General features: G+C 54.6%; 44 protein-coding genes, 7 tRNA genes, 1 rRNA gene and 1 other annotated feature (1 of these 53 running past the window's edge). Of the genes, 42 read left to right on the forward strand and 10 right to left on the reverse strand.

Annotated elements, in window-relative coordinates:
- The first annotated feature begins 135 nt into the window (after window positions 1-135).
- The 26 genes from rrf to thrH all read left to right on the forward strand — a co-directional run bounded on the left by rrf (window position 136) and on the right by thrH (window position 33088).
- A 5S ribosomal RNA gene (gene rrf, locus G7Y44_RS00005) occupies window positions 136-251 on the forward strand.
- Window positions 252-528: 277 nt separating this feature from the next.
- On the forward strand, window positions 529-1098 hold the full coding sequence (locus tag G7Y44_RS00010; protein WP_165246562.1) for a hypothetical protein: 570 nt from the start codon (window positions 529-531) through the stop codon (window positions 1096-1098).
- A 99-nt stretch (window positions 1099-1197) separates the two neighbouring features.
- Window positions 1198-2295: an isocitrate/isopropylmalate dehydrogenase family protein gene (locus G7Y44_RS00015; protein ID WP_165246564.1), complete on the forward strand. Its 1098-nt coding sequence runs from the start codon at window positions 1198-1200 to the stop codon at window positions 2293-2295.
- A 93-nt stretch (window positions 2296-2388) separates the two neighbouring features.
- On the forward strand, window positions 2389-5073 hold the full coding sequence (gene acnA / locus G7Y44_RS00020; RefSeq protein WP_165246566.1) for an aconitate hydratase AcnA: 2685 nt from the start codon (window positions 2389-2391) through the stop codon (window positions 5071-5073).
- 240 nt (window positions 5074-5313) lie between these two features.
- Window positions 5314-7368, forward strand: coding sequence for a Tat pathway signal sequence (locus G7Y44_RS00025; protein WP_241159105.1), 2055 nt, complete (start codon window positions 5314-5316; stop codon window positions 7366-7368).
- A 230-nt stretch (window positions 7369-7598) separates the two neighbouring features.
- Window positions 7599-7738 (forward strand) — a sequence feature (ribosomal protein L10 leader region).
- Between the two features lie 57 nt (window positions 7739-7795).
- Window positions 7796-8317, forward strand: coding sequence for a 50S ribosomal protein L10 (gene rplJ / locus G7Y44_RS00030; protein WP_165045113.1), 522 nt, complete (start codon window positions 7796-7798; stop codon window positions 8315-8317).
- 74 nt (window positions 8318-8391) lie between these two features.
- The gene (gene rplL, locus G7Y44_RS00035; RefSeq protein ID WP_165045225.1) at window positions 8392-8769 is read left to right on the forward strand and encodes a 50S ribosomal protein L7/L12; all 378 of its coding nucleotides are present in this window, start codon (window positions 8392-8394) and stop codon (window positions 8767-8769) included.
- 265 nt (window positions 8770-9034) lie between these two features.
- Window positions 9035-9883, forward strand: a complete 849-nt coding sequence (locus G7Y44_RS00040; protein WP_165246568.1) for a DUF4013 domain-containing protein — start codon at window positions 9035-9037, stop codon at window positions 9881-9883.
- A 117-nt stretch (window positions 9884-10000) separates the two neighbouring features.
- A complete protein-coding gene (locus G7Y44_RS00045) occupies window positions 10001-11902 on the forward strand; it encodes a YgiQ family radical SAM protein (protein ID WP_241159106.1) in 1902 nt (633 codons plus the stop codon).
- 29 nt (window positions 11903-11931) lie between these two features.
- Window positions 11932-12876, forward strand: coding sequence for a PhoH family protein (locus G7Y44_RS00050; protein WP_165246570.1), 945 nt, complete (start codon window positions 11932-11934; stop codon window positions 12874-12876).
- A gap of 17 nt (window positions 12877-12893) precedes the next feature.
- Window positions 12894-13349, forward strand: coding sequence for an rRNA maturation RNase YbeY (gene ybeY / locus G7Y44_RS00055; RefSeq protein ID WP_165246572.1), 456 nt, complete (start codon window positions 12894-12896; stop codon window positions 13347-13349).
- A complete protein-coding gene (locus G7Y44_RS00060; RefSeq protein ID WP_241159107.1) occupies window positions 13349-13789 on the forward strand; it encodes a diacylglycerol kinase family protein in 441 nt (146 codons plus the stop codon). Before ybeY ends, G7Y44_RS00060 begins: the two co-directional genes overlap by 1 nt.
- 13 nt (window positions 13790-13802) lie before the next feature.
- Window positions 13803-14825 carry a GTPase Era gene (gene era, locus G7Y44_RS00065; protein WP_165246576.1) on the forward strand — a complete coding sequence of 341 codons (1023 nt, stop codon included), beginning with the start codon at window positions 13803-13805 and terminating at the stop codon, window positions 14823-14825.
- Between the two features lie 156 nt (window positions 14826-14981).
- Window positions 14982-16481 carry a PASTA domain-containing protein gene (locus G7Y44_RS00070; RefSeq protein WP_165246578.1) on the forward strand — a complete coding sequence of 500 codons (1500 nt, stop codon included), beginning with the start codon at window positions 14982-14984 and terminating at the stop codon, window positions 16479-16481.
- An 11-nt stretch (window positions 16482-16492) separates the two neighbouring features.
- Window positions 16493-17263, forward strand: coding sequence for a DNA repair protein RecO (recO, locus tag G7Y44_RS00075; RefSeq protein WP_165045126.1), 771 nt, complete (start codon window positions 16493-16495; stop codon window positions 17261-17263).
- Between the two features lie 48 nt (window positions 17264-17311).
- Window positions 17312-17572, forward strand: a complete 261-nt coding sequence (locus G7Y44_RS00080; RefSeq protein ID WP_165246580.1) for a TIGR03905 family TSCPD domain-containing protein — start codon at window positions 17312-17314, stop codon at window positions 17570-17572.
- A gap of 259 nt (window positions 17573-17831) precedes the next feature.
- Window positions 17832-18119, forward strand: a complete 288-nt coding sequence (rpsO, locus tag G7Y44_RS00085; RefSeq protein WP_165045130.1) for a 30S ribosomal protein S15 — start codon at window positions 17832-17834, stop codon at window positions 18117-18119.
- A gap of 169 nt (window positions 18120-18288) precedes the next feature.
- On the forward strand, window positions 18289-20496 hold the full coding sequence (locus G7Y44_RS00090) for a polyribonucleotide nucleotidyltransferase (RefSeq protein WP_165246582.1): 2208 nt from the start codon (window positions 18289-18291) through the stop codon (window positions 20494-20496).
- A 295-nt stretch (window positions 20497-20791) separates the two neighbouring features.
- On the forward strand, window positions 20792-21562 hold the full coding sequence (dapB, locus tag G7Y44_RS00095) for a 4-hydroxy-tetrahydrodipicolinate reductase (RefSeq protein ID WP_165246584.1): 771 nt from the start codon (window positions 20792-20794) through the stop codon (window positions 21560-21562).
- Window positions 21563-21665: 103 nt separating this feature from the next.
- On the forward strand, window positions 21666-22556 hold the full coding sequence (gene dapA, locus G7Y44_RS00100; RefSeq protein ID WP_165045136.1) for a 4-hydroxy-tetrahydrodipicolinate synthase: 891 nt from the start codon (window positions 21666-21668) through the stop codon (window positions 22554-22556).
- 91 nt (window positions 22557-22647) lie between these two features.
- Window positions 22648-24510, forward strand: coding sequence for a ribonuclease J (locus tag G7Y44_RS00105; protein WP_165246586.1), 1863 nt, complete (start codon window positions 22648-22650; stop codon window positions 24508-24510).
- 147 nt (window positions 24511-24657) lie between these two features.
- Window positions 24658-27249, forward strand: coding sequence for a DNA translocase FtsK (locus tag G7Y44_RS00110; RefSeq protein ID WP_241159108.1), 2592 nt, complete (start codon window positions 24658-24660; stop codon window positions 27247-27249).
- Between the two features lie 4 nt (window positions 27250-27253).
- A complete protein-coding gene (locus tag G7Y44_RS00115) occupies window positions 27254-28513 on the forward strand; it encodes a helix-turn-helix domain-containing protein (protein WP_165246588.1) in 1260 nt (419 codons plus the stop codon).
- Window positions 28514-28640: 127 nt separating this feature from the next.
- A complete protein-coding gene (gene rpoD, locus G7Y44_RS00120; protein WP_371807445.1) occupies window positions 28641-29876 on the forward strand; it encodes an RNA polymerase sigma factor RpoD in 1236 nt (411 codons plus the stop codon).
- A 33-nt stretch (window positions 29877-29909) separates the two neighbouring features.
- Window positions 29910-32279, forward strand: coding sequence for a bifunctional 23S rRNA (guanine(2069)-N(7))-methyltransferase RlmK/23S rRNA (guanine(2445)-N(2))-methyltransferase RlmL (gene rlmKL / locus G7Y44_RS00125; protein WP_165246590.1), 2370 nt, complete (start codon window positions 29910-29912; stop codon window positions 32277-32279).
- 209 nt (window positions 32280-32488) lie between these two features.
- Window positions 32489-33088, forward strand: a complete 600-nt coding sequence (thrH, locus tag G7Y44_RS00130) for a bifunctional phosphoserine phosphatase/homoserine phosphotransferase ThrH (protein ID WP_165246592.1) — start codon at window positions 32489-32491, stop codon at window positions 33086-33088.
- 280 nt (window positions 33089-33368) lie between these two features.
- On the opposite strand, the gene G7Y44_RS00135 is transcribed toward thrH, so the two are convergent.
- Together G7Y44_RS00135 and G7Y44_RS00140 are read right to left on the reverse strand one after the other, a co-directional pair.
- Window positions 33369-34679 (reverse strand): ISL3 family transposase, encoded by a 1311-nt coding sequence (locus tag G7Y44_RS00135; RefSeq protein ID WP_371807446.1) that lies wholly within the window; start codon window positions 34677-34679, stop codon window positions 33369-33371.
- Window positions 34667-35140, reverse strand: a complete 474-nt coding sequence (locus tag G7Y44_RS00140) for a hypothetical protein (RefSeq protein WP_165246596.1) — start codon at window positions 35138-35140, stop codon at window positions 34667-34669. The genes G7Y44_RS00135 and G7Y44_RS00140 overlap by 13 nt, the downstream gene beginning before the upstream one ends.
- 732 nt (window positions 35141-35872) lie before the next feature.
- Between G7Y44_RS00140 and G7Y44_RS00145 the strand changes: the two genes are divergently transcribed.
- The 10 genes from G7Y44_RS00145 (at window position 35873) to G7Y44_RS00190 (ending at window position 47270) form a co-directional block, all read left to right on the forward strand.
- Window positions 35873-35947: transfer RNA gene (locus G7Y44_RS00145), tRNA-Val, on the forward strand.
- Window positions 35948-36116: 169 nt separating this feature from the next.
- On the forward strand, window positions 36117-36665 hold the full coding sequence (locus G7Y44_RS00150) for a shikimate kinase (RefSeq protein WP_165045146.1): 549 nt from the start codon (window positions 36117-36119) through the stop codon (window positions 36663-36665).
- 60 nt (window positions 36666-36725) lie between these two features.
- Window positions 36726-36950, forward strand: coding sequence for a DUF3791 domain-containing protein (locus G7Y44_RS00155; RefSeq protein ID WP_165045148.1), 225 nt, complete (start codon window positions 36726-36728; stop codon window positions 36948-36950).
- A complete protein-coding gene (locus tag G7Y44_RS00160) occupies window positions 36947-37426 on the forward strand; it encodes a DUF3990 domain-containing protein (protein ID WP_165246598.1) in 480 nt (159 codons plus the stop codon). The genes G7Y44_RS00155 and G7Y44_RS00160 overlap by 4 nt, the downstream gene beginning before the upstream one ends.
- Entirely contained in the window at window positions 37423-37662 is a 240-nt protein-coding gene (locus G7Y44_RS00165) for a hypothetical protein (RefSeq protein ID WP_165246600.1), read from the forward strand. Before G7Y44_RS00160 ends, G7Y44_RS00165 begins: the two co-directional genes overlap by 4 nt.
- A 741-nt stretch (window positions 37663-38403) precedes the next feature.
- Window positions 38404-39351 carry a hypothetical protein gene (locus G7Y44_RS00170; protein ID WP_206214366.1) on the forward strand — a complete coding sequence of 316 codons (948 nt, stop codon included), beginning with the start codon at window positions 38404-38406 and terminating at the stop codon, window positions 39349-39351.
- Between the two features lie 13 nt (window positions 39352-39364).
- Window positions 39365-40390: an Eco57I restriction-modification methylase domain-containing protein gene (locus G7Y44_RS00175; protein WP_165246601.1), complete on the forward strand. Its 1026-nt coding sequence runs from the start codon at window positions 39365-39367 to the stop codon at window positions 40388-40390.
- Window positions 40390-41460: a PDDEXK nuclease domain-containing protein gene (locus G7Y44_RS00180; RefSeq protein ID WP_165246603.1), complete on the forward strand. Its 1071-nt coding sequence runs from the start codon at window positions 40390-40392 to the stop codon at window positions 41458-41460. The genes G7Y44_RS00175 and G7Y44_RS00180 overlap by 1 nt, the downstream gene beginning before the upstream one ends.
- A complete protein-coding gene (locus tag G7Y44_RS00185) occupies window positions 41457-45164 on the forward strand; it encodes a DEAD/DEAH box helicase (RefSeq protein ID WP_165246605.1) in 3708 nt (1235 codons plus the stop codon). The genes G7Y44_RS00180 and G7Y44_RS00185 overlap by 4 nt, the downstream gene beginning before the upstream one ends.
- A 24-nt stretch (window positions 45165-45188) precedes the next feature.
- Complete coding sequence (locus G7Y44_RS00190) at window positions 45189-47270, forward strand: DUF262 domain-containing protein (RefSeq protein WP_165246607.1); 2082 nt, start codon at window positions 45189-45191, stop codon at window positions 47268-47270.
- Between the two features lie 273 nt (window positions 47271-47543).
- Here the strand turns inward: G7Y44_RS00190 and G7Y44_RS00195 are convergent, their stop codons facing one another.
- Window positions 47544-48176 carry a GyrI-like domain-containing protein gene (locus tag G7Y44_RS00195; protein WP_165246609.1) on the reverse strand — a complete coding sequence of 211 codons (633 nt, stop codon included), beginning with the start codon at window positions 48174-48176 and terminating at the stop codon, window positions 47544-47546.
- Between the two features lie 100 nt (window positions 48177-48276).
- Window positions 48277-49572 (reverse strand): MFS transporter, encoded by a 1296-nt coding sequence (locus G7Y44_RS00200; RefSeq protein ID WP_165246611.1) that lies wholly within the window; start codon window positions 49570-49572, stop codon window positions 48277-48279.
- Window positions 49573-49823: 251 nt separating this feature from the next.
- On the opposite strand from G7Y44_RS00200, the gene secG reads away from it, so the two are divergent.
- Both secG and G7Y44_RS00210 read left to right on the forward strand, forming a co-directional pair.
- Window positions 49824-50078: a preprotein translocase subunit SecG gene (gene secG / locus G7Y44_RS00205; protein WP_165045158.1), complete on the forward strand. Its 255-nt coding sequence runs from the start codon at window positions 49824-49826 to the stop codon at window positions 50076-50078.
- Window positions 50079-50204: 126 nt separating this feature from the next.
- A tRNA-Val gene (locus G7Y44_RS00210) sits at window positions 50205-50279 on the forward strand.
- 154 nt (window positions 50280-50433) lie between these two features.
- Here G7Y44_RS00210 and G7Y44_RS00215 read toward each other — a convergent pair.
- Together G7Y44_RS00215 and G7Y44_RS00220 are read right to left on the reverse strand one after the other, a co-directional pair.
- Window positions 50434-51333, reverse strand: a complete 900-nt coding sequence (locus G7Y44_RS00215; protein WP_371807447.1) for a cation diffusion facilitator family transporter — start codon at window positions 51331-51333, stop codon at window positions 50434-50436.
- A 111-nt stretch (window positions 51334-51444) separates the two neighbouring features.
- Window positions 51445-51533, reverse strand: a tRNA-Leu gene (locus G7Y44_RS00220).
- Window positions 51534-51662: 129 nt separating this feature from the next.
- Here G7Y44_RS00220 and G7Y44_RS00225 point away from each other — a divergent pair.
- The 3 genes from G7Y44_RS00225 to G7Y44_RS00235 all read left to right on the forward strand — a co-directional run bounded on the left by G7Y44_RS00225 (window position 51663) and on the right by G7Y44_RS00235 (window position 51969).
- Window positions 51663-51738: transfer RNA gene (locus tag G7Y44_RS00225), tRNA-Gly, on the forward strand.
- Window positions 51739-51792: 54 nt separating this feature from the next.
- Window positions 51793-51866 (forward strand) — tRNA-Cys (locus G7Y44_RS00230).
- A 27-nt stretch (window positions 51867-51893) separates the two neighbouring features.
- Window positions 51894-51969, forward strand: a tRNA-Gly gene (locus G7Y44_RS00235).
- A 329-nt stretch (window positions 51970-52298) separates the two neighbouring features.
- On the opposite strand, the gene G7Y44_RS00240 is transcribed toward G7Y44_RS00235, so the two are convergent.
- The 4 genes from G7Y44_RS00240 to G7Y44_RS00255 form a co-directional block, all read right to left on the reverse strand.
- A complete protein-coding gene (locus G7Y44_RS00240) occupies window positions 52299-52448 on the reverse strand; it encodes a zinc ribbon-containing protein (protein WP_165045160.1) in 150 nt (49 codons plus the stop codon).
- Between the two features lie 235 nt (window positions 52449-52683).
- Window positions 52684-53028, reverse strand: a complete 345-nt coding sequence (locus G7Y44_RS00245) for a NifB/NifX family molybdenum-iron cluster-binding protein (protein WP_165045162.1) — start codon at window positions 53026-53028, stop codon at window positions 52684-52686.
- 155 nt (window positions 53029-53183) lie between these two features.
- Complete coding sequence (locus tag G7Y44_RS00250) at window positions 53184-54641, reverse strand: DEAD/DEAH box helicase (protein ID WP_165246615.1); 1458 nt, start codon at window positions 54639-54641, stop codon at window positions 53184-53186.
- Window positions 54642-54779: 138 nt separating this feature from the next.
- Window positions 54780-54854: transfer RNA gene (locus tag G7Y44_RS00255), tRNA-Glu, on the reverse strand.
- Between the two features lie 178 nt (window positions 54855-55032).
- Between G7Y44_RS00255 and G7Y44_RS00260 the strand changes: the two genes are divergently transcribed.
- Window positions 55033-57671, forward strand: the 5' portion of a protein-coding gene (locus G7Y44_RS00260) for a PD-(D/E)XK nuclease family protein (RefSeq protein WP_165246617.1). The gene runs 463 nt beyond the window's last position; the window shows 2639 of its 3102 coding nt (coding positions 1-2639); the start codon lies at window positions 55033-55035; the stop codon falls past the right edge of the window.

The following is a 57671-nucleotide window of genomic DNA, read 5'->3' on the forward strand; positions in this document are numbered from 1 at the left end:
ATTCGTCTTTGTTAGCTATAATCAGTTGATTACTGTGCGCTATGCAACCGCCAGGGTAGCGAAAGATGCGCTACTCACAAGGTGTCGTATAGACGCGACGCGTTGGGGCAAATCACCAAACGGTGTGCCCCCCGCGAGCGTGGCCATGGAGGCGGGGACACACCCGATACCGTTCCGAACTCGGTAGTTAAGCCCGCCATCGCCGAAAGTACTGCGGGGCAAGCCCGTGGGAGGATAGGGTGCCGCGCTCGCGGGGGGCACATGTGTGTTTTAGTGCCACATGTGTGTTTGGCCCCTTTATCCCACAACAACAAACAAGGCCCCGTATCGTGCGGGGCCTTTTGCTTGCTTGGACGTGCGTGGCGGGGCTTGGATGGGGGATTCATCGGTTGGTATCACTATTGAATTATTCCAGGATAGATTTCGCTCTGACGAATGAGTCGGCTTTGTCTTCTTAACTTCGATTTGCTGTGATCGCGCGGTATAATTTCAACCGCAAATGAGGATCTCTGCGTAAGAAGGTTATAAATGACGTCTGATTATACCGAACAAGATCTTGGGGATACGGTCGCGCAGCTTGCGTCTGAATCTCGTCGCGAGCGGCAAAACGCCGCAATTGCCATGAGTGAATATGCCCAAGTTAATCCGCAAGCGCTGACACCGTTTGCTTCATCCCTTGTAGCTGCTCTTGATTGTCGTGAGGCGCGAACGCGCTGGGAATGCTTCAAAGCTTTGTCTGCTCTGGCAGCGTACGACCCCTCAATTGGTGATGACGTGTTTCCTGCTGCTGAAGATGCTCTCTTCGAAGAAGGAAGCGGGTTCGTACGGTTGTCGGCGTTGAGGTTTCTTTGTGCGTACGGTGCGACTGACGTAGAGCGTTCGAAGAGAGCGTGGCCGTTGATTGAAGAGGCGATCCAATGCTATCACGGTGATGCGGAGTTCCATGATATGTTGACTGCTGTAGCTGCGTTCGCGTCGGGTGATCTCGATGATGAGGTAAAAGAGGCACTTGCGGCACGTGTGAGTTTTGACGCGAAGAATGGCAAGGGTTCACTGAAGCGCCGCACGCAGCAGATACTCGACAATTTGCGTGCATAAAACGTCATTTCGTCCTTCGTTTTGCGCAACCCCGTTATTGTATGACATCATTACAACGCTTACGCATTGCTATGATGTTAGCTTGAGAGGAGTGCATCTATGTCTCGTCATGTTGTAACGCTCATTCCTGGTGACGGCATCGGTCTCGAAACGTCGGCTGCCATGCAGCGCGTCGTCGCAGCGAGCGGCGCGGATATTGAATGGGAGCTTGCGAAGGCTGGTGCAGCATGCGCCGAGGAATGCGGGACACCGCTTCCATTCGCTACCATCGAAGCGGTGAAGCGCAACAAGGTTGCTATTAAAGGTCCATGTACGACACCGGTGGGAACGGGCTTTCGCAGCGTAAATGTGGCGTTACGTAAGACGCTTGACTTATACGTGTGCTTACGTCCCGTGTTTTCTATTGAAGGTGCTGGTGGGCGCTATAACGATGTTGATCTGGTGATTGTTCGAGAGAATTCAGAAGATCTGTATGCTGGCGTCGAGTTTGAAGAGGGCTCGCAGGCGGCATCCGATCTGATCGCGTTCTGTAAAGAACAGGATGCGGGGGCCATCCGCTCAGATTCTGGCATTTCCATCAAGCCTATTTCCATCACTGCGACGCGCAACATCGTTCGCTATGCTTTCGACTATGCGGTCAAGCACGGGCGCAAGAAGGTTACTGCCGTACATAAGGCGAACATCATGAAGTACTCCGATGGTCTGTTCTTGCGTGAGGCGCGCGAGGTTGCTAAAGAATACGAAGGAAGGGTTGCCTTCGACGACAAGATCGTCGATGCGTTCTGTATGAACATGGTTATCGATCCGTCACAGTTTGATGTTGTGGTTTTTCCCAACTTGTATGGCGATATTGCAAGCGATTTGGCTGCGGGATTGGTGGGCGGCTTAGGAATTGCCCCAGGTGCGAATATCGGCGAAGAATATGCTGTGTTTGAGGCCGTGCATGGATCAGCTCCCGACATCGCGGGACAGGATAAGGCGAATCCGACTGCTGAAATTCTGTCGGCCGCCATGATGCTCGATCATTTGGGAGAGCTTGAAGCTGCGCGTCGCATTCGAGAGGCGGTTCGTGTCGTTTACGCTGAGGGTCAAAGCTTGACGGCTGATATTCGGTGGGCGACGAAGTCAGACGCGCCAGCAGTTGGTTGCACGGAGTTTACCGATGCCCTCATTGAGGCAATGGGAAAGCTGGCGTAACCGATTCTATGGTACTTGCGGTAGCTCGCGGTTTTCGCGTTCGTATGCTGTTGCGGCGGAAAAGCTGCATTCTTATGAGGAAAGAGGGGTTTGATGGCCGTCGTTGATTCGAGATTCGCTGCGTCGTTGCAGGTTGGCGAAGCGTCGTATACGTATTTTCCGGTGTCAGCCATCCCGGGAAGCGAAAAGTTGCCCTATTCGCTGACAGTTGTGCTTGAAAACGCCTTGCGCACCGCACGCACGTCTGAGGCGGCCGAAGAAAACGCTCGTCGCATTGTGGAAGCGGGCCTTGCTGGTTGTGTAGGCGAAGAAGTTGAGTTCTCTCCGGCTCGTGTGCTATTCCAAGATTTTACGGGTGTGCCAGTGTTTGTTGATTTCGCCGTTATGCGCGAGGCGTGTGCCGAGCTTGGTGGTGATCCAAAGAAGATCAACCCGCAGATTCCTTGCGATTTGGTTATTGATCATTCGGTGATTGCTGACGAGGCGGGATGTGCCGGTTCGCTTGCGGCGAATATGAAGCTTGAGTTTCAGCGGAACAAGGAGCGCTATGACTTCTTGAAATGGTCACAGGAATCTTTCGAGAATGTGCGTATTGTCCCGCCAGGAATGGGTATTTGCCATCAGCTGAACATCGAGCAGTTTGCGCACGTAGTCATGAAGTCGCCGAATGGTTTGGTAGGTGCTGACGAAACGCCGGTTGTCTATTTCGATACGCTGGTGGGAACCGATTCTCATACGCCGACAGCGAACGGTATTGGTGTTCTGGGCTGGGGTGTTGGTGGCATTGAAGCCGAAGCCGCGGCGCTTGGACAGCCGATCACAACGTTGGTACCGCGCGTGGTGGGTGTGCACCTCACCGGCGCATTGCAGCCGGGCGTGACGGCCATGGACGTGGCGCTTACGTTCGCAAGCGAGCTGCGTGCCAAAGGTGTGGTTGGTTGCTTCGTCGAGTGTTATGGCGAAGGTGTGTCGGGCTTGTCTGCCACGCAGCGTGCTTGTATATCGAATATGACGCCCGAGTACGGCAGCACGTGCACGCTGTTCCCCGTGGATGATCGGACGCTTGACTACTTGCGGTTGACCGGTCGCAGTGATGAGCAGGTCGCGCTGGTTGAAGCGTATGCGAAAGCACAGGGTCTGTGGCTTGATGCGGATGTCTCCGCGCGCACGTATTCAGATGTCGTTGAGATCGATCTGTCCGAGGTGACACGTAACGTCGCCGGTCCGTCGCGGCCTCACGACCGCATTGCTTTAGCCGATACGCATGGCCGTTTCGAAGCCGTTTGCGAGCAGCGCGGTCTTGACCGGTCGAAAGCGGTTGACGTGAGTGTTGCAGGTCAGACGCATCGTTTAAGCCATGGGGCTATTGCTATTGCTGCGGTTACCAGCTGCACAACAGCGACCGATCCGGCAATGATGCTGGCATGCGGCCTTATGGCGCGCAACGCCGCCGCTAAGGGCCTTGCCCCGAAGCCGTGGGTGAAGACCATTTTGGCACCAGGTAGCCATGCGACTGAGCTTCTGCTCGAGCGAGCTGGATTGCTGGAAGGCTTGCAACAATTGGGCTTTTACACATGCGGGTTCGGCTGCATGAGTTGTATTGGTAATTCGGGTCCGATTATCGATTCTATGCACGACGTTGCTGACGAGATTGAGCTTGCGAGTGTCTTGTCGGGTAATCGTAACTTCGAAGGTCGCATCTCTCCCGATGTGTCACAGAACTACCTGATGGCTCCGGCGAACGTGATTGCGTATGCGCTGGCAGGCACGATGGACGTCGACTTGAGTTCCGACTCACTTGGGCTTAACGATCAAGGGGAACCAGTCTATTTGGCTGATATCCAGCCCGACGAAGCTGAGTTGGCCGATCTGATGGAGCGTTTTGTCACAGCCGATTTGTATCGCGAAGGTTCGCGGGGCCTGTATGAGGGAGATAAAGCATGGCAGGCTCTTGGTGCCGACCAGAGTGATTTATTTGCGTGGAATGAGAATTCGACATATGTGCGCCGCGCACCGTATTTCGACGGCATGGGGTACAATCCTTCATCGCCAGCAGCTATCGATCATGCGGTTGCTATCGGACGCTTCGGCGATTTTATCACCACCGACCACATTTCCCCGGCGGGTGCCATTGCACCGGACTCTCCGGCGGCGCGCTATTTGCACGAACGTGGCGTGGCGGATGCGGATTTCAACACGTATGGAAGCCGACGCGGTAATCATGAGGTGATGATGCGCGGAACGTTCGCCAACGTGAAGTTGCAAAATCTGCTAGCAGAAGGGCGTCGTGGTGGTTGGACACTCGATGTTTTGAACAACAAGATAGACACTATCTTCGATGCGTCGCAACGCTATGCAAAGCAAGACGTACCACTCGTGGTGTTGGCAGGCAAGATGTACGGCAGTGGATCGTCGCGTGATTGGGCGGCGAAGGGGCCAGCATTGCTCGGCGTACGCGCTGTCATCGCAGAAAGCTTCGAGCGCATTCATCGGTCAAACCTCATTGGTATGGGTATGTTGCCACTACAGTTCAAGGATGGTGAAAACGCGGAGCGTCTTGGTCTTGATGGTACGGAGCGCTACACGATCGGTGCGGTTGACTTCTCGAGTGGCTTACCCGAACCGGCTGAGGTGGAGATTGAAGCTGCGCGTGCGGATGGTTCAAGCACGACGTTTAAGGCTGTGGTGCGCATCGATACACCAACCGAAGGTCGCTATTACGAGCACGGAGGTATCTTGCAGTACGTGCTTCGACAGCTTGTTGAGCAAGACATGTAGCGGTTTATCCTGATAGGGCTGTCTTGTTGGTTTGCGTAGGGCGTACTTTCGCAGTTTGCTTGGGAAGCTGTCCCGTTTGGGTGGAAGGCGTGTAGGCTTGGCATGCCAAAGAGCTTGAGGTAGGTTCACGCACGGTCCATGGTAACGAAAGTGTCACGGGAGCACCCGATCGTCGCATGCGGTCGGGTGTTTTCGTGTATAGTGACACGATAACTGCCAACATTGCTATGAGGTGATCACATGAAGCAACCTTCAGGATTCGACGCGCTGATCGAGGCTCTTAAGATGTCGGGGATGAACGTCGACTTTGGAGCAGACCCCGATGCGGATGGACCACGGCGCGCGCAGACTGCCGATGGATCGGGCGTTGGTGAACAGAGTCGTCCGTTTACAGCGTCTGCTGGCGGCAAGGCCCCGGGCGATTCGGGTCATACTCGCCGTGCGGGAGGTGGTCCGGGGAACCCGTTTGATGGAATGGGTGTTAACATCCCATTCTTCGACAACATGCACACCTGGGGAAAACGTGCGCTTATCGTGTTCGTTATTCTGGCTATCGTTGTGCTTGCGGCGGCATATTGGTGGTTCCATCCGCCCATCAACGTGCATAGCGTGGACACGTGGACATTCGTTGTGGTGTTTATCGTACTGCCTTGCTTTATCTTCCTGCGAATGAAATCGAAAACCTATGAGCGGGGAACCAGCAAGGTTGAGGCGAATCCTGGGAAAGCAAAGGCGTTCCGTGTGGCGTCGTTTTTGCCGGTTGCTGTAGTGGTGGTAGGCGTTGTGGGCTCCCTGATGTCGCTTGCACTGTTTCCTGGTAATGCCTCGAAATACGCGAACATCCTGCAAACCGACACTCTCGACTTTGCGACAGATATACAACAGGTTGATTATTCCGAGATTCCCGTTATCGACCGCGATTCTGCGATACTACTCGGCAATCGTGAAATGGGTTCTATCGCCGAGTACGTGAGCCAGTTCGAGATATCCCCGCTATACAGCCAGATCAACTACCAGAGTTCGCCAGTGCGCGTCAGTCCCTTGGGTTACGCCGACCTGTTTAAATGGTTCACGAATCGTGAACAGGGTATCCCGGCATACTCGCTAGTTGATATGACTACACAGGATGCAGAGATCGTACGGTTGGGTGACAACCCCATCCATTACTCGCAGTCTGAACCATTGGTTCGAAACATCGATCGCCACGTTCAGTTGAAGTATCCCTTCTATATGTTCGATGAGAAGTCCTTTGAGATAGACGAAGACGGGCGTCCGTGGTGGATCTGTCCGGTGCAAACACGAACGATTGGTTTGTTCGGCGGAACGACCGTCAATCGTGTGGTCATGTGTGATGCTACAACAGGAGAGTGTCAGGATCTTGCCATTGATGAGGTTCCGCAGTGGGTTGACCGTGCGTATCCTGCAAACCTGCTCATTCAGCAGTACAACTGGAGCGGACGGTACTCGAATGGCTGGCTGAACTCGTGGCTCGGACAGTCGGGTGTGGTGCAAACAACGCCGGGTGCCGATGGTCAGCTTGGGTACAACTACATCGCCAAGGATGATGACGTGTGGGTGTACACCGGAGTCACCTCCGCTACGGCGGACAATTCGATTGTGGGCTTCGTGTTAGTTAACCAACGTACTGCTGAGTCGCATTTCTACTCCGTATCGGGTGCGACTGAAGAATCGGCGATGCAGTCGGCCGAGGGCCAGGTGCAAAACTTGCGCTATAGTGCCACGTTCCCGTTGCTTATTAACGTATCGAATCAACCCACGTACTTCATGTCGTTGAAGGATGACGCTGGTTTGGTGAAGCAGTTCGCAATGGTCGATATTCAACGCTACCAAAACGTTGCGATCGGCGCGACGGTGGCGGAATGCCAAAAGGCCTACGAGACGCTACTCGCCACGAATGGTGTTGCGGTCGATTCCGAAACACCAATCGAGGGCACTACGGCGACGGGCGTTATCGACCACATCGCACAGGCGGTGGTGGAGGGTAACTCCCACTTCTACGTGACGCTTGTGGGCGACGACAACATCTACGACTTCGCTATTCCGGCGCTGATTGAGGTGGTTGGATTTAAAGAGGGCGATGAAGTTTCGTTTACCTATGTGGAAGGTGGCACGCTGTGTGCAGTGAGCGAGATTATCTCGGTCAAGGGGCGCGCTCTTGCTGATGATACGCAGGCTTCTGCTGACGGCACACCAGCCGACGATGCTTCAGCGGATGAGCAAGCATCGGGTGAAGGTGATGCTTCGAAGGATGATGCGGCTACGGTTGATGTCTGATGCTGTGTCGCTTTCACGGATGTGCAGGCTGCTGGATGAGATAGGGCTGCTAAGGTATAAAGCCAGCCACATCCCGTGAAGCAAGAGACTCGGGCACGCTTTGTTGAGTGAGCCGAGCAGTCGAGCACGCTATTGATCTTTTGTGGGGAAGTCGAGAAACTGTCGGCTTCCCCTTGACAAATTGAATCGTGATGTAAAAATGGACAAGCTGCCTTTTGCGAGGTAGTGAAAGAGAAACCGTTCCGCTGCTGCAGACAGCAGGTGCCGAAAGGCTTAAACGCATGAGTGCGGCCCGCCGAGGTGGTCATTGCAAGCTCACGCTTTCGACGACCCCCGCTGTCTCAAACGGCGGGGGTCGTTCTTTCGAGTGACGATCCCACCCGTAGATGGGCGGAACCCGAGCTTGGAAGAGAAGGAGGTGTATTGCATGCCCAATTTGAAGAACCAGGAAACGCTTGAGAAGATTAAGGGTGATCTGGACGGCGTAAACGCGATGTGGGTTGTGGACTACCGCGGCCTGAGCGTGAAGGAAATCGAAGCGCTTCGCGGTACGATTCGTGAAGCAGATGCTCGCATGAAAGTGTATAAGAACACGCTCATGCACATCGCTCTCGAGGAACTCGAGCTGCCGAATTTGGACGTTGTGCTGGAAGGTCCGTCCGCGTTCGTCTTCTCCGGCAACGACGTTGCCGCTTCGGCTAAGGCGATCAAGGAGTTCGCGAAGACGAACCCGAACTTGGTCATCAAGGGCGGCATGATGGACGGTGCGTTCGTGGATGCCGATCAGGTGGAGGCCATTGCCTCGCTGCCGTCTCGCGAGCAGCTGCTCGCCCAGATCGCTGGTGCCATCAGCGGCGTTGCCCGCGGCCTTGCCGTGTGCGTCAACGGCGTGCCCAGTGGCTTGGCTCGTGCCATCAAGGCGGTGTCCGAGCAAAAGCCCGCAGCGTAAGCGCTGCATGCGCGCGGTGACGCGCGCCTCTATAGTGAGAAAACAAGCTGCATGAGCGCAGCGAAACGAAAGGAATTGAAATGACCAACGAAGAGATCATTGAGGCGCTGAAGGAAATGACCCTTCTGCAGGCCAGCGAGCTTGTTTCCATGATTGAGGAAACCTTTGGTGTTTCCGCCGCCGCCCCGGCTGCCGTTATGGCCGCTGCTCCGGCTGATGGTGCTGCTGCTGCCGAGGAAAAGACCGAGTTCGACGTCGTGCTCGAGGGCTTCGGTGACAACAAGATCGCCGTCATTAAGGTTGTCCGCGAGATCACCAGCCTGGGCCTGAAGGAGGCCAAGGAGGTCGTGGAGAGCGCTCCGAAGGCCATCCAGGAGGGCATCGCCAAGGAGAAGGCTGAAGAGATTAAGGCTAAGCTCGAGGAAGCCGGCGCTGCCGTTACCTTGAAGTAAAGAGCTTCTCCGCTCTATGAGCGAAAACAAAGGCGTTGTCGCGCATACTGCACAATGACGTCACGTACGAAGCGAGGGATTCTTGCATTATCTGCAGGACCCTCGCTTTTCGTTGTGTAGTGGAAAGTGACAACGTGGTAACCGCTTTGCACGCATGGATTGCTACGTCGTATAGTTTCGGGGGAAGCGCTGATTGAAACGAGGTGCGGTGTACTCACACTAGGGCGTTCTTCTCATTATAAGGAAACGCAGGATAGGAGCATTCGTGCAACAAGGCTATTTCGATACAGCTTGGAGTGATGTTAGTGGTTCGCCAGGTTGGGTTGGCAAGCTGCTCCTTTTGACGCTGGTGAGTCTTATCCCTGTATTCGGGTGGATCGTGGTTCTTGGGTACCTGTTTGGTTGGGCGCGTGAGATCGCTTGGGGCGTGCGTGCGCCGCTTCCTGCTCGTATTTTCGGAAACGTCGACGGCTTGCTGTATAGTCGGGGCGCCTCTGTTTTGGTCATACTGTTTCTGTTTAGTCTTGCTCCTTTTCTCCTGTCGTGTTTGTATGAAGGCGTGTCCGACGTTGGCGGCAGCGTAGCTGAACGCTTCCTTAACTTGGTGCCAGTTGCGCATGTTGCCACTCCGATGATCACACTGGCGGCATCGCTCATTGCTGTTATGTTCGCGTTGGTGGGCTCGATGCGTGCAAGCATTTACGGACGGCTTGCTTCGGGTTTGCAGATAAACCGCATTTGGACGATGATCCGCTACGATATGAACGGACTGCTGCGCATCGCCGGTATGGCGGCCTTACTCTCGCTTGCTGCTGTGGGGGTTGTTCTTGTTTTAATGATCGTTATTGAGGGGCTTGGCCTGCTTGTTGCATGGATCGTATCAGGGGGAGGTGCTCATGTCTGGCCGCGGGGCTTCGGCATGGCGCTGTTCGCAGCATTTTGCGTGATTGCTTCGTTGTGTTTGTGCTCGGCGCTCGTCTCGGCGATGATGGTGTTCGCGACGACGATAGTCGTCCGTGCACTTGGGCATTGGACAGCTCAGTTCGACGTTGCTCATTGGCGGGGTCAGGATGATCCCCTGCCGTTCGAGGAAGCGCAAAGCTCCCGTATGTAACTTGAAGGCATGTAGGTGGGATGTCTTGTGCGCACGTGGGTTTGCCGGTGGTGTGGGGTTTCGCTACACTGAATTGCAACAAGTGTTTGAATCAATACGGCTTGGCAGGTGCGTCGCGTGGGCTTTCTTCCGATAAGCAGAGATGAGATGCTTGATCGAGGGTGGGATCAGGTTGACTTCGTCTACGTGTGTGGTGACGCATACGTAGATCACCCCTCGTTCGGTGCTGCCATCATCACGCGGTTGCTTGAGGCGAACGGGTTTAAGGTGGGCGTCATTGCGCAGCCTGATTGGCGTGATCCAGTGAGTATGACTGTGTTTGGCGAGCCGCGCTTGGGCTTTTTTGTGTCGTCGGGGAACATGGATTCCATGGTGAACCACTATACGGTGGCAAAGCGCCGTCGTAAAACCGATGCCTATTCGCCAGGTGGGCGCATGGGATTACGTCCTGATCATGCGACGGTTGTGTACAGCAACCTTATTCGGCGCACGTACAAGCGCGTGCCCATTATCTTAGGCGGTATCGAGGCGAGCTTGCGTAGGATGGCCCATTATGATTACTGGTCCGATCGCTTAAAGAGGTCGATCCTCCTTGACTCCGGCGCTGACCTGGTGTCGTATGGCATGGGAGAGCATTCCGTTATTCAAATTGCTGAAGCACTCGATGCTGGCTTAGATATCCGTGATATCACGTTTATCGACGGCACGGTGTACCGCACAACATCGCTTGAACACGTGTACGATGCTGTTGAACTTCCGTCGTATCAGAGCATGCTTGATGATCGCTTGCAATATGCCCGCAGCTTTCAGGTGCAGTACGCCAACAGCGACCCATTTCAGGGAAAGCGTTTAGTTGAGCCATATTCCGACCACCTGTATGTCGTACAGAATCCGCCAGCGCAGCCGCTCACACAGCAGGAAATGGACGCCGTGTATCGTCTGCCATATATGCGCGCATACCATCCTTCCTACGAAGCTGCTGGTGGTGTGCCTGCAATCCGTGAAGTTAAGTTCAGCCTGACAAGCGCCCGGGGGTGCTTCGGTGAATGTTCGTTTTGTGCGCTTACGTTCCATCAGGGGCGCATCATACAGTCGCGCAGCCATGAATCGCTTATTGATGAGGCACGCTTGATCACACAAGACCCCGACTTCAAGGGTTATCTGCACGACGTGGGAGGCCCGACCGCGAATTTTCGGCAACCAGCATGTGCTGCTCAGCTCAAGCGGGGCGCGTGCGTGGGAAAGCGTTGCCTGGCACCCAAGCCGTGTCGGAAGCTTGAGGCTGATCACTCCGATTACCTGGCACTCCTGCGTAAGCTGCGAATGCTTCCCGGTGTGAAGAAGGTGTTCGTCCGTTCGGGCATCCGCTTCGATTACGTGTTGGCCGATACTACTTGCGGTGATGACTTCCTACGTGAGCTCACCGAATACCACGTGAGCGGTCAGTTGAAGGTCGCCCCCGAGCATGTGTCTGATACGGTACTGCAGGCGATGGGCAAGCCGGAAAACCAGGCATACACGCGTTTCATAAAACGCTATGCTCAGCTCAACGACGAGCTCGGAAAGAAGCAGTATCTCGTGCCGTATCTGATGTCGTCGCATCCGGGTTCGACGCTTGATGCTGCCATTGAACTTGCCGAATATGTACGCGATTTAGGGTACATGCCCGAGCAGGTGCAGGACTTCTACCCGACACCCTCGACGGTGTCAACCTGTATGTATGCGACTGGTGTGGATCCCCGCACGATGGAGCCAATTTTTGTGCCGAAAAGTCCACATGAGAAGGCGCTGCAGCGGGCTCTTATTCAGTATCGAAATCCGAAAAACCGCGATTTGGTGTGCGAGGCGCTGCGAAAAGCAGGTCGTACTGACCTTATCGGCTATGGGAGCGAATGCCTGGTGCGTCCAAAGAAGGGTAGCAGTCCCTCGCGTCCGCGCGGCGGCGGGAACAGTCCCTCGCGTCCGCGCGGCGGCGGGAGCGGCGAGACCAAAGGCAAAGCGCGCAAGAAGCGCCGGTAGAGCATGGTGATCGTGTTACAATGTCGGCCATGACTGAAGCGACTCAAATCTCACTTACTGTTCCCGGAAGCGTCGATATGACGCTTCTTGTTGGGCCTGCCGACGAAGCCCTGCGCGCCATCCAAGCTGCGTTTTCTTCGCGGGTGACCGTGCGTGGTAATGTTATTGCGCTCGAAGGCGATCCATCCGAGGTACAAACGCTAACCGCGTTGTTCTCTGATCTGATTAAGCGGGCTGAAAGGGGCGAAATCGCCACGGCCGACTACGTTACCCACTCTGTTGAGTTGTTGCGTTCGGCGGCATTTTCGCCCGATGCATTGCGCGAGGATATCCTGCTCACGTACCGCGGCCGCGCCATTCGTCCGAAGACGACGGGGCAAAAGCGCTATGTTGACGCCATTCGCTCGCATACTGTCACGTTCGGTATTGGACCAGCTGGCACAGGTAAAACCTACCTGGCTATGGCGCTTGCCGTGGCGGCGCTGAAGCGCAAAGAGGTCGACCGCATCGTGCTCACCCGTCCCATTGTCGAGGCGGGGGAGAACCTGGGGTTTCTTCCAGGAACGCTTACCGAGAAGGTTGATCCGTACATCCGACCGCTCTACGATGCGCTATTCGACATGACTGATATGGAGAAGGCTGGGCAGCTGCTCGAGAATGGCATTATCGAGATCGCGCCGTTGGCATTCATGCGAGGGCGTACGCTCAACAACAGTTTCGTTATCTTGGACGAAGCGCAGAACACGACGCCCGAGCAGATGAAGATGTTTTTAACGCGTTTAGGATTCGGAACAAAGATGGTTGTAACCGGTGACGTCACGCAGCTCGATCTTCCCCGTGGGGTATCGGGTTTGAAAGGAGCCCAGCGTATTCTCGGCGGTATCGACGACATTGCTTTCTGTGAGTTCACGGGAAGTGATGTTGTCAGGCATTCGCTTGTGGCCTCCATCGTAGCGGCATACGAAAAAGCGTAAAGGTGGGAGTGTAACCTATGGAAATACAAATCAATTACGATTACCGTTTTGATGATCTTGAGCGCATGCCACTGCACGAGCTAACGCAGTTCGTTTTAGTGCGTGAACAGCAACCGTCTATGACTGAAGTATCCATCAACTTCGTGAAAGACGGGATCATTGCCGAACTGAACGAGCGTTATCGCGGAAAGATCGGTCCGACCGACGTGCTGTCGTTCGAATGTGATGGCATTGACGATGGAATGCCGGCGGTAGGCGATGGCGAAGTGTACGAGTTGGGCGACATCGTTATCGCACCTGACGTCGCCGCTCGCCAGACGCAGGAGTTCGGTACTACCTTTGAGGAAGAGATCAGTCTGCTGCTCGTGCACGGACTGTTGCATCTGTGTGGTTACGACCATATTGAAGACGACGAGGCCGAGGTTATGGAGACCCGCGAAGCCGAGCTGCTCGCCGAATGGGCAAAGCGCTAATGTCCAATAAAGAGCGCGTATCGCGGTTGGACTGCGGAAACTGCGAACGGTTTTCGCACGATGGTGCGTCGTACGCTGCTGGTCACACGACACTTCCACACTCGTTTCTGTATGCGGCGCGGGGCATTGGATATGCCGTTGTTACGCAGCGCAACATGAAGATACATCTTGCATTTGCTGTGCTCGCCATTGTCTTGGGAGTGTGGCTGCGTATCGATGCTCACTCGTGGGCGGCGGTTGCGATCTGCATTGCTTTAGTGACTGCGACCGAATGCATGAACACCGCAATTGAGCTCATTGTCGATGCGGTGTCGCCCGGCTACTCCGAATTCGCTCGCCATGCGAAGGATTGCGCTGCGGGGTGCGTGTTGCTGTGCGCGTTGGGATCGGTTGCTGTGGCGATTGCTGTTTTTGGCGGGCCCTTGCTCGCGCTGCTTTAGAAAGGCCAAGCTTATGAACGACTTTGAGGTATTCGATCCGACGGATTGGGACGAAGAAGAGGCGCTGGCTGCAGGTGTGGTTGAGTTTCCTGGTGCTCCATCGGGTGACGTATGTCATGAGCAAGACGCGAACGTATCGGACGGCGCGGTGTTCAAATCGGGTTTTGTGACGCTTGTCGGACGCCCGAATGCGGGCAAGTCGACGCTGCTGAACGCCGTTATGGGAAAAAAGATTGCCATCACGTCGAACACGGCCCAGACGACGCGCCATCGATTCCGCGCCGTGCTAACGCGCGAGAGTTCGCAGATTGTCATCGTAGATACGCCGGGTCTGCACAAGCCGCACGATGCGCTGGGTGAAGAGCTGAACGTTAGCGCACTGAAAGCCCTTGAGGACGTTGACGTGGTGGCAATGGTTATCGACTCGTCGCAACCTATCGGCCGTGGAGACGAATGGGTTGCCGCGCAAATCCGCCGAAGCCGAGCTCGCAAAATCTGCGTGCTGTCGAAGACCGATCTGGTGCGTGGTGAAGCGCTGGCAGTGCAGCGCGCATCTACCGAAGCGCTTGCCGACTGGGATGCAATGGTGGGGTTGTCGTCGACGCGCCACCACAACATCGATGCATTCATTGAGGAAGTTGAGTTCCTGCTGCCGCAGGGACCGATGTGGTTTCCCGCCGACATGGATACCGACCAGCCTATCGAGGTAGTCGTTGCGGAGTTCGTGCGTGAGAAGATACTGCGCGGTTTCCGCGATGAGGTGCCGCACGCCATTGGTGTTGCGGTCGATCATATGGACTACGATCGCAAAAAGGACCTTCACCGTATTGCCGCGACCATTTATGTGGAGCGCGAAAGTCAGAAGGGTATCATCGTTGGCAAACGTGGCGCTGCTATCAAGCGTATTGGTACCGAAGCGCGTGCCGATTTAGAGCAACTTTTGGGTACCAGGGTGTATCTTGACCTCGAAGTAAAGGTGAAGAAAAACTGGAGACGCGACGCAAACCAAATCAGGCGGTTTGGCTACGGGGAATAAGAGGGTGCGCTCGCGCTGTGCACACCGATACATGGTAGTGTATCGCGCGGCATGGAATGTTGGTGCATGTTTTGGCTTGGGAGCAGGTAAGACCCAAGAAAAACCACGTGCTTGGGATACAATTCCCTCGGTTGGGTTTTGCGAGAAAGCGTGCGTATGATTTGCTCTCAATGCGGATCGGAAAACAGGGAAGGCGCGAAGTTCTGTGACGAATGTGGCAGGCCGTTGCTTCCTGAAATAGTTCCTGAGTCGGATGCGGCTGATCTTAGTAGCTCTACGGCAGATGTTGATCGGACGCAGGAACTCGAAGCTGTCGATGCAGATGGCGACGCAAAGCCGTCCGACAGCCTCGAATCGTTGGATGCTGCCCCGTTTCATTCGGGGCCGCATGCCGGTGTGCACCGCGATGACGAAAGCGATGATGAAGAGGATCTTCCTCAATCCGAATTTACGCTCGATCTTCGTGGTTTTGACGAATGCCTCGTTGAACCTGGGTATGTGCCGCCGCGCGTGTCATGGAACTCGGGTGACACGATGGAGTTGCCCCGCATCGACGACGCGCCATCTGTTCCGCGCCGTGATTTCCGTGCGCCCGATCAAAACGAAAAGAAGGGCTTGTTCCGCAAAGGGGATGCGGCGAAGAAGCTAAAACAGGCTGAACAGACGCAAGAGCAGGCTCGCAGACAGGCGCAGCAAGAACAAAAGCAAGACCAAAAGCAGAAGACTCCCAAGCGCTCCGGCAAGCTAAAGGCAGGGCTTCTCGTTGCCGTGTGCTTGATTGCAATTGGTGTGGCGGCGTTGGGCTTGACGTATCAATTCGAAATGTGGGGTGGCAAGACTATTCCCAATGTAGTGGGGCTCACGCAGGCTGATGCGACCTTTATGCTCGAGAGCAAAGGCTTTTCCGTGCGTGAAACAAAGGTCAAGTCGGATGAAACTGAAGGGCTCGTGCTCATGGTTGATCCTGGCGTTGACTCCCGCGTGTCGGCTGGCTCGGAGGTTGTCATCCACGTTTCGCAGTCGAGAAGTATCCCCAATGTTGTTGGCATGCAGCGTGATGAAGCGCTCGCTCTGCTCGAACAAGAGGGATTTGAGCAGGTGAAGGTGGAAACTCAGAAATCCGATGAGCAGGAAGGGCTGGTCGTGGGCGTGACGCCTGCAGCTGGTGAGAAGGCGAAAGCGGTCACGAGTATCACCGTTACCGTTACTGCACCGTATTGCGTTCCGGACGTGATGGGTCTTACTTGGGACGAAATGATTGCCGCCATTGAAGGTGAAGGGTACGTTTACGATGTCGCCTACGTGTACGACGACTCTGTCGCCGAGGGTACCGTTTTAGGGACAGAACCCGCAGCGGGCGAGAAGCTGCCGAGTGGGTCTGTTGTGGTTATTCAGCTTGCAAAATCGCGCGGTGCCGAGCTCGAGGCTGCGGCGATGAACTATCTGCAAGGAGCTGGCAGCATCACGCTTGGCGGGGTGAGCTATGCGATCATGTCGGTTGATTCGGTTGCCTACGAAGGTAATGACACTACGTCATTTACGGTCACGTGTGCTGCTGTTACCGTACTCGACGGTGAAACAGTGTACGGATCGAACAAACAGAAGTCGGGCGTTATCGTATGGGACGCCAACAACAACATCGTGAGTGTGTCATAAGGGCGTAGCTTGTGTCAACGGCTACGTATACCGCTCGTGCGATAGTGCTTCGCCGAACCAAACTCGGCGAAAGCGACCTGATTGTTACGTTTTTGGCCGATGATGGCTCTCAGGTGCGCGCGGTTGCCAAAGGGGCACGCAAACCGACGAGCTCGTTCGCTGCGCGTCTTGAACTGTATTCTCACGTTGATATGCTGCTGGCGAAGGGTAGAAACCTCGACATCGTGAAGGAAGTTCGCCTTAATGCCAGCAACGTTGCTCTCAGGAGTTCGCTTGAACTGTCAACCTGTGCTTCTGCAGGGGCTGAGCTTTTGGGGAAGGTGTCGCAGACAGGGCTTTCAAACTGTAAGTTGTTTGCGCTGTCGTCTACGGCATTTTCCGCCATGGCTGCCGCAGATGTCGACCATGCGCTGGCCATGTGCGCCGCGTTGCTATTGAAAACGCTGGCGTTTTCGGGTGTTAAGCCGCAGCTTACGCGTTGCGTTTGCTGTGATGCGACAATCAATCTGCGCACATGTCAGGAGCTCGTGCCCGTTTCGTGCGAAGAGGGTGGCGTGGTGTGCCCCGCCTGTGCGCGACGATGTGAGTCGGTGGCGATGCCTGCTGCTGCACTCGCGTGGTCAGAGACGCTGCTGTACTCGACATTCGAGCAAATATCAGGTATGACGGTTGACCGGAATGGTAGCTTCGGTGCATTGCGGCTTTGCCAACGCTGGACGCAGTATCATGTGGGCGCGAATCTGAAGTCGCTCGATTTTCTGTTCTCCTGCGGATTGTTCTGACGAGGCGATCCGTTTCGAAAGCATGTGAAGAAGGAAAGGAAGCAAAATATGTACACGTATATAACTCGAGGCGTTTGCGCTCAAGCGATATGCATTGATCTTGAGGGTGATACGGTGGGAGATGTGCAGTTCATTGGTGGCTGTAACGGGAACTTGAAGGCCATTTCTAAGCTGGTGCGCGGCATGACCGTCGATCAAGTGGCCGAGCTGCTCGAGGGTAATACCTGCGGTCCTAAGCCAACCTCGTGTGCCGATCAGCTGGTGGCGGGGCTGCGCGAGGCGCAGCGCGCTGCGGGTGCTACTCGGTAGTGCTGGCTTCGCAAATTAACGAGGCACAGGCAGGGCGCACATGATGTGCGGAAGGTGTGGCGAGCGGGCTTTTCGCTTGTTTTCCGCTGTTCGCGCCCTATAATGGATGGGCTGTGTTTTTCAGCATCCCCTTCCGCTTGGTTTTCATGGTTGTCGTATGGGTACTCAGCGGTCGGGCAGTGAATAAGGCGCGCGTCATCTGGCCGATGGCACGCGTGAGTGGTGGGGTAGCAACCCCGCATGACGAAAGGTGGACATCATGGCCGACAAGCTGAGCATTTCCAAAGAGCGCACCGCTGAGCTCATTAAGGAGTTCGGTAAGAACGAGCACGATTCGGGCAGCTCCGAGGTTCAGGTTGCGATCCTTACCGAGCGCATCCGTAACCTCACCGAGCATCTGAAGGTGCACAAGAAGGACAACCATTCTCGCCGTGGTCTGATGATGCTTATTGGCAAGCGTCGCGGCTTGCTGAAGTACATCAAGAACCGCGATATCGATGAATACCGCGCTCTCATCAAGAAACTCGGCATCCGCGACAACATCTAAGAGGACTAAGGCCCGCTTCGGCGGGCCTTCGTTTAGGAGCGAAAGCTCCTGAGACGGCCGGAAGCGTAAGGGCGTTGCTGGTCGTGATGGCGCCGAACCCTAAGTAGCCGCCATCGAAGAAGTCCGCGTGCAATAGGGCATGCGGGACAGAAGAGAAAGACATGAATCTATGAACAAAATCGTCGAGTCCTTCGAGCTGTACGGCAAGAGCTATCGGCTCGAAACGGGGGAGCTTGCAAAGCAGGCGTCGGGAGCGGTATTGGTTACTCAGGGTGACACAACCGTGCTTGTGACAGCGGTCATATCCGACGAAGAACGCGATTACGACTTCTTCCCTCTGACGGTCGACTTTATCGAGAAGATGTATGCGGTTGGTCGCATTCCGGGCGGCTACTTGAAGCGTGAGGCAAAGCCGTCGGACAAGGGCACGCTCACGGCTCGCATGATCGACCGCCCCATCCGTCCGGGTTTCGTTGAGGGCTTTAAGCACGAAGTTCATGTGGTGGCAACTACGTTTGTGTGTGACAGCGTGAATCCGCCCGACGCCATCTGTGTCATGGGTGCCTCCGCTGCGCTCATGTTGGGCGCCGCGCCCTTCGACGGCCCCGCTGCCTGCGTGCGTATCGGTCGCAACGTAGACACGGGTGAGTTTATTGTAAACCCCACGTACGAAGAGCAGGAGGCGTCGGATCTCGAGCTTACTATTGCCGGCACCGCTGACTATATTTCCATGGTTGAAGCGGGTGCGAAGGAAGTCAGCGAAGAGGACATGTTGGCCGCTATGACTTTTGGTCAGGAAGCCATTGCGGCATTTTGCGCTAAGCAGCAGGAGTTCTTGAACAAGTGCGACATCCAGCCTCGCGAATGGACCATTCATGTGGCTGATCCTTCCATCGCCGAGCGCGTTGCGCCCTTTGCAGCCGACATGTCTGCGGCCTTGAAGGATGCCGACAAGCTTGCGCGTATGGGTAAAGTTGACGAGTTGAAGCGTCGCATCACCGATGAGCAGTTCACCGAGGACGAGCGTGTAAACTGGAAGGGCGACATCGCCGCCGAGCTGAAGAAGCTCGAGAAGCATGCCATGCGTGCGATGGTTATCGAAACAGGCGAGCGCGCTGACGGCCGTGCCCCTGAAGAGATTCGCCCGCTACACATCGTGCCGGGTTATCTGCCTCGCGTGCACGGTTCGGGTTTGTTCCAGCGTGGTCAGACCCAGGTGATGAGCGTGTGCACGTTAGGTATGCTCAACGAATGGCAGCGTTTGGACACCATTGACCCCGCTGAAGGCAAGCGGTATATGCATCAGTACAACTTCCCGCCGTACTGCACGGGTGAAACTGGTCGCATGGGTGCGCCCAAGCGCCGCGAGATCGGGCATGGTGCGCTGGCCGAGCGCGCTTTACTGCCGGTGCTGCCCAGTGAGGACGATTTCCCCTACGCCATCCGCGTGGTGTCTGAGGTGCTGGAATCGAACGGATCCTCGTCGATGGCTTCCACGTGCGGCAGCACGCTTGCGCTCATGGATGCGGGTGTTCCTATCTTAGAGCCAGTGTCCGGCATCGCTATGGGTTTGATCAAGGAAGGCGACGACGTAGTGGTGCTCTCGGACATCCAAGGTCTCGAGGACTTCCTGGGTGACATGGACTTTAAGGTGTGCGGAACCCGCAACGGTATCACTGCACTTCAGATGGACAACAAGGCGAAGGGTCTTTCCGTGGACATTCTGTCGCGTGCGCTCAAGCAGGCGCATGAGGGTCGCGCGTACATTTTACAGGCTATGCTCAAGCAAATCGAAGCTCCCCGCACCGAGCTCTCCGAGTTCGCGCCCCGCATCGAAACTATCCACATTCCGGTTGACAAGATTCGAGACGTCATCGGTAGCGGCGGCAAGGTTGTCCGCGGCATTCAGGATGAAACCGGTGCAAACATCGACATCCAGGAAGACGGCACCATTCATATCGCTGCGGTTGACGGCAACGCTGGCGCTGCAGCCAAGGCTATGATCCTCGGCATCGTGAAGGAGCCCGAGGTGGGCGAAATCTACGAAGGCGAGGTCGTGGGTATCAAGGACTTCGGTGCATTCATCAAGCTGACGCCTGGTAAAGACGGTCTGCTGCATATCAGTCGCATGGCGAATGGCCGCGTTGGTAAGGTGGAGGATGTGCTGTCGCTTGGCGATGTGGTGAAGGTGCAGGTGCTCGAAATTGATCCGAAGACAGGCAAGATTTCGTTGGATCGCCTGGAAAAGCCCGATGCGCCCGAAGGTTCCGCTCCCGCGCGTCATGATCGCGATGATCGTCCGCGCGGCGACCGTCGTGGTGAGCGGCCTCGTCCCGGTCAGGGCAGTCGCACACCACGTCGTCGGCATGAGGCGTAATTTGTATTGCAGTTGCTGACGCAACTGCAATAACCTTGATGCTGCGAAGGGCTCTGGCACCCGTCCTTGCTCCGTATGTAAGACTCGGCACGCTTGACATGCGCTTGGTCTTGAGGCGGGGTAATTCCGGGCACCAGAGCCCTTCTTGCTGGCTTTGTCGAGCATGCGCGTTATAACATAACGGGGAAAGGGAAAGCGCTGTTACGTTTGGAACCGCAAGCATGGGTGCATGGCGGGCTCGTAGCGTCGTGGATGTTTCGCTGTTCCTTCGCGGAACAATAGAATGGAGAGAACTATGATTAAGGTAGCTGTTGCTGGTTGCGCGGGACGGATGGGTTCGGCAGCGGTGGATGCCATCACCGCTGCGAGTGACATGGAAGTTGTTTGCGGGGTTGACCCGTTTGCACAGGGCGATGCTGTATTTCCTGTGTACGCTTCTGTTGAAGCGGCGCTTGACGCGCATGAGGTTGACGTGCTTGTTGACTTCACGCGGCCGGACGTAGTGGAAGGAAATCTTGCCGTCGCTTTGCCGCGTGGTGTGAACTGCGTGGTGGGCACTACCGGGCTTTCGAACGATGCGCTCGAAGCGCTTGCCGCCACCGCGCAAGAAGATACCTGTCTCTTCTACGCCCCGAATTTCACCACGGGTGCGGTGCTTATGATGCAGTTCGCGAAGGCAGCGGCACCCTTCTTTCCCGAAGCAGAGGTTATCGAGTTTCATCATGCGCGCAAACTGGATGCTCCTTCGGGTACGGCAATGCGTGCGGCACAGATTATCTCCTGTGCGCGCGGTGGCCACAAAAGTGAAGCCCCGGGCCGTGAAACCGAAATTGCTGGTGCCGAAGGCGCGCGCGGGGCGCTCATTGATGGTGTGCCGGTGCACGCGGTTCGTTCTTCGGGGTTTGTTGCTAGCCAGGAGGTTATCTTCGGCTCCATGGGCCAGACGCTTACGATCCGACATGATTCATGGGATCGCACGTCCTACATGCCTGGCGTGCTGCTGGGTATCCGCAGCGTTGGTGAACGGTGCGGTTTGATTGTCGGTTTGGAGAACTTCATGATGTAGGCTTCATGCTGCGCATAATGGTGTGCCATAATATGCAGTTACTGAAAAAAGGTACCAATGCGGCCGCATCCGATGCGCGCGGCCGCCAAGTGAGGAGCGCGCAATGAGTCAGCTTTTGTTCGGTCGCATGATCCCTGCAATGATCACGCCTTTCGATGAGATGGGCAATGTCGATCTGAAAACGGCTGAAGCGTTGGCAGACCGTCTGATAGCGGGCGGCGCTGATTCGTTGCTCGTATGTGCTACCACCGGCGAGAGTCCCACGGTGTCGCATGCCGAAAAGATGGACCTGTTTCGCACGGTTGCCGAGGTCGCCCGTGGGCGTGTTCCTGTTATCGCTAACGTCGGCGGCAATTGTACGTCCGATTCCATCGCACTTGCGCGCGAAGTGCAAGGCATTGGAGTTGACGGCTTCCTTTGCGTTGTGCCGTACTACAACAAGCCTCCGCAAGAGGGCATGTACCAGCATTTCGGATCAATCGCGCGTAGTGTCGATCTTCCGGTAGTGCTGTATAACATACCTGGTCGCTGCGTGGTGAACATGCAGGCCGACACTACCATCCGCTTGGCGAGGGACTTTGATAACATCGTCGGCGTGAAGGAATGTTCAGGCGACATGGATCAGGTGGGAAGGATCGCACGCGAAACACCGGAGCACTTCAACGTGTATTCCGGTGACGACGCATCGACGTGCGAAATCATGAAGCAAGGCGGCGTGGGGGTCATCTCCACCACAGGAAACGTGGCTCCTGCCCGTATGAAGGAAATCGTCGAGCTGTGTGCTTCGGGCGACTGGGATGCGGCAAAGCGGGCCAATGAGCGCTTGTTGCCACTGATGGAGGGCTTATTTGAAACTTCCAATCCCATTCTTGTGAAGGAGGCATTACGCCTTCTCGGTTTTCCCGTGGGAGGCGTGCGCCTTCCTTTGGTGAGGGCCACGCGCCAGCAGTCCGAGCGGCTTGCCGACGTCATGCGCGAGGTGGGCATTCTCTAGAGAAATACTGGCTGGAACCGACTCGTCAGCGTTGGACTGACGGAATTGATCGGTGTTTCTCTCATCCACTTCGCTCGAACGAAAGGATGTAATGGAATCGAATAATACGCCGAAGAACGGCGAGGATGGCCAGCGGAACAAGCAGGGCGATCGCACTACGCGGTCGTATCGTCATGTCAAGCTCGAGCGCAAACGCCCTCAGCTAACAAAAGGATCGAAGTCCGACATGCCCGCAGGCGATATATCGTTGCCGCAGAGTCAACGCAGGCGCCGTCTGCCGCAGCACAAGACCGGCAAGCGTGGGTCGGTGCTCAAGATCATCCCACTGGGAGGTCTTGACGCCATTGGTAAGAACATGACGGTGTTCGAATGCGAGGGCGACATGATCCTCGATGACGCCGGTCTTATGTTTCCCGATGATAGCCACCCAGGTGTTGACCTCATTTTGCCCGATTACACGTATCTGCTGGAAAACGCGAGCAAGCTTCGAGGCATCGTTATCACCCATGGGCACGAAGACCACACCGGAGCGCTTCCGTACGTGCTGAAGGATTTAGGGCTTGACATTCCCATCTATGCGACGAAGCTCACACTGGGGCTTATCGAGGGCAAATTTGCCGAACATCGCATCAAAAATGCCCGGTTATGCGAGATCAAAGCTGGTCAGACTGTCAAACTCGGCTGCATGGAAGCTGAGTTCTTCGCGGTCAACCACTCGATACCAGGCGCGGTTGGCGTGCGCTTCAAAACGCCCGCTGGTACCGTGGTGCATACAGGCGACTTCAAGCTCGATCAAACGCCAATTGATGGCGTAACCACCGATTTCGGCGCGCTCGCCCGGTTTGGGCGGGAGGGTGTTGACCTCATGATGTCCGATTCGACAAATGCTCAAAACCCCAATTTCACGCCTTCTGAAGCTGAAGTTGGCAAAGAGCTCGACGCGATTATTTCGCGAGCAACGGGCCGCGTGATTATCGCGTCGTTCGCTAGTCATATCCACCGCATGCAGCAGATTTGTGACGCAGCGGTGAAAAACGGGCGCAAGGTGGTGGTGACGGGCCGATCGATGGTGCAAAACACCGACATCGCGCGACGGCTCGGATACCTCAACATTAGCGACAACGACATCATCGACGCGTATGACATAAAGGGCATTCCTCCCGAGCGCGTGGTTATCATGTGCACCGGTAGCCAAGGCGAGCCACTGTCGGCGTTGGCGCGCATTGCCAACGGCGAGCACAAGACAATCTCGCTCGATGCGGGCGACACGGTTATTGTGTCGGCAACGCCTGTTCCTGGCAATGAGAAAGCGGTGACGAAGGTCATCAACGCGCTCGCGAAGCTGGGGCTGGATGTGTACGACAAGTCGCGTGCTCGGGTTCACGTATCGGGGCATGCTGGTGCCGAAGAACTGAAGCTTGTGCTGTCCATTGTGAAACCGCATGCGTTTATGCCCGTGCATGGCGAGGCAACACATCTGCGCGCTCACGCCAAACTGGCTGAAGCGACGGGGGTGGCACCTGAAAACGTGTTCATTTGCGAGAACGGCGAATCACTCGAGCTGTCCGCCGACGGCATCCGTCGGGGTGAAACGGTGCAAAGTGGCATTGTGTTTGTGGACGGATTGTCGGTGGGTGACACGTCGCAGGACGTGCTTGACGAGCGCAGTGCACTATCGGCACAAGGCTTCGCTGCGGTTGCTGCAGCCGTGTCGGGCGCGAAGAATTCGCTGGTTGGGCAGGTGAACGTTGAGCTGCACGGTGTTGCTGGTGGCGATGACGGATATCTTGCCGATGACGCGCAGAACTGCGTCGCCCGCGCCATGAACAAGGCGCTCAGCCGGGGTTTGCGTGGTCGCGACTTAGAGAAGGCGGTGAAAGACGCGTTGCGCAGCCTGCTATGGGATCGCACGAAGACGCGACCCATGGTGGTAGTCAGCTTCATTTACGTGTAGCCTGCAAGATGGGCCGAGTTGCTTTTCCCCGCGCATGATGGTTGATGCGGGTGGGTGACTCGGCTTGCGGATGTGGCCAGCTGCCCTTCGATACCGGTCGATGGGCAGCGAAAAAACGAATCAAAAACGCAGCATGAAGGAGCGATTGTGGCCAATCGATCATCAAGCAAAACGGCATCCCGCGGTAAAGGAAACGGGAACTCTTCAAAACGGTCGTCTCAGCGGTCGTCTCAGCGGGGCCGCCGTCTGGGCGCGCGGCCAGCAGACGGCGAGCGGATGCTCGATGATCGCGCACGTCGTGAGATCGCGGGTGTGGTGTTCGCTATTGTGGCGCTGGTGCTGTTTGTTATTGCTGTCATGCCCACCGATGCGCTGCTTTCGCACCTTCTGTCGGGTGCGTTGCACCTTTCTGTCGGGTTGGGTGCGTATCTGATACCTGTGTTCTTGCTGATCGTGGGCGCGACGTTTGTTGTCAACATCGAACGTCAGCAAATCCCTGCACGGGTGTCGCTGGGGTTGGCACTCATTCTGTTTGCTATTCTCGTACTGCTGTCGCTGTTTACCCCCAATGTTACGCCGGAGGATCCAAGCGCACTGTTTGAGGAAGAAGCGCTGGTGGCGCGTGGCGGATACGTGGGCGCGGGCATCGCTTGGCTGGGAGTGAAGCTGCTTGGGCAGCCGGTGTCGTGTATCATCATGGTTGGCGTAATCGTCATAGGTTTGGTGGTTATCGGGTTCTCGTTATCGAAGCTCATCGATCGTGTTCGTGCAATACGTGAGCAGCGTGAGGCACAGATGGGCGAGCAGCCCCATGGCGCGAAGGTTCCGTTGTTCGCGGCAGGTAAAGCGAACCGCGCGGCATCGGCGCATGATGTTGACGATCAGACGTCGGCCCAGATGGATGAGCGTTTGGCAGCAACCGACACGCGCGTGCTACCTGTGCTTCCCGGGCAGGTGCGCGCTTCTCGTTCGGGCAGACGCACCTCTCGTGCTGCAGTGCCTGCGACGTCTGCGACGCCTGCGACGCCTGCGGCCTCTTCAGTAACCGCATCTCTTGACCCATCTGAATCGACAAGCTTAACGCGTCGCCTTCCTGATATGTCTGGAAAGGCTGGGAAAACGCAGGCTCTCACGCGCAAGTTGGGGCATCGTGCCGATCAAGCTGATCAGACTGATCGCGAGAAGGACTCTGTTGCCGCGACGCGTAAGGCAGCTGGGAAAAAGCCCGCTACACCGATGGCTACCCCGCATCCGTCTGACGGCTTTGAGTTGCCGCCAATGTCGTTGCTGGCGGTGTCGAAGGACTCCAAACGTGACCAGGCGAGCGACGCCGAGCTACAGGAGACAGCCGCGTGCCTGCAAGAAACGCTCGAGGATTTCAACATTATGGCGCAGGTGGTTGGCTGGGTTGCTGGCCCAACCGTCACTTTGTACAAGGTCGATTTGCCTGCTGGCGTGCGCGTGAGCCGCGTCACCGCACTGCAAGACGACATTGCGCTTGCACTCGCCGCTCCAGGTGTGCGTATTTTCGCGCCCATTCCGGGAACGAATTTCGTGGGTATCGAGGTGCCCAACCGCACGCGGCAGATGGTGTTGCTCGGCGATGTGCTGAAGGAAGCGCCGGATGGGCCGTTGCAAATCGCTATCGGCAAGGATGTCGAGGGTCACTGCATCGTGTCGGATTTGGCAAGGATGCCGCACTTGCTCATCGCCGGCACCACGGGTTCGGGCAAATCGGTGTCCATTCACGGCATGATCATGTCGATCCTTATGAGGGCCACACCTTCCGAAGTTCGCTTCATTATGATCGACCCGAAGCGCGTCGAGTTCATTTTGTACAACGGCATACCGCATCTCTACGTGCCCGTGGTGACCGACCCGAAGGAGGCGTCGAGCGCGTTGTCGTGGGGCGTTGCCGAAATGGAGCGTCGTCTGAAGGTGTTCTCGAAGATGGGCGTGCGTAATATCGGGCAATACAACGCCGAGGTGCAGTCTGGCTCTCTCGAGGACGATTCCTGCGAGGAACTGCCTTATATCGTCATCGTTATCGACGAGCTTGCTGACCTCATGATGAACGTCGGCAAGGAAGTGGAGTTTTCCATCAGTCGTATCGCGCAGCTGGCGCGCGCGGCGGGCATTCACCTGATCATTGCAACTCAGCGTCCGTCAACCAATGTGGTCACGGGTCTTATTAAGGCGAATATCACCAATCGTATCGCGCTCAATGTAGCTAGCAGCATTGACAGCCGCGTCATTCTCGATTCGCCTGGCGCCGAGAAGCTCATTGGCAGGGGCGATTTGCTGTTGTCGAAGCCCGAGTACGCCAAGCCTCAGCGAATTCAGGGTTGCTGGGTTGAAGATGACGAGATTAACGCCGTTGTTGAGGTGCTGAAGGCCCAAGGTGAGCCGGAATACCATTCGGAAATCTTGCAGACAAACCTCATCACGTTGGGCGCGTCGCAGCCCGATGGGTCGGGTGGCTCGGGTACGGCCGATGATCCACGGCTTTGGGAGGCTGCCGACATTGTGGTAAGTACCGGTTTGGGATCAACTTCGAACATTCAGCGTCGGCTCAGCGTCGGGTATTCCCGTGCGGGCCGTATAATGGACATGCTCGAGGAAAAGGGCGTTGTAGGTCCCCCGAACGGCAGCAAGCCGCGCGAGGTGCTCGTTGACGCCATGGAACTTGAGACGCTGAAGGCCTTCGAGGCTCAAGATGCGGCAAGCGGAGAGGACTAAGACCGTGGCTTACAACGATTTCGGACAGCTGCTTCGTGAAGCGCGCGAACGCAAAGGCTATGATCTGCCCACAGCGGCGCGGAGGCTTCGCATCAGGCCCGATGTTATTAGGGCAATAGAAAACAGCGACTATGAGAAAATGCCGCCACGCGGCTACGCTCGCAACATGGTGAACGCGTATGCGAGATTGGTGGGGCTTAACCCTACCGAGGTCACGCGCATGTACCTGGACGGTGCGTACGATCATCGTAACGGACGGCAGATGGGGCAGGGGCCTACGCATGGGGGTTTCGATATGCCAGGGGCGTCGCGCACGCAGCGCATGTCGGGCCGCACGGCGCGCGATCGTTCCGATCAAGGTATGCGCGATAGTCGCCGCATGCGCGACGATGCGGGCATGACCTCACGGCGTGACATGCGCGCGGGCGGCATGCGTGCCGATCCCTTTGATGACCGCGCGTCATCGCGTTCGCGGCGCACGGGTGCAGCCCCGCGCGACGGCCGTGGTGCGCGGTCGCAAAGCCAAGGCGCTGCGCTGCCCGCATGGGGCGGTTTTGGGCGTGACAACATGAGAGCTTCACGCGGGTCGTCGGTCAGGCGTAGCGGCGGCCCCATGTACGCCAACGTGTACTCGGCTCCAGCGACGAGCCCCTTGCAGGGACGCTTGCCGTTCATTGTGGCGGGTGTAATCATTCTCGTGCTGCTTGTTATTGTTGTCTCTCTGCTTACGGGTAATGGCAAGCAGAAGGAAGAAGATGTGCCATCGGTGCCCGTGACGGGGCTGACCGATACGACGGTTGATGATAATGCGGATGCGACTACGAACACAGCTCCGGAACCTGTTAAGGAAACTGCACCGACAAAGGCGACGCTTGTGTGCAAGGTTGCCGACGGCATGGAGGCCTACATCGAGGTGTACGTTGATGGCGAAACGGCTCCCTCAACGGTTGAAATGCTGTCGGGGCCAACGGAGAAGTCGTTCGATGTGACAGGAACTCTTCAATTCGTCACTGCTGCTCCAGGTGCGGTGACCCTTGAGCTCGATGGCGAACCGGTTGAGCTTTCCGAGGCAACAGCAGGAACGGGCATCTACTCGTATACGGTTGATTTCGCTGACATCCTAAAGAAGTGGAACGACGAGCATCCTGGATCCGCTTCGACGAGTGGGGCGAACGCATCTTCTGGGACCAGCGATACGAGTTCTGCTAATGGTTCAAGCGCGCAAGCCGAAGGGAGTACGAGCTCGGCTGCATCAACTGCGTAGTGGGTAGTGGCGGCTTGAGCTGCTTGAAGTTGCCTTGAGTGGCAAGGTGAGTTTATGGTAAAATATCAATTTGCGTTTTTGTGCCCTTATGGGTCGATTTCGGTACCTAGAAGGAAGGGGCTCACACGTGGCTAAAGCTTCGCAAGAGCAAACGGAGGCACGCGAGATGGAAGAAACTTCCGCCAAACACGATCTTGAAGAAACGTTCGATGACATTGAGGATGCTCCCGAGAGTGTCGTTGCTGCCGGAGTTCCCATTGAGGATGACAAGATTGAGTCCGGCGTTTCCGAAGAGGGCAGCGAGGATGATCTGCTCGTCGGCATTCCCGAAGAAGAACTGAAGGCAGTTGCCGACGTCCAATTGCCGAAGATTACTGGCCGAGGTGTGCGTGGCCGTGCATCGTCGCGCCGTCGTTTGGCTGATGCGAACGTCACCATGCTTACGGGCGATCCGGTTCGTATGTATCTAAAAGAGATCGGGCGCGTTCCGCTGCTCACCGCCTCAGAAGAGATCGATCTTGCTATGAAGATCGAGGCTGGCGTGGCGGCCACTGATGAACTTGAGCGAGCCGAGGACGAAGGTATTGAACTCGATCGGCGCGAAAGGCGTCGTCTCATGCGCGTGGAGCAGGTGGGTCTTGATGCAAAGCAGCAGCTCATCGAAGCGAATCTGCGTCTGGTGGTTTCCATCGCAAAGCGCTACGTGGGCCGTGGCATGCTGTTTTTGGATCTTATTCAGGAAGGCAACCTGGGGCTTATCCGTGCAGTTGAGAAGTTTGACTACACCAAGGGCTTCAAGTTTTCCACGTATGCTACCTGGTGGATCCGTCAGGCTATCACCCGTGCCATAGCCGACCAGGCACGTACTATTCGCATTCCCGTGCATATGGTGGAAACCATCAACAAGTTGGTACGCATTCAGCGGCAGCTGCTGCAGGAACTTGGCCGCGAACCCACTCCCGAGGAAATCGGCAAGGAAATGGGTTTGCCGCCCGAGCGAATCCGCGAGATTCAAAAAATCTCCCAGGAACCGGTATCGCTGGAAACGCCTATTGGCGAAGAAGAGGATTCCCAGCTGGGGGACTTTATCGAGGACGACGCTGCTGTGGTGCCGCCCGATGCGGCGAGCTTTAGCATGTTACAAGAGCAGCTGGGCAAGGTGCTCGACGGCTTGGCTGAGCGTGAGCGCAAGGTGATATCCTTACGTTTCGGGCTTGAAGACGGACATCCGCGTACGCTTGAGGAGGTAGGGCGCGAGTTTGGTGTCACGCGTGAGCGTATCCGTCAAATCGAGAGTAAGACGCTCGCGAAGTTGCGTCATCCGTCTCGTTCGTCGAAGCTTAAGGACTACTTGGAAGATTAAGGTTCCGGCAGGGCGTATCTGAGCGGCGGTGCTATGAACGACAATGAATATGAGCTGTTTGCAAGCTGCCTTACGGGGCTTGAACAGTTGTTGGCAGATGAGCTGTGTGCGCTCGGTGCATGGCGTGTGCGTCCGCTTGGCGGTGGCGTCGCATTTTTCGGCGGAGTGAGCGAAGTTCATCGAGCGTGTCTCTGGTCGCGGTTGGCGTCGCGTATCACGCTTGTGGTGGGTCGCTTTCATGCCAACAACGCCGATGAGCTGTACCGAGCGGCAGTGGAGCTTCCTTGGCAAGACATCATTGCGCGTGATGCAACGATTGCGGTAAGGGCATATGGCTTTAATGACGAACTCCGCGACACGCAATTTACGGCCTTGAAGGTGAAAGATGCGATTTGTGATGAACTGCGCTTGGTTCGCGGCTTTCGTCCCGACGTAGATGCCGCCCATCCCGACGCTCGTGTGGAGGTTCGCATCCGCGAGCGCAAGGTGACGCTTTCATTCGATCTGTCTGGTGCTTCGTTGTATGTGCGTCCGTACTTATTCGATGACGATCCGAACGATTCGTCGCTTATCTGCGCGCAGGCTGCTGGCTTGCTTGCCATGCTGGGGTGGGGTAGTTCGGCATGCGAGCGAGCGGCGCTGGTTGATCCGGTGTGCGGCAATGGCGAGCTGCTCGCTGAAGCGGCAGCTGTTGCCACCGATATGGCACCGAATCTTGCGCGTCGCACGTGGGGTTTTTTTGGGTGGACACATCACGACGCCGACCTTTGGAAGGCATGTCGGCAAGACGCTATGGATCGTTTCGATGCGGGTTTGCTGCGCATGGGGGCTACAGGCGGCGAGCACGTGCGCGACCGTGAAGCGTTCGATGCGCTGCGTATTGGCGGCTTCTGTGATTCTTCGCCGCGTATTGCCCGTGCTCGCAGACGTTTGCGTAAGGCGGGTTTGTCTGGCGTTGCAAGTGTTGTCGTTAACGTGCAGTCACTTCCGTCGCTGTGCCAGGGTGACGTGCGATCGCATGACAACCTTGATCGGGTGTTTGTCGCAACTGTACTGCCTACGGGGGTCGACCAGGCAGACGCTCGCAGGTATGCGGAAGCCTCGGCGTTCGCCAGCGCGTGTATGACGCTTGCTGCTGCGGTGAAAGATAGCGACTTGCAAGCGTCAGCTCGTGATGCCGAGGTTGAAGCCGATGCTAAAGGTGAGGCGGGAAGCGTACCTTCGTCCTGCTCGTTCGGTGCTGTTTCTGCTCAGGCTGTGCGTGACCGCTTTGGTGTACAGCCTTGTGCCACGGCATCGTTTGGGCAGGGTCGCGTGCGGGCCGATGCGGTGGTGTTCGATCGTCCGCCGGCGAACCTGGTGACCGTGGTGATTCCTGATTCAGCTGGTGGTGCTGAACATCGCGTCGAAGTACTCGAGCAGAACTCTGAGCAGTTCGCCGCACGTTTGCGCAAGTCGTTCAAAGAACGAAAGAAATGGGCGCGTCGCGAAGGCGCATCGTGTTATCGCGTCTACGATGCCGATTTGCCCGATTATGCATGTGCGATCGACGTATACGAAGGGGAGCTTTCGGCGGAAGGCCGCAAGTACGTGCATGTTGCCGAATATGCGGCACCGTCGAGCATTGATGAGTCGAAAGCGAACCGCCGCTTCGCCGACGTGTTGACACTTGTTCCCGTGGTTATGGGCGTGCGACCCGATCGCGTGTTTTCCAAGGTGAGGAAGCGCGACAAGGGTGGCGGTCAGTATAGAGATGCTGGTCGGAAAAACTACGTCACGCATGTGGGGGAAAGCGGCTTTCTGTTCGAGGTTGACCTTGCGGGCTATCTCGACACAGGGTTGTTTCTCGACCATCGTCTTACTCGGGAACGTATCGGGTCGATGGCGAAAGGCGCGCGTTTTCTAAACCTGTTCGCTTACACGGGGTCTGCCACCGTTCATGCGGCGGGTGGTGGCGCATGTGAAACAACAACGGTTGACCTATCGCAAACCTATCTTGATTGGGCGCGCCGAAATATGGATTTGAACGGCTTTGATGGTCCTGAGCACGAGTATGTGCGCGAAGATGTAGTTGCTTGGGTGACCGAGGCACGCCGTCGCGGTCGCCGTTTCGATCTTATTTTTGTTGACCCGCCGACGTTCTCAAACTCCAAGGCTATGGGACGTCGCACCTGGGACGTACAGCGCGATCATGCGGAACTGCTGATCGGTGTGTCGCGCCTGCTCTCAGAAGAGGGGACAGCGGTGTTTTCGTGCAACCTGCGCTCGTTTAAGCCCGACGTTGAGAAGCTGAAGCGCTACGGCGTGAGTATCGAGGATATATCTGCGCAAACTATTCCCGAAGACTTCAGCCGAAGTCCCCGTATTCACAAGTGCTATCTGGTACGCCGCGTGCAAGAGTGAAAACTGCAGCCATGTGGGCTTAGTGTTTTGCCGAGGGGGCAATTCGCCGTCTTATGTCTGAAGCTGTGACGAGAAGGCGGCATTCTGTGCTTTCTGTGCGTTGTCTTTTGTCCTTGTCGTTTTTGTTATCTCGCCGATACGTAGCGCCGTCGGGCGGGTGGGTGCGCTACGATTCCGAAGGCAGTAAAAGAAGAAGGGATCGCATTACTATGATTTTCACCTGTCTTGATCTTGAAGGAGTGCTTGTTCCGGAAATCTGGATTGCCTTCGCCGAGGCGAGCGGCATTCCCGAACTCGCGCGTACGACGCGTGATGAGCCCGATTACGACAAGCTGATGAATTGGCGTTTGGATATCCTGCGTGAGCGCGGGTTGGGTTTGCGTGAAATTCAGGACACCATTGCGACCATCGATCCGATGCTGGGTGCAAAAGAGTTTCTCGATGAGCTTCGTTTGGTGTCACAGGTGGTTATTATCAGCGACACGTTCGAGCAGTTCGCGGCACCGCTGATGGAAAAGCTGGGGCGTCCGACGCTTATCTGTAACACGCTTGAAGTTGCAGATGACGGCATGATTACCGGATACAAAATGAGATGCGAGCAAACCAAGCTTACCACGGTGCGCGCATTCCATTCTTGCGGTATTGAGACGATTGCGGCGGGCGACAGCCACAACGACTTAGGAATGATCAAGGCGAGCAAGGCGGGTTTTTTGTTTAAGAGCACCGACGCCATCAAGGCGGAAAACCCCGACATCCCGGCATATGAAGAATATGCCGATTTGCTCGCGGCGGTGAAGCGCAACCTGTAGGAGCTGAAAAGACGCGAGCGAATTGAATCGGAATCGCAGCGGATAGCAAGGAATCGCGGGTAAGTCTTAATTCGTGTGGGAAGATCAGCCAAATCTAATGACTGAACAGGTAAAACAAAGAGAATCTAACCTCAAGTTATCACTTGGGGGGCAAATAGAGGGCACACTAACCCAAGCCCTCCATAGAGTAGCTTCAAAAAAGATGACCAAAAGCCAGAAAATCGAATATGTTACAACCTGTGTGGGGGAGACCTTGTGCCCATCGCGCTTGGCCTATTCGCTAGCTAGCACCCTCCTTTCTCTTGTCGCTTCTTGTAAACAGCGGGATGGGCTTGTTGGGTTCTCGTTTGTGTCCAAGCACCAACAAACAACGACGTCTCAAAGCCCCAAAGCTCATAAAGCCACGACACGTTCGAATGATGTCTTTGATCTGTCGGTTCAAACTTTCTGCAATTGCGTTTGTACGTCCGTATTCCCAGGCGTTTACGATGTAGGTCTTACGTCTGCTTATGGTGTTAGACACAGAGCGCACTTCAGGTACATTAGTGCGTCGTGCGATAGATATCCATCGCTTCAAAACGGTTTCCATCTCGTCTCGGCTTTCAAAGGTTGTATCAGACCATTCGAAGAAAAGCTGGAGGGTAAGATAGGCTCGTTTCAGATCATCTGCCCCAATAGACTCAAGGGCACATCTTACGCATTCACGTTCTTTTTGCCGTTTGAGCATGTCTTTTCTGGTGAGCATGAGCTTGGCGGCTTTGCGCAGGATGCGTCTTTGCTCTTTGTGGTCTATGCCATCTTCGATGGTACGAGTGAGCCGACGTCGTACATCATCAACAGCTTCTGTTACAAGCTTTGCTACATGGAATTTATCAGCATAGATAACCGCACCAGGAAAGAACTTTTCTGCAAGGCTAATGTAGGAGCCGTTCAGATCACACGATATAGTTGCCACCGCATCACGCTCACCTTTTGTGAAGCTTTCCAGATACGCTGTGACGGTTTTCGGATCATCTCCTGCAAGCATGTCAACGAGCGTCTTTTCATCGGCATCATAGATACAGCTTGCCATATGAGGTTCACCTTTTCTGATTGCAATCCTTTTAGGAAACGCTTTAACCTCATCAATACAGAGGTTGTGCGGCAGACGGTGTTTAGGCATCTGTGCGTTTGCTTCAAGCTTGGCAATGATGTTTTTAGAAGCACCAGTTATGCGCTCAAGTTCAGCGATGGTTTTGCCTTTTCCCAGTTCATCCAAAACAAATGCTTCCAGGCGAGTGCTTGCATGAGGTGTAAGCCGGCAGAGAAGTGGCTGGTCTTCTGTGAAGGTCTTACCACACGTTGGGCATCTAAAGCGTCTCTTCTTAAGAGTGATAAGACAAGGCTTTCCTGCGTAAGGTGCGTGATAGACCGTAGCGGTTGTGCTGCCGTGGGCATGTGTTTTACACCTACACTCAGGGCAATGTATCTCTTGGGCGATGCGAGTGACCTTAACAGAGGTGTGTGTTTCCACATCACGTATGTCATCTACCCGATAGGTGCTCCCATCAATGCCGATAAGCTCTGCACTTCTTCTCACTATGACCACCACCTATCCCACGCATCGTGTGCAATACCACACCAGCCAGGGCAGGGTATATCGGTGTCATTTGAGTTTGCACAGCCACCTCGTGCACACTTTTTGGATAAGAGCATAAGGACAAGCACATCTTTGGTGCTGAGATTCTCCTCTTCAAATGCTCGCAAAGCAGCCTGTTCATCACGGGCCAGTTTTCCTGTCTTTGATTCGGCATTCCCGGTTTTTGCAGCATCACGTGCTTTACACTGTGCGTCATATACTTCGAGTGCTCTACACCACCCGGGACACTCCTTCATACCAGGAGATGCCTTTGAGAGCCGTGTATACACACACCCATACTTACCACACTGCCCTACAAGCAGTCGTATTGCTTCTGCATCTATCGAGTTTCCTTGTCCTGACAAAAGGCGCTCAAGCGCTCTTTGTTCAGATGCACTTGGCTTAGGCTCTGATACGCGTCTTCTATATTCCATGGCAACCCCCGCTCAGAAAGAGATGACATCGAGGTCTGTCGTGGCAACTTCAGACTCATCCATTGATTCGAGGTGTGCGAGCAGCGCACAGAAGCTTGGGCATCCAAGTTCGTCTGTGGGGATATACCAGCTGTCTTTGTATAGGTCACTAACACAGCGGCCTGACGTAAGACAACGGTCGCAAAGTCTGTCGAGTACTCGTATACCTAGCCGTTTGAATGGCTGGTACTGCGAGAGTCTAATCGCTATGCGCTCGTATAGACGCGCATTTACTCCTACGGTGGTATTGCCTGTGTTCTCCATTTCTACCTTGCTTTCCGAGGGTGCGGGCTGCCATAGGGGTCTTGGGGGAGGTGGACTCTCTCCCAAGACCCCAAACAGAACTGCGGACGGGCAAGGCATCCCGCCCCTCTATTCGTTGATTTATGACGCCCGTCCTGCTTTCCAAACTGTAAGACTTGGGGGCATGGGCAGACTCACAAAATGGCCCACCACGCAAAAACAGGCGGAAAACATGTGGGTAGGTACAAGAGGATGAAAACCGTGCAAAATACCACACGAATTAAGACTTACCCGGAATCGCGGCAGGTCGCGGTTGCGGGATCGGCCGCGCGGCCGCGATTGCGGCTGTTTGTGACGGTTTCGCGAGTTTGGAAATTCGCAGGCGTTTTCGGTTGCGCAAACACCCGAAGATGGGTAATATACTTCGAGCGCGTTGAAAGCACGCTATTTGGTCGCTTGGCTCAGCGGGAGAGCATCGCCTTCACACGGCGGGGGTCACTGGTTCAAATCCAGTAGCGACCACCATGAATTCGCAGGTCGGAAGGGTAAAACCTCCCGACCTTTTTCGTTTTTGCGGCTAGAGAATGTGTCAAACCTCATGCAACACATCGTCACATAATGAGACAATGGTGACCGTGGGCTATGTTCCTCTATGTATTTAAAATAGCAGCTACGGGTCGATTGGAGATTGAGCATGATTATCATGCTGTTTGGCGTGTCTAACGTGGGAAAAACCGCGACGGGAGCCATATTGGCGGAAAAGCTGAGCTACTCGTTTTACGATTTGGATGAAGAGATAAAGAAAAAGTTTCAGGTAACCTTAGAAGAATTCATGAGACAGAACCCGTGGCCGTATGACAGGTGCAAGGTAAAAGGAGCTGTCCTGAAGGAGATAGTTCAGAAAAGCGAGGATAACGCAGTTATCGCAGTTAGCCCAATCTATTACGCGCGCAATTTCAACTCGCTCTTAGAACTGGATCACGTGGTACCGATCGAGTTGCAGGATTCGGCAGAACATATTTTTAAACGACTGGTATTCTCGGACGAAAACGACAATATATATGAGGACAACGAATACAAAGAAGAGCATAAGGATTACTATTTGAAGGACATACGAGAAGATATCGCCTATGCGAGACAAACCTTCAAGAGAATTAAGTGGAAGTACTCCGTAGACAATAAGCCTGTAGAGCAAGTCGCCGATGAATTATATGAAATGCTTCGTGGGCTAAACAAAAGCTGATACGGTGGTTGTGATTGTATTCGTTCTTTACCTAGAACCTTACTACGAGAGGGGCGTAATATGAGTCAGCATGACAAAGATGTATCTTTCTTTGTGGTATGGCTTCTCAACTGCGTCGCCGATGCATTGAAATGCGAGCCGAGAGAGGTTTATCGAAAGCTGCAGGCGAAGAATATCGTGGTTGATCATCTTATATCGAATTATGATGTTCTTCATACCATGGGAAGGGAAGCGCTCGTGGAAGAAGTCGTTCTCATAGCAAAGAAGCGAGGGGTTGAGCTATGAGACTCTATCATGGATCCGACCAGATCGTGAGTAAGCCGAAAGTTGACCGCTGTCGTCCGAATCTTGATTTTGGTCGCGGTTTTTATCTTACTTCGCATTATGATCAAGCGGTAAGATGGGCGAAGAGAAAGGCATCACTCGGTTCATCTCTTGCTATTGTGAACGAATATGATCTTTCAGAAGATTTGGGAGATGCTAAGGTTTTGAGGTTTCAAGCTGATGCTGCATGGGTTGATTTCGTGTGTGATTGCCGACGTGGGGGTAAGGCATATGAACAGTATGACTTGATTATTGGCGGCGTTGCTGACGATAAGGTGTTTTACGCAATCGATATGTATCTTCAGGGTTTGTGGGGCATCGAGACAACACTCGAAGCTTTGCGCTTTTATGATGTGAATGATCAATGGTGTTTTGTGTCGCAACGGCTTCTCGACGAAAGGCTGACTTTTGTTGAAGGCAAGGAGATTGCGCTATGATTACGATCACAGAAGATCTTTTGGATCGTCTTCCGGCTATCAGGAAAACTAACCTCGAGTCTCAGATCGTTATGATTATCGGTGAGCGTTTGGACGTGTCTCCAGCCGAAGCGCTGGATGTTTACTATTCGAGCGATATAGCCCGAATGGTTGAACAGAATCTTTATGGCATGCAATATCTAGAAGCAACGTACTTGGCCGATGAGATACTGATGCGTATGGGGCAGATGGGTTAAGGAATCACTGATTAATGAAAAGACCGGAGTCATTCTCTCAACAGCGGTTTTGATCGCAACGTGACTGAAGCCGCATTCGATGAACAGTATCACAGCTTTTGTACGCTTCTCTTTAGTGCACATGACGTTCTCTGGTTCATTATAGAGTCCAGGATTATGTCCGCACCCCCCCTTCTCGGGTGCTTCTGAGGTGGTGCAAATAGTGGTGCAAATAATCCCAAAAGAAGCGTTTTGAAGGGTTATGAAGGGTAACAACGAATTATAGTCTGACCTGGGAATTGTTGGTTTTTGATACGAAGCGATTTACCCATGCGACTCTTTCACACGGCGGGGGTCACTGGTTCAAATCCAGTAGCGACCACCATGAATTCGCAGGTCGGAAGGGTAAAACCTCCCGACCTTTTTTATTTTCGTTACTGCCCACGGGTCAGACAATAACAAACAGCACGCGTGAGTTGTGCGCAGATGAAGCTGGCAAAAACTTCCCGAAGACATGACTAACTTTGCATAATCGATTTAACCTCCCACGTACCAGGCTAAGGGAGCTGCGTCACTCATAACGGGCAATTGGGTGAGTTGTGTTGGGAACTGCATACGGAAACGAACAGTACTTGGTAAAATGTCACCGAAGGAAAACTGTTTGTAACAAAGAAAAAACCTGAATAAAGGTCGCTTTGTGGGACAGCTTGGCGGTCTTCTGTAAGACAATTTCAAGAGCGTGAGCATAAGGTCAAGTGGTACATGGAGCAGATTATGCCTATTGGCAACATAGGGTTCGTTGAAAGCATCGAGATGATGTATCCAACGAGCGTGCTGAAAACCCTCCTGTTCGACCGCACGACCGGTAAGAACATCATATGGGCAGACGATGAATATGAAGCCATAGGTGAGCAGTACTTAGGCCACAACGAGATAACCATCCCCAAGATTAGCGGCACAAATAGCGGAGTGATTAAGCCTCGCATTGCCAAGGCGTTGGAGAAGCAGAGCCAGCGCACCAAGACTCATGCGGAGGTGTTCACACCTGCTTGGTTGGTTAACCAGATGAACGGCTACATGGACGATGACTGGTTTGGTCGCGAAGGCGTTTTCAGTACGTGCGAAGACCGTAGCTGGCAAGTTACCGCAGACAGCATCAGCTTCGACGGCGCGCCAGGCACGTGGAAGGACTTCATTGACCAGCGGCGCCTAGAAATCACCTGCGGCGAAGCGCCATTTATAACCACCCGCTACGACATGCTGACGGGTGATGCCATCGACGTGAAGGACAGAATAGGTTTCTTGGATCGCAAGTTGCGCGTTGTGACGGAGAACGCAACCGACTATGACGAGTGGCTGAAATGGGCATACCGCGCACTTGAGGCAACCTATGGATACGAATACCAAGGTGACAATCTGCTGATAGCCCGCATCAACGTGCTCCAGGCGTTTGCTGAAGCTATGCAACATGAGTGGGACAAACTACCAAGCGAGAAAGAAGCTTTGCGCGCTGCCAAGATAATAAGCTGGAATATATGGCAGATGGATGGGCTAAAAGGTACGGTGCCAAGCGACAAGCCCGTTGGAGATGCGCAGCAGATGAGCATGTTTGACTTCTTGGAAGAAGAAAAAGACAAGCAAGCGCAGTTCTGCATGATCTATGACTGGCGTGCAAAGAAATCCCAAGCGTATGTTTCAATGAAGCACTAAAAGGATGGCTGGTATGAAGAAATTCTTCGGAGTAATCGGAAATCCGCCTTATCAGGAAGAAACTGAAGGCAACGGCCGAGATAACCCTATCTACCCTGACTTTATGGATGAGTCTTATAAGGTCGCCGAACGTGTTGAACTGATTACGCCAGCACGTTGGCTATTTAATGCTGGTCAAACTAAGAAGACTTGGAACCGAAAGATGCTTGAGGATGAGTATTTAGAAGTACTCATGTATGAACCTGACGCTGAGCGTATTTTCCCAACTGCAGAAATCAAGGGAGGCGTTGCGGTTTCGTACCGTAATGAAACGAAACATTGTGAGCCGATTGGGCTGTTTGTGCCATTTGCTGAATTGCGAGATATATTAATAAAGGTACCAGTAATTGAAGGCCAGAGAGTGACGGATGTAATAACCGGTGCTGTGCCGTATAGGTTTTCGAAAGTGCTGAAAAATGATCATCCTGGATACGCTGAGCTAGCTGGTAAGTCATTTGATTTGAGAACAAATGCGTTTGAAAAGCTAGGCGGCAAAATATTCTTCGAATTGAAGCCCGATGATTCAAAAGAATACGTGAAGATATTTGGACTGCTGAACAACAGGCGTGTCTATATGTGGGTGAGAAGAGATTATTTGGAAGTGCCAAGCAATTTTGATAGCTATAAGCTCATGATGCCTAAGGCCAGCGGAAATGGCGACTATGGCGAACCGCTTGCTTCAATGGAAGTAGGGGCTCCTAACACGGGACATACGCAAACGTTTGTCTCCTTCGGCAATTATCAATCGGAGGGGGAAGTGTTAGCGTTAAGAAAGTACTTCTGTACTAAATTCGCTAGAGCATTGTTAGGCGTTTTGAAAGTAACACAAGACATAACTCCAAGGGTCTGGGAGCAGGTGCCTCTTCAAGACTTTACGCCAAACTCCGACATCGACTGGAGTAAGCCTATCACCGAGATCGACCAGCAGCTTTACGCAAAGTATGGCCTTTCCGATGAAGAAATCGAGTTCATCGAAACGCACGTTAAGGAGATGTCGTAATGGAGCCTGAGTATAAGCAAGACGCTTCATTGCTGAACCGAAATGCCCTGGCGCATGTCGAGCTTGACGGGCTCTATTCGCAAGTTCGTGAAATCCTCGAAGCAGCGCGTACTCGAACCTATCATGCTGTCAACTTCGAAATGGTGAAGGCCTACTGGGAAGTTGGCAAAAGCATAGTTGAGGCCCAAGGCGGAGAAGAGCGCTCTGAATACGGACGAGGGCTCGTAAAAGAGCTTTCCGTTCGCCTAACTCGCGATTATGGCAAAGGCTTCGATTCTACGAATCTTTGGCATATGCGCAACTTCTACCTCTCCTTCCCAATTCTCGACGCACTGCGTCCACAATTGAGCTGGACGCATTATCGCCATCTCATAAAAGTCAAGGATGCAGACAAGCGTCTTTGGTACATGAACGAATGCGCTGAAAGCAATTGGTCAACACGCCAGCTTGAGCGTCAGATCAATAGCTTCTATTACGAACGCCTTTTGGCAACGCGAGAGGATAAACGTCCGGAAGTTATCGCGGAGATCTTCGAAAAGGAACCACCGAAGCGCCCGGAAGACATCATCCGCGACCCTTATGTGCTGGAATTCCTTGGCATAAACCAAGATACGCAGTTCCGTGAAAGCGAGCTCGAACAGGCACTCATCGATAATTTGCAGGAATTCCTGTTGGAATTGGGGCGTGGCTTCGCATTTGTTGCCCGCCAAAAGCACATCGATCTCGATGGTGACCATTTCTATATTGACCTCGTGTTCTATAACTACCTATTGAACTGCTTTGTTCTGATTGACCTGAAAGCCGGCAAGCTCACCCATCAAGACATAGGGCAGATGGACACGTATGTTCGCCTGTATAACGAGTTTCAGCGGGGGTCGAATGATAATCCCACGATAGGTATTGTGCTGTGCTCGGAGAAGAACGAGACGGTTGCGCGATATTCCCTGTTGGCAGATGACAAGAACATCTTCGCTTCCAAATACGAAACGACGATTCCGAAGCCCGAAGAGCTCGAGGCGTATATTCAGGAAGAACGTCGTAGGTTTGAAGAAAGGCAGCAGGACGAATGACATATGACGTTTCTGGCTTCATAAAGAGCACCTCGCGGGCAATCCCGCAGATATATGCCTACACCACGCCTGAGATAGCTGCACATGATGGGTGGACGAAGATCGGCTACACTGAACAAGACGTTGATACCCGCATCAAGCAGCAGACCCACACAGCTGACATAGCTTGGCATAAAGAATGGCAAGGCAACGCCATCTACGAGGATGGCACAGGTGACACCTTCACAGATCACGACTTCCACGCCTACCTTCGCAAGCTTGAATACAAGGACAAGCCTGGAACTGAGTGGTTCTGTGTTAGCGGCGAAGAATCTCATAGACGTTTCATCGACTTTCGTATTAAGCGCGGCGAGATACCTCTGCCTGAGGCTGTGCCCTACCAATTGCGTGCCGAGCAAAAGCAGGCTGTTGCAGAAGCGCTCGATTATTCGCGCCTGCATGAGCGCGCCGAGTTTTTGTGGAACGCGAAGCCGAGGTTCGGCAAGACGCTTTCCGCCTACGACCTTTGCAAGCAGATGGGTGCCAGGACGGTGCTGATCGTTACCAACCGGCCTGCTATCGCCAACAGCTGGTATGAGGATTACGTGCGCTTCCTGGGCGCGCAGAGCGGGTACTGCTTCATCAGCGAGGCAGCTTCTCTTGCGAAAAAGCCGCACGTGATGACGCGGCAGGAGTTCATGGCCATGCGCCGCGACAACCGAAGTTCTCCTGACAAATTCATCGCCTTTGTGAGCCTGCAAGACCTCAAAGGCTCAATCTATTTCGGTGGCGACTACGACAAGTACAAGTGGCTGACAGAAATTCACGGCGGCTGGGACGTGCTGATCATCGATGAGGCGCATGAGGGCGTAGACACCTATCTGACGGATGTCGCCTTCGACCATATTGAGCGCAAGTTCACGCTGCACCTTTCGGGAACGCCCTTCAAGGCGCTTGCCAACGACAAGTTCCCGCAGGACGCCATCTACAATTGGACGTATGCCGACGAGCAGAAGGCCAAAGAGATGTGGCCCGATGACGCCGAGCTGCCAAACCCCTATGCGAACCTACCCCGTCTCAACATGTTCACCTACAAGATGAGCGACATCATGGAGGCGAAGGTTGCCGCCGGTGCGAACATCGACGGAGAGACGGTTGAGTACGCCTTCGATTTGAACGAGTTCTTTGCAACTACCGAGGCGGGCAATTTCGTCCACAACGAAGATGTTGACCGCTTCCTGAAGGCTTTGACGACGCAGCTGAAGTTCCCCTTCAGCACACCGGAATTAAGAGGAGAGTTAAAGCACACGCTCTGGATGCTGAACTACGTTGATTCGGCGCGTGCCTTGGCGAAAAAGCTGCGCAAGCATCCCGTATTCGGCGAGTATAAGATCGTGCTTGCTGCGGGAGATGGCAAAATCGACGATGATGATGCGCGTGCTAAGAGCTTCGACAAGGTGCGAGAGGCCATAGCGGCGTATGAGAAGACGATCACGTTGTCTGTAGGGCAGCTGACCACAGGCGTTACGATTCCTGAGTGGACTGCCGTGTTGATGCTCTCCAATATGAAAAGCCCTGCGCTTTACATGCAGGCGGCGTTCCGTGCGCAAAACCCGTGCCTGTTCTGTGAGGGTGGTGCATATTTGCGCAAGGAAAACGCCTACGTGTTCGACTTCGACCCGGCACGCACGCTGACGATCTTCGAGCAATTCGCCAACGACCTGTATTCTGACACGTCCGGCGCGCGCGGTGATTTGGATACGCGCAAGGCTCGCATCATGGAGCTTTTGAACTTCTTTCCTGTCATCGGAGAGGACGAAGACGGGGAGATGGTGGAGCTTGATGCTGCGCAGGTGCTTTCGGTGCCGCGCAAGATACGTAGCCTGGAGGTCGTACGGCGGGGCTTCATGAGCGATTTTCTGTTCCAAAATATATCGAACGTGTTCCGTGCACCTGCGGCTGTGGTTAAGCTCATACAGAACTTCGAGCCCTACAAGGCACCCAACAAAGACTTAGGGATTACGCCAGAAACCGCCGATGAGCTGTCTCTTGACGAGAATGGCGACGTGGACATTCCGCAAGAGGTTGCAATCGGTCTTGCAAGCGATCTGTTTGGAGACAAAGTCTACGGCGAGGTGGAGCAGGAGCTGCATGGCTCTATCGAATACTGGGTTACCAAGATGGAGGACGAGCGCGACACCGACGAGGATAAGCTGATACGCGGGCTTTCCAAGGCGTTCGCGCACGGCGTTGCCGAACCTTTGGTGGAGGCTGCAAAGCAAAGCTATGGAGGCGAGCTTAAGAGCGCCCAGCAGAAGCGCATCGAGCGCAAGATAAAGGCGGATGCCGACATGACGCTCAACCGCGAGGTCGGCGACTACAAGATACAGTGCAACATAATCGAGAAGTCGCGAGCGGATGCTCTTGCCGAGGCCGAGACTGACGAGGCGATGGATGTAATAAACGCCGAGCATGACGAGCGTATGCGCGAGGCCGCAGACAAGCTGCGCAGACAGCTTGAGGCAAGTAGAAGCACGCTGGTGGAGAACGCGGGCGCAACCATTGTGCGCGAGGTGGAGACCGCCAAGAAGGAGTCTGCCAAGCGTGACATAGAGACGGGTATTCGCGACCATCTGCGCGGGTTTTCACGAACGATACCGAGTTTCCTTATGGCCTACGGCGATGAGGGTACCACGCTTGCGAACTTCGACACTATCATCCCGCCTGATGTGTTCAAAGAGGTTACGTCTATCACGGTGGACGAATTCCGTTTTCTGCGCGATGGTGGACCTTATGAGGAAGACGGCGAGACTAAGCACTTCGACGGCAATTTGTTCGACCCTGTGGTCTTCGATGATTCCGTGCAGGAGTTCATTGCGCTGCGTACGCGCCTGGCGAACTACTTCGACCCCGCGCTTACGGAAGACATCTTCGACTACGTGCCGCCGCAGAAGACCAACCAGATATACACGCCCAAGCGCGTGGTGAAGCAGATGGTTGACTTGTTCGAGCAGGAAAACCCAGGCTGTTTTGATGACCCCACGTATACCTTCGCTGACCTGTATATGAAATCGGGGCTCTACATTACCGAGATTGTCACGCGGCTGTACAACTCCGAGAAGATGCGCGAGCTTATCCCTGACGATGACGAGCGGCTTGGGCATATTCTTGCTAAGCAGGTGTTTGGCATTGCGCCAACCGAGATCATCTATCAGATTGCGACGCACTTCATCTTGGGATATAACGGCGAGCACGGGCGGTTGAATGACTGCAATTTCGTGTGTGCTGATTCGGTTGCCATGGCCAAGGAGGGCAAGCTTGCGGAGTTCGTTGAGAAGACGTTTGGCGGGAAGCTTAAGAGAGATAGCGCCGAGAACCCGAGCTGGCGCGATTCTGTAAAACCCACGAAGCCTGAAAACCAGCTCGACGGGACTAATACTGTAGTTGTCAAGAGCACGCCGCAAAAAGAGCCTTTAACAACTGATAACACTGAAGGCGATTGGATCCTTGTCGAGATCAAACGCGCTGGCTTGGAATATGCCGACAAGCGCGATAGCGGCGGCAACCTCTGGGTCATTGGCGACAAATCTATTCAGGCGAGTATGCATGCCTTGGAGAAACGCGGTGCGAAATTCACCTACAAGGCAAGCGGCGGCAAGGCAACTAAGAAACGCCCAGCATGGTTCATACCCGCATCTGCGGCTGAACGGGCACTGAACAAGTAGGGACTACAACAAGGGTGGCTACGTATGGACGGTCATAAGCAGTATTTGACAGATCTAATTGAGGGAAAGCTCACGCGTTTTGTGATACCTGTATACCAGCGCAACTACGATTGGAAGCCTGAGCAATGTGGCAGGCTTTTCGACGATCTGGTAGAAGTTTCGAAAGCGGGGCGGCAGGAACATTTCTTTGGGAGCATCGTTTCGCAGACGCCACGTGGGGAGCGTGTGGTCATTGATGGCCAGCAGCGAATAACGACCGTTTTTCTGCTACTAGCTGCCATCAGAACGCAGGTAAAAGCTGGTATTGCGACCTCCCAAGATGATGATCTGGCTGACGATATTGACGATTACTACCTCATTGACAAGAAACACAAGCAGGACCAGAAGTTGCGACTGAAGCTTGTAAAGAACGACAGCGAAGCATTTAAGGCTATTCTTGACGAAAAGCCCGACGATTACATTCAGGGATCGAACGTTACGCAGAACTTCCTGTACTTTCTCGGACGAATAGCCCACATGGACATCAGTGTTGACGAGCTCTACGAAGCCATCAAGTCACTTTGCATTATCGATATCACGCTTGACCCACCGGATGACGCACAGCTAATCTTCGAAAGCCTCAACTCGACCGGCCTAGACCTCTCTGAAGCCGATAAGATACGCAATTTCGTGCTCATGAACCTCGACCAGGAGCGGCAAGAGACCTACTACGAGGATTACTGGAATGCTGTAGAGAAGAACACCGACTACAAGGTGAGCGACTACATCCGCTTCTTCCTTGCAGCGCGTGAGGCAAAGACGCCTGCGATCAAGAAAGTTTACCCGGCGTTTCGCACGTATGCTCACAAATACTTCAGCGATCCCGACAGCAGGGCGCTCGATATAGATACCGAAGCGCTGTTAGAACAGTTGCTCGCGTACTCAAAGCACTACCGGGCATGCATACGCTACGATACCGGAGTGAAAGAGATTGATACCGTATTGAGGGCGATTCATGACTTTGATGCGAGCGTCACGCAGCCTTATCTGCTCAACCTTCTTGAGTATCGCGCACAAGGAGAGATTGACGACGAATCCGTTGCTGAAGTTCTATGGACGCTGGATACCTATCTTTTCAGGAGGTGGGCAACCGGCCTTCCAGCGAATGCCTTGAACAAGGTATTTGAGACCTTGCACGGCGATACGCTTAGAGGTGTCGCGGGCGGAGCCGAATATGCCGAGGTAGTCAAATACGTTCTCACCCATAAAGGTGGCCAGAGCAGGCTTCCCGACGATGGTGAATTTCTTTACGCGCTTAACACACGCGACTTCTATCGCATCCAGAACCGCAAGTTCTATCTATATGACAGGCTGGAAAACGGAACGAGCGACGAACGAGTTGAAGTGGTCGCTGGTCTTAAAGAGGGTACTTTCTCAGTCGAACACGTTATGCCCCAGACTCTCAATGCGGAATGGAAGAAGGCGCTGGGCGATGACTGGGAGCGAGTGCATGATGAATGGTGCCATAAGATGGCAAACCTCACCCTTACGGCATACAACTCCGATTACAGTAACCGGCCTTTTCAGCAGAAGCGTGACATGAAGGATGGCTTCAAAGCAAGCGGCTTTCGCATGAACCAGTGGATCGCTCAGCAAGATACCTGGGGCGAGCTACAGATGAAAAAACGAGAGGAAATGCTCGAAAAGCAATTTCTCTCAACATGGCCCTTTCCTAAAACGGATTATGAGCCGAAGCTTGTTCTGCCCGAGATGGCCGAGCTTAGCTCTGGCACAGAATTCACCGGTAGGAGAATCGCGGCATTCAGCTTTATGGGTGTGCGTTACGTAGCGTCGCAATGGAACGATATGGAAGCGAAGGTTCTCCAGCTGCTTCATGAGCTTGAGCCCGCCAAGATACATTCACTGGTTGATGGCGCAAACTATCCGGCAAGTGCATTCCGGAGCACGGAGGCTCCCGGGTATTCAAAGATTGCCACCGGGGTTTACGCCCGTACTTCTTCTAGCACAGCTGTAAAAATCGACTTGCTGAAATCGGTGTTTGAGTATTGCGGGATCGATGCGGAAGAACTCTTATTCGAAATGCCGATTGAGTCCGACAATGTGTGATTTTGGGTAGACGGCACCCGACGCGGAAATGCGATGGGTGCCTCATGCTAGCCAAAACGGCTCCCTTGGGCTTACGTCCGAAACGACCCCAACGGATGACTCAAATAATATCAGGCAATTATGGAGAATTGACTGGCAGCGTAAGACGCCTTCGAACTCCCAACCTCCTATACTGCGAACTGTTCCGGACGTAGCTTCCCGTTCTTATTGCCCTATCCAAGAGGAAGATGACCTTCATATCAGTGCTTGTGCTAGCCTGGATGTCTTGTGTGGCTAAGCCCTTTTGATCGGGATGCGAATGACCGTCTTGCAATTCTCTGGCTTGACGCGTCTCGGATCAGAGAGATATATCTCGTGATGATGCCTTGACTGAGTGAAGTCGGGAACGAAGCCAGCCTCGATCACGAATGCATCCAGCTTATCGATGGTCTCCGGTTCGCTGTCATAGGAGCCGACATGCATGATTTGGGCGCATTGTCCTTCGTCGACAACAAGATATTCAGCATCGGAAAGATTCATACCTTTCTTAGCTTCTGCCTCCGCTACTGCCCACTGGAAAACAATGGGAGTGACGAATTCCGGTAATCTGATGCATGAGATCCAGTTGAAAGTATCCTTTTTTGTGAAATCGGGCTTGCCCTTGTTTTCCATCCACCAGAAACCTTCCAGAGGAGGTACGACATAGTCGAAGTATCCATCTATACGATATTCGCCCATCTTCGACATCTTTATGGTGTACGAAATTGCATATAGTTTCTGTATAGACTGCTTGTAAGCACCATCTTCTGTGTTGGGATTGCCCTTTCCCCTGATGGCAACATAGTTCATCGATGGAACCTCTATGAGTTCAGGCTTTTTCTTGGGCAGGTAGAGTTCTTTGAACTCCTTTTTATAGTCAAAAGGCATGAGAGCCACCTTTCAAGATTGTTTTGGATAATGATAAAGCTTTCGGCCTATACGCGCGTGTTATTCAGTCTTTTCCTTCAGGGTGACCGCGTATGTTTCCCTATGGCGTCTGCTCAACGGCAGGATGACCGGGAAAAACAGCATCAAGTTCCCGCACGCTCTTGGAAAGGCCAAGCGTAACGGCCAGCAGAAGAATGAAGATGCCATCGATTTGGAAGAAAAGCGGTGTGCCTGTGACTTCGGCGATGAGGCCTCCGAGTGCCGTGCCTGTGGGAATAGCCAGCCCGTTCATGGCCGTAAAGAGTCCCATCACGCGGCCGAGCTTCTCATCGGGGATGTTCTTTTGCAGAAGCGTCATGAGGGGCGCGTTGAACCACGCGCAAGCGACGGCCAGCACGCCGATGCACGCCACGAATGCCCAATAGCCGCCCTCGGGAATGAGGCCCGCTATCGCTGCGCCCGATCCGACCACGACCGCAGCTGCGACAATGATGCGTGCGAGCTTTTTGCGTGGATTCACGGTCATGAGCACCACCGAGCCGACGAGCAGACCCACACCCATGACTGCGGCGACGAGCGACGCCGCAAATCCGTCCCCTCCGAAATGTTCGTGCACTATGAGGGGCATCAGCGAATCGATTGGCCCGTACGCAAGCATGCCGAGCGACACGCCGATGGTCAGCACAAGCAAGCCGCGCTGGCCCGCCAGGGCGGACGCGCCTTCCTTGAGGCTTGCCCACGCTCCCGCTTGCCCATGCGCACCGTGCTCACGCGGAATCACCGCGAGCAGCATCGTGACGCCGGCGGCTGCGGCACCGAAGCCCCCAAGGAGAAGCACGTATTGAAGGCCGAAACTCGTGTACAGCAGGATGCCGAGCGCCGGACCCGCGATCATCGAGATGCTGCCGAGCAGCGTGTCCATGCTGTTGATGCGCACGAGATGACGTTCGGGCACGAGCAGGGGCATGGTCGCGTTGTAAGCCGGTGTGCGAAATCCCGATACGAAACCGAACGCAGCGCAGTACAGCGCGACCGCGGCGAAACTTGGGCCAGAGATGAAGGTCCAGGCAGCTAACGCCAAACTGGTCAGCGCCATGAGTGTGTCGCAGACTACGATGATAACCTTGCGATTGAGCTTGTCGGCCACGACGCCCCCGAATGGGGAGAGCAGTCCCATGGGCAGAAATGCCAGTACGTAGAGGAACGCGAGACTCAAAGGAGAGCCCGTCGTTTCGGTCGCGTACCAGATGCCAGCATAGCTGGCGGCGTTACCCGCGAACATCGAGACGGCGTATCCGCTCCAGATGAGCACGATGCGTCCGAGCCAATCGGCGGGCAGCGCGTGCCCGCCAGCCGTGAGATTCGCTGTTTGCGCAGTTTGTTTCGAAGACTCCATGGGAGTGCTTTTCGATTTATCTCCGTTCATGTTGCCAATCCAATCCACAACCTGATACAGTTGTCAGACCAAAAAGTGACCGTTCGGTCACTATGCATGAAAACGACGGTACGTAGGCAATTAAGGTGCAACCAACACCGAATGGGTTGGGTTTAGGCCAGGGAACAAGTTTTCTGTTGTCAGCAATGCTGCGTTTCGGTATACTTTACAACTTGCATGCTTGAGTTCTTGAATGAAAGAAGAGATACACTGTGAATCCGCTTCTCATAATTACGCTTATCCTGCTTGTTGTGTCCGGCATCGGCCTGATTGTGTTCATTCTGCTGCACTCGGGGAAGGGCACAGGCATTTCGGACATGATTGCCAGCTCCATTTACTCGACGCAGTCGGGCACGAGCATTGTTGAGAAGAATCTCGACCGCATCACCATTGTCTTTGCGGTTATCTTCCTGCTTTCTCTTATCGTGCTTATGGTTATCTATCCTCAGGGAACGATAGCGCGGTAGTTGAGTTTTTCGGTGCTTCGTTGAACCCATTGAAGCGGTTGAAATTGTTTCAATTTTTTGTTGACTCGTCAGCGTATTCTGATAAACTACTTTCTTGCTGAAACGGAAACGGGTCAGCAAGCCAATGGGCGGTTAGCTCAGGGGGAGAGCACTACCTTGACACGGTAGGGGTCACAAGTTCAAATCTTGTATCGCCCACCATTGGAACATCAGGCCATCGATACTTCGGTTCGGTGGCCTTTTTCTGTGCGCCTTCACGTTGTTAAGTTGTTATGTACCCGTCACGCATCTTTCGCTACACGGCTGCACTCTTAGAAAGTGTAGGTTAAGCGTCGCTTTGTGTGTGCTAATTCCGCTAATCGATATGGCCGTCGTCGGGCTCGATGTGCACGAGAACTTCGGTTACGTGTGGGAAGCATCGCTTTACTTCTGTTTCAACCCGCTCGCTTAAGTCATGCGCCGCGACTACGGTCATCTGCGGATCAACCAACACATGCAGATCGGCGTATACTTCACCTTCCGTTCCGCGCGTGCGAATGTGGTGAGTGTCGCGCACGCCCGCAATGCTCATCACGCAGGTGCGCACGTCGTCTTCAGGAATGCGTGAATGGTCGGAAAGTGTGACCAGAGCATGTTTAAGCACGTCGTAGCCTGTCGCCAGGATAGCCACCGTTACCACCAGCGCCATGATGGGGTCTGCCATGGGAAATCCCAGCTTCACGAGCACGAGTCCCACGATAACTCCAATGGATACCAGTGCGTCTGAGAGCGTGTGACTTGCATCGGCTACGAGTATTTCGCTTCCCAAGCGCTTGCCTGCCCGGCGCTCGTACAGCGTCACACCTAGATTCACAGCCAATGTGCCAACCATCACAGCAAACGATACAGGTGTGACATCAACAGCGTAAGAACCTGTAAGCAGCTTAGTAACGGCGCTGCTTCCAACCTTGAATGCAGCTAAGAGTAGGAGCGCGCCAATGGCTAAGCTCGCGTATGTTTCGAACTTCGCGTGGCCGTAGGGGTGTCCTTCGTCGGCTGGGCGCGACGCAACCGCAATGCCGACAATTCCGACGACGTTTCCCAGCGAATCAAATACCGAATGGATGCCGTCGGCTTGCATGGACGCCGAGCCAATAAGCGTGCCGCAAACGTATTTCGCCGCCGCCACCGCCAAGTTTAGAAACAATACTGCCCATAACACGTGGCGGATGGAGCGCATGCGGGCGGATACTGGTTGTTTCGCGATCATCGCCATGGGCACACTCCTTCGCAATGCGGGTACCGTGCGAAAACTTCAATGCTCGCACGAACGGCTTTTCCGTGCTAAGAAAAAACGCGAACCCAAAGGGTTCGCGCATCTTGTTTCTGGTGTCGGAGGCGGGATTTGAACCCGCACACCCGAGATATGGGCACTAGCACCTCAAGCTAGCGTGTCTGCCGTTCCACCACTCCGACATGCTGCCTTAACGCAACGGATGGTATTCTACCCGAACTCATTGGTCTTGTGAAGGACTTTTTTCGGGAAAAAGTTGAAAATGGGTCTTGCCCCCGCAGTGTATATCGAGTAACATACTTTCTCGCGATGCGGACATGGCTCAGCTGGTAGAGCACCACCTTGCCAAGGTGGGGGTCGCGGGTTCGAACCCCGTTGTCCGCTCCATTGATCTTGAGGGCCGACCACTTCGGTGGCCGGCCTTTTAGTGAACGTTGACAAGGCGACGTGGCCAAGTGGTAAGGCAGAGGCCTGCAAAGCCTTCATCCCCGGTTCGAATCCGGGCGTCGCCTCCATTTTCGGATGGTTTGATAATTCAATATGCGGACATGGCTCAGCTGGTAGAGCACCACCTTGCCAAGGTGGGGGTCGCGGGTTCGAACCCCGTTGTCCGCTCCACGTTAACCATGCGGCCTTGGGAAATTCCCGAGGCCGTTTTGCTTTCTGGTAGGCCAAAGGGGTTCGAACCCATTAGGGTGGAATGCCGTTAAGAAAACATGCAAAAGCATGTTTTTAGGCATTCGCCCGAGCAATCTGTGATTGCGCGGGAATGAGCGCTCGCAAAGCGAGCGCGGGAACCCCGTTGTCCGCTCCACGTTAACCATGCGGCCTTGGGAAACTCCCGAGGCCGTTTTGCTTTCTGCCTTAACCATGCGAAGGACCCCAGCCAATGCTTTGACGGGGGTCCTTCGATGTGGGCTTATGTCCGCTTCCATTGTGCGGTTGTCTTACTTGTCCTCAAGCTTCTCGAATGCGTGGTGCCCGCAGTTTGGGCATGCGGGGAGCTTCTCGTTGTCGCTGGTAAGGCGAACGATGTAGCCGCAGTGCAAGCATTGATAGCGTCCAATTCCTGGTGTGTCTCCGGTGCGGTATTCCATGATGTCTCCAATCTCTCGAATGGCTTTTCTTCTGTACTTCAAAGGGTACTCTGTGTATGTGGAGTGCTGGCAGCGTCGCAGAAACGAAACGGTTCCCGCTTGGCAACGGTATGAGCGGTGTAGGGGGGGGTGCCAACGCAATTACTCAAGTACTGCGTGTCGTTCGATGGGGAATCTTACACCGGCAACAACAAGAGACTTCCCGCCTGAACAGCGACGTTACTTCGACGTCGTTTTAAGCGGGTACTTCTTCATCATCGAACAGGTCTTCGGGGCAACTAAGTAAGCCACGTAGGTAGGCCTCCATGGCTGCACTAGAAAGCTGAGTGGATGTGCGGCACGTATCAATACCACGCGAAGCGAGACATGCCGTTGCTGCAGTATCAAACGAGTGGGCGATGGCTACACGCACGTCGAGCTGTTGCAGGGCATCGGCAAGCTTATCGAGGGGAAGGTGAGGGTTCGGCAGGTTCTGACATTCGGTCGTTCTGCCGTTTACAATGGTGTAGAAGGTGATGCTCGCGCTGCCCTCGAGTGAGGTCGACACGTTGAGTCCATCGCTTGCGACGGCAATGCGCATGGCATCCCTTTCCCCTCATGGAAACCGTATGCTGCTACTATAGGCGCGTCTGTGAGCTCATGCGCTGAACTTTCGCCAGCTGGATGATTTTTCACGTGAAGGGCTGTGCTGCGCACTGCTCGCAGCGATACAACGGGCGGGTGAGGGTGAGTCGTTTAGCGTGCACCTTCGCGTTTTCGAGCGATGGCTGCTCGATGCGCACGGCCGGGCCGGAAATCCTGTTTCGGTGTATGGCGTGCAGGTTTCGCTTGCTGGGTTGTCTTTGCCGCCCGATTCGGCTTGGACGTTTGCTTTGGTCGGGAAGTTGCGCTTGGTTTCGCCGCGTGCTTTGACTGAGGGTGTGCGGTGTTATTTGAGTTGCGTGCGCTGCGCGTTTTCTCTTTCTTACGGCGTCGGGCGGCGAGCTCCTTTTTCGCCTGCTGGATTTCGGGGTCGCGCCGCGCATCGATGCGTGCTGCTTTCGCTGCTACCTCGTTTGTCGCATCCTGCATGTTGAACTGCGTAAGCTCCATTTCCGGAATGGACGTTTTCAGCAACTTCTCGATGTCTTTTAGCAGCGAGGTGGTATCAGGGCTCACGAACGACACTGCGAAGCCTTCGGCACCGGCGCGTCCCGTTCGGCCGATGCGGTGGATGTAGTCTTCGGCTTGCATGGGTAAATCATAATTCACCACGTAATTCACGTTGTCCACGTCGATACCGCGTGCCAGCACATCGGTTGCCACAATGACATCGGTGCGTCCGGCAGCGAAGTTGTCAAGCGCGCGCTTACGCTGACTCTGGGTACGGTCGGAATGGATGGCTTCAGCCGACACGCCAGCGCGCTTCAGACGGCGACACGTAGCGTCGGTACGGCCGCGTGTGCGACAGAACACCATGACGCGCTTTGATCCGCGCTCGGCTAGCAGGCCTTTTAAAAGTGCCGGCTTCACCGCTTGCTGCACGTGGATGACGTACTGGTCAATGCGGTCGGCCACCTCTCCAATGTGTGCGATTTCTACCATGGCAGGGTTGTGCAGCAGTTTGCCGGCGGTGCCCATGATGGTGCGGTCGATGGTGGCGGAGAACAACATCGTTTGGCGCGTTTTTGGGGTTGCTGCGACGATTTTGCGCATAGAAGGCCAAAACCCCATGTCAAGCATGCGATCTGCTTCGTCGAGCACGAGTACAGCTACGTCGTCAAGGCGCACAGCTTGTTGGTCCATCAGATCGATCAGACGCCCTGGTGTGGCGATGAGCACGTCGGTGCCGCGCTTGAGCGCTTCTTTTTGTGGATTATAGGATACGCCGCCAACTACGGTGAGCACGCGATGGTGGGTGTGCTGGGCGATTGTCTGGCATGTCTTGCCGATTTGCTGCGCAAGTTCTCGCGTGGGGGTGACAACAAGCATGAGCGGTCCTTGTCTCTTTTTCGCGTGGGGAAGGGTGCTCATCGTCGGCAGTGAGAATGCGGCGGTTTTGCCCGTACCGGTTTTTGCTGCAGCGATAATATCGCGACCGGCGAGCACCAAGGGGATGGCCTGTTCTTGTACGGGGGTGGGATGTTCGTAGCCGAAATCGGCGCACGATGCCAAAGCAGCGGACGACAGTCCGAGCGCTTCAAATGCGTTCATGGGGTGGATCCTTTCGTGTAGCGAACCGTGCCAGCTCAGGCGCTTGTAGGGCCGATGGGGCTTTAAGGCAGGGTTTCGCGCATGTTTGTCTGATATAAAAAAGCAGGTCAGAATCTGTCTTCTGACCTGCGGTTCTCTTGGTGCCCCCAACGAGAATCGAACTCGTGTCTCAGCCTTGAAAGGGCCGCGTCCTGACCTCTAGACTATGGGGACGAAGCGTTTCCTTGCGAAAACAGCTTGTGTAGTATCGCAGATTGAACGCACGTTTGCAAGATGTGTTTTTCGATGCGCGGAAACTTTACCAACTCTACACGAGCTCCTCAAGAGCAGAAATTGCTGTGTTTTGGGGCTTCGTGCGGAAAGCACGGAAAGCTCTCGTGCGGAAAGAAACGTGAGACGCTACAATAGGCGCATGCCTTATAAACGAGTCTCATACGATAACTTCTCCGCTGCGCTCGATGCTGCGCTTACTCGTGTGCAAGAGTTGCCTGCCGATTCGAGCGTGCCGGTGATCGTGGTTTCTTCGCACTCTATGGCCATGCGTGTGCGTGTTACGTGTGCTCAGCGTGAGTGCGCGTTCGGGGTGCGCGTCGAAACCTTCGCGTCGTGGCTTCGGGACCACTGGGAGCTCTATGGCGATGGGCGCGTTGTGGTGGATTCGTATCTTCGTAAGCTGCTGGTGGCAAAAGCGCTGCGCGAGGTGGAAGAGCGTGCAACGAACGAAAACGAAGCAACTGATGCGGCCGAGAAAGGCTCTGTGGGTGGAAGTGTTTATTGCGCGCCCGGGTTGATCGATCTGCTTGCCGATCTTGCTGCAGAGGCGTTGCCGCAGGTCATTGAACGTGCGGGTGTGGCAGACGAGGCGCTCACGGATGCACAGCGCCGGCTGGTTGCCGCGCTGGTGCGTTATGCCGATCTGCTTGCTGATCGTTCGTTGTGTGAGCTTTCGCAAGTTGCACGCGAGTTATCACAACTCGATAAGCTTCCTGTGCTACTCATCGTAGGTGTTGACTACCTGCCTGTTGCATTCGACGAGCTACTTGAGCGCGCTGCCGCACGAGGCGTAGTGGAGCGTTTCGATGATGCCCGTCGAAGCGCGCCTGCAGGCGAGCGTTCGACGGAGCTTTCTGCCGTACTTGCGCGGCTGTTCAAAGCTGGTGATGCGGTTGTTGCGACTGGTGACGTGCGCATTGTGCTGCCTGCTGGCCGCTACGCGCAACCGAAAGCGGTACTGCATGAGGTGAAGCGTTTGCTGGCCAATGGTTGCCCGATATCGGATTTAGGTGCTGATGTCTCCCAAAGCGGCATGGTGCTGCCCGTGGCTGTGTCGTCAAAACACCCGTTGCGCCTATACGACAGCATAGCCGGTGCGCTTGCACGAAAGGGACGTGTTGTTGCCGTACATGGCAGACGCGCATTTTGCGACACGTCGCTCGGGCGCGCACTGTTAGCCCTGTTCTCTGTCGCATTTCCGGATAGCCGGGTTACTGCGGCCGATTGCGGTGCTGCTGCTGCCGATTTCGCACTGAGTGCGTTTTCGGGAATCCCGCGCGCGTATGCTACGTCACTTGACGCTGCATGGCGGGCCGATCGCCTGCTGTCACGAGATCGGCTGTTAGGTGACCTAACACATGCGGGCGATACGTGCGCTAAGATGCTGCAGCATTGTACGAATAGGGATTTCTCGGCGCTCATAGATGCCTTCGAGCACAGCGTGATGACAGGTGGTGCTGTGTTCGATGACGCATGGCGCGCCGAACAGTTTGCCGCAGCTTCGCAAGCCCGTCGTGTTTTGGATGCCGCATCTGCCGTTGGTGAGTCCTTTCCCGATGCCATGTTCTTGCTTGCAAACACGAGCGTTTCTGTACGCGTTCAGTCTAAAGAAGACGCGCCAGAGGTTGTTGTTATGTCATTCGGTGAGCTGGCTAGTATGGAGCCGTGTTCGTGCAATTCGGTCATCATCTGTGACATGACCTCGGCTGATTATCCGGTGCGATCCGTCGATACACCAAAAACACTGCTGTTTGAGACACTGGGTATCGCCGCTGATCGTGACGAGCTTTCCCGGATGCGCCGGCAGCTGGTTGGCGTGCTTTCGGCGGCAAAAAACGCAGTTGTTCTATGTCGCGTGATGAACACGGTCGATGCCGCCGAGGCATATCCGGCGGTTGCGTTTGACGAAGTGGTCGACTGTTATCGTGGCCCACATGACAATGATGCGTGCGTTGACCGCACAACCGGTCTTCCTCAGTGCCTTGCTGAGTTTGCTTGTATGCAGGGAGAAGACGAGCTAACGGCGTGTTTGGCCGTGGGACTTTCCCGTAAAGACACAAAAACGCTTCCAGAGGAAGCGCCCGCTGACCGTGCAACCGAATGGGGACGTCGTTTTGTTGCGTTGCCCCGCGCAATTGATAGCTGCGAGCCGCTTTCTGCGCCGCTGTCGGCGTCTGCACTGGAAAGCTATTTGGAATGCCCGCATAAATGGTTCGCTCAGCGCCGTCTGCGGCTTGGTGCGCCCGATGCAGGTTTTGGTCCACTGGAAATGGGTAGTTTCGCTCATTCGGTGCTGCGCAGCTTCTACGTGGCGTTTCAGGAAGAGGGGTTTTCCAAGGTGGGTGAGGAAAACGCATCTCGAGCAGCCGAGCTTTTGGACGCTTCGTTTAACGTGCACCTTGCCAAGCAGCCTGCACTGCGATCGTCGCAGAACCCGCTTATCCCCACCAATTCCTATGAGCGTGATGAAGTGGAGCGCCTGCGTACTCATCTGCACGATTATCTAGGCAGAGAATCCCAGTTGTTGCCTGGATTCTCGCCGCGTTTTTTCGAGCTACCTTTCGGTGATGAGGTACCGTTTGACTACGCCGGCTTCTTGCTGCGGGGAAGTATCGACCGCATCGACGTAAACGATCGCGGTCAGGCGGTTATTATCGATTACAAGGGATCTGTTGGGCCCGATTACGCACTGTCTTCTGCTTCGCCTTTGACTTTCGACACCCCGTGCGAGGTGTCTGCCTTGTCTGATCCGCGCGA

The sequence above is a fragment of the Adlercreutzia sp. ZJ141 genome (genome assembly GCF_011038965.1).
In the GTDB taxonomy this organism is placed as follows: Bacteria; Actinomycetota; Coriobacteriia; order Coriobacteriales; family Eggerthellaceae; genus ZJ141.

What these genes read in the sequence shown, in the direction of transcription:
- G7Y44_RS00175 (WP_165246601.1), top strand. Translation starts at nt 39,365, where the DNA reads ATGAAGAAATTCTTCGGAGTAATCGGAAATCCGCCTTATCAGGAAGAA.
- G7Y44_RS00165 (WP_165246600.1), top strand. Translation starts at nt 37,423, where the DNA reads ATGATTACGATCACAGAAGATCTTTTGGATCGTCTTCCGGCTATCAGG.
- G7Y44_RS00185 (WP_165246605.1), top strand. Translation starts at nt 41,457, where the DNA reads ATGACATATGACGTTTCTGGCTTCATAAAGAGCACCTCGCGGGCAATC.
- dapB (WP_165246584.1), top strand. Translation starts at nt 20,792, where the DNA reads ATGATTAAGGTAGCTGTTGCTGGTTGCGCGGGACGGATGGGTTCGGCA.
- acnA (WP_165246566.1), top strand. Translation starts at nt 2,389, where the DNA reads ATGGCCGTCGTTGATTCGAGATTCGCTGCGTCGTTGCAGGTTGGCGAA.
- era (WP_165246576.1), top strand. Translation starts at nt 13,803, where the DNA reads ATGAACGACTTTGAGGTATTCGATCCGACGGATTGGGACGAAGAAGAG.
- G7Y44_RS00010 (WP_165246562.1), top strand. Translation starts at nt 529, where the DNA reads ATGACGTCTGATTATACCGAACAAGATCTTGGGGATACGGTCGCGCAG.
- G7Y44_RS00240 (WP_165045160.1), bottom strand. Translation starts at nt 52,448, where the DNA reads ATGGAATACCGCACCGGAGACACACCAGGAATTGGACGCTATCAATGC.
- G7Y44_RS00140 (WP_165246596.1), bottom strand. Translation starts at nt 35,140, where the DNA reads ATGGAATATAGAAGACGCGTATCAGAGCCTAAGCCAAGTGCATCTGAA.
- G7Y44_RS00180 (WP_165246603.1), top strand. Translation starts at nt 40,390, where the DNA reads ATGGAGCCTGAGTATAAGCAAGACGCTTCATTGCTGAACCGAAATGCC.
- G7Y44_RS00200 (WP_165246611.1), bottom strand. Translation starts at nt 49,572, where the DNA reads ATGGAGTCTTCGAAACAAACTGCGCAAACAGCGAATCTCACGGCTGGC.
- ybeY (WP_165246572.1), top strand. Translation starts at nt 12,894, where the DNA reads ATGGAAATACAAATCAATTACGATTACCGTTTTGATGATCTTGAGCGC.
- G7Y44_RS00070 (WP_165246578.1), top strand. Translation starts at nt 14,982, where the DNA reads ATGATTTGCTCTCAATGCGGATCGGAAAACAGGGAAGGCGCGAAGTTC.
- dapA (WP_165045136.1), top strand. Translation starts at nt 21,666, where the DNA reads ATGAGTCAGCTTTTGTTCGGTCGCATGATCCCTGCAATGATCACGCCT.
- G7Y44_RS00250 (WP_165246615.1), bottom strand. Translation starts at nt 54,641, where the DNA reads ATGAACGCATTTGAAGCGCTCGGACTGTCGTCCGCTGCTTTGGCATCG.
- G7Y44_RS00160 (WP_165246598.1), top strand. Translation starts at nt 36,947, where the DNA reads ATGAGACTCTATCATGGATCCGACCAGATCGTGAGTAAGCCGAAAGTT.
- G7Y44_RS00060 (WP_241159107.1), top strand. Translation starts at nt 13,349, where the DNA reads ATGTCCAATAAAGAGCGCGTATCGCGGTTGGACTGCGGAAACTGCGAA.
- G7Y44_RS00190 (WP_165246607.1), top strand. Translation starts at nt 45,189, where the DNA reads ATGGACGGTCATAAGCAGTATTTGACAGATCTAATTGAGGGAAAGCTC.
- G7Y44_RS00105 (WP_165246586.1), top strand. Translation starts at nt 22,648, where the DNA reads ATGGAATCGAATAATACGCCGAAGAACGGCGAGGATGGCCAGCGGAAC.
- G7Y44_RS00015 (WP_165246564.1), top strand. Translation starts at nt 1,198, where the DNA reads ATGTCTCGTCATGTTGTAACGCTCATTCCTGGTGACGGCATCGGTCTC.
- thrH (WP_165246592.1), top strand. Translation starts at nt 32,489, where the DNA reads ATGATTTTCACCTGTCTTGATCTTGAAGGAGTGCTTGTTCCGGAAATC.
- rlmKL (WP_165246590.1), top strand. Translation starts at nt 29,910, where the DNA reads ATGAACGACAATGAATATGAGCTGTTTGCAAGCTGCCTTACGGGGCTT.
- G7Y44_RS00050 (WP_165246570.1), top strand. Translation starts at nt 11,932, where the DNA reads ATGACTGAAGCGACTCAAATCTCACTTACTGTTCCCGGAAGCGTCGAT.
- G7Y44_RS00150 (WP_165045146.1), top strand. Translation starts at nt 36,117, where the DNA reads ATGATTATCATGCTGTTTGGCGTGTCTAACGTGGGAAAAACCGCGACG.
- G7Y44_RS00245 (WP_165045162.1), bottom strand. Translation starts at nt 53,028, where the DNA reads ATGCGCATTGCCGTCGCAAGCGATGGACTCAACGTGTCGACCTCACTC.
- G7Y44_RS00195 (WP_165246609.1), bottom strand. Translation starts at nt 48,176, where the DNA reads ATGCCTTTTGACTATAAAAAGGAGTTCAAAGAACTCTACCTGCCCAAG.
- G7Y44_RS00155 (WP_165045148.1), top strand. Translation starts at nt 36,726, where the DNA reads ATGAGTCAGCATGACAAAGATGTATCTTTCTTTGTGGTATGGCTTCTC.
- G7Y44_RS00215 (WP_371807447.1), bottom strand. Translation starts at nt 51,333, where the DNA reads ATGGCGATGATCGCGAAACAACCAGTATCCGCCCGCATGCGCTCCATC.
- G7Y44_RS00170 (WP_206214366.1), top strand. Translation starts at nt 38,404, where the DNA reads ATGGAGCAGATTATGCCTATTGGCAACATAGGGTTCGTTGAAAGCATC.
- G7Y44_RS00025 (WP_241159105.1), top strand. Translation starts at nt 5,314, where the DNA reads ATGAAGCAACCTTCAGGATTCGACGCGCTGATCGAGGCTCTTAAGATG.
- G7Y44_RS00080 (WP_165246580.1), top strand. Translation starts at nt 17,312, where the DNA reads ATGTACACGTATATAACTCGAGGCGTTTGCGCTCAAGCGATATGCATT.
- rplJ (WP_165045113.1), top strand. Translation starts at nt 7,796, where the DNA reads ATGCCCAATTTGAAGAACCAGGAAACGCTTGAGAAGATTAAGGGTGAT.
- rpsO (WP_165045130.1), top strand. Translation starts at nt 17,832, where the DNA reads ATGGCCGACAAGCTGAGCATTTCCAAAGAGCGCACCGCTGAGCTCATT.
- G7Y44_RS00090 (WP_165246582.1), top strand. Translation starts at nt 18,289, where the DNA reads ATGAACAAAATCGTCGAGTCCTTCGAGCTGTACGGCAAGAGCTATCGG.